Here is a 56,594-nt window from a genome sequence, read left to right as displayed (position 1 = left end):
CCAGACCAGAGTCCTGTTCCTCTACCAAGGAACGCAAGACTCCCATTACCCCATCTTGTACGCCCCACTGCACCAGATTTTGGATTTCATCCAAAAACACAACCAACTTAGAAGCCAAGTTGGGTAGCACGCAATCTTTCAGAAACTCCAGAAAGCGGTTGGAAGGTTGAACAAGATTGTTTTGCTGCCAAAATTGGTCAAGTTGCGTTAACAAAGTAGAGTCTTCTAATTTTTGACAAATGCGCCGCAGCAGGTTGAACCACAGAGCTGATTCTGAATCTACAGTTCCCAATCCTTGCAAATTAATCGTAACGCAGATGGCTGTCTCCTCTGCGGTGAGGCGATGGGCTGTGCGAGTCATGAGACTGGTTTTCCCCATCTGCCGGGGGGCAAGGATAGCACAGACGCGGTGACGGCGATCAGAGGACTTCAGGACTTCATAGAGTTCTTGGTCGATGGGACGCTCCACATAGGTACTTGCGTCTGGTTCAAGTCCTCCTCCTTCAGTTGCATAGAAATTGTAATTAACCATCTTTCTCCTTAGCCAATTGCCGATTTTTTATTGATCTCCCTAAATCCGTATTAGAAACGGGGACTTTTCTTACCTTGGGATTTGTGGCGATAAAACTTTGCCGAAATACTGCCGATAGAGTTCAATTACTTCTGTTTTTCCGGCTTCAAATTGAATCAACCCAGCCTGCTCTAGCTGAAACTTAGCATATTCATCTCGGCAGTCTTCTCCCTTGAGGATGGTTTGGAAACAAGTCAGCAATGGACTCGGCTTTTCCGGTTGTAGAAGCTGCATTTTCTCGAAAAGATGATTGCGGAAAAAATCTGACCCCAATCTCGGCCCGCCTAAATCGGCAATGGTTAGGGTTTTTGAGCCAGAGAGATAAAATAGAGCTTCTTGAATCAGTGCCGGATGTCCCCCCACCCACTTCATAAGTTCCTGGGTTTTGCTTGAGTTCCAATCCGGCAACTGATAATGGCCAGCCAGTTCAGTCACCTCGGACTCAGTGAGTTCTGAAAGGTTAATCTCAAGACCCACATTGTAGAAGACAGAACCAACAATGCCATGGGTGGGATAGGGTTCGGTGGAATAGGCAACCACGATATTGGGCCAAATGATTGGCCCTTGGCCCACATTCTTCATTTTCTCCTCATTCCAGGTGCGAAGAATATTACAAAAATCGTTTTGGGTGGAAGGATGACCTATCACTTTGTCTAATCCATCAATTAAAAGGGTGGCAGGGGTAGGAAGTTGACTAAACACATGGTCAGCCAGGTAGGTTTCGCAATTGAGACCGGAGGCAATATCATCGCGCCAAAGGGTTTTCAAATCGGGTAATTCTCGATTACGGAGATAGGGCCGAAAGGTAGTGGTAATGACATTGGTGAATTCATACAGCAGTTTCGATAAATCCTCAAAAGCATTAGGGGAAAACGCACTGCTACTCAGATTGACATATCCAACACAATGCCCCTGTTCTCGCTCTAGCCACTCCCGTAAACCTGCCAAGGAGGTTGATTTCCCACTGTGCCGGATGCCCTTGAGCCGGAGGAATATCCGGGAAGTGCGCGGGATTTGAAACGCTTGCTGACAAGCACGGTCTGCCTCCCGCTCCAGACGGAAGAGAGAATTCAAGGGCAACACTCCAACTAAGGGACTCATAGGCCGCTCATTCAATGCCTGATATGGCGGTTGATACCCACTCAGGGTAATTGTCGTTTTGCTGTAACGTCCCTTACCTTCAACCTCCACATCAATCAAGCCCTCGTCCTTGAACTTCTCTAACCTGCGCTTCAAGGTAGCAGGGGAGACATGGAACTCCTCTGCTAATTCACGTTGACTGACCTCCGTGAGCGTGCCGCCAGCTTGTTGCAGCCGTTGCTCTAGCTCGCGCCAGTCTTTCCGCTCTTCGGGACTCAGGTTATCGAGGGGAGTGGGCATAGACCCTTGAGGATAGTCATCGGTTTACAGTTCTAGTATACTCCCAACATAAAACCTAATGCTTCATAATGTTTCATTCCTTGACGCATTGAAACGTTGATGCTAAATTTGGGGTGGATACAGGAAAGCCGCCCTACATCTGGTTAGGACGTAGAGGCGGCTTTCAAAACGTATCTCAAAGATCTATCTTAAGGATACACCAATGAACAAAGAATCTAAAGCCCTCTACCAGGAGAGGGTGGGTAGTCCCATTGAAAATCTGCCCCAAGAGCTTGTTGTATCGCCTAGCTTTGATCCACAACACCGGCTGACCGTTATGGATTCGGAGATCGCGGCATTTGTGCCAGTTAAAGGGCACAAATTGATGCAGGACTGGGTGAGAAAGAGTTGTTCGGGGGGTTCGGAACTTCCAATAACGGGAATTTGGGGAAATACACCTGCTGAGAGTAATCGCTTAATGATGGTTTTCGGGACTTATGACGAGATTGAGATGCTCGCTGGCCCATCATTGGTTTATGAATTGATGGGTACAAACCGTCAAAAGAGCCAGATCCTGGTTGACCAAAGTAGTTTTGGCCCCTTTGTAGCCGAAACTATCCGTATTGGACTCGTTTTGAATCAGCAAGCAATGCTGATTGCCATCCATCTGCCCCCAAAGCCTAAACTCCGTTTTACTCTTTGGCTGCGCTAATGCTTGCAAGGAGCTGAGATTATTCAGCTCCTGTTTCATGAACCATACTATATCAACGGAGAAAAGCCATGTACCCTCATCCTGACTATGATCGCGATCATCGCCACCTCATCCGCACCAACCACGACGAGGCGATCGACCTTACCACAGGCGAGAAATACCGCTTACAGAAAGTGAGTGACACTGACTTTGGTGCAGGAGCCATGTTTGGCCTCACGATCGCCGTTATCCTGTTGCTCCTTTTAGCCTAAGATAGCATACCTAACTCCAGCCGCTCACGGTAAAATCGAAGGGCAAAATTACCACTGAGGACGATTCTATGGCAGTCCGCCAACGACGCTACAGCAAAGAAGAATTAGCCCGACGTGGGCAAGAACTCTATGAATCTGGCATTCGGCAGCAAGTCGAAGCCGGAAATGAGGGCAAAATCGTGGCGATCGACATTGAAACCGGAGCCTTCGAGGTCGATGAGAATGTCATTCCCGCAACCCATCGCCTCTTCGAGCAATATCCCGATGCCCAACCTTGGGTAATTAGAATCGGACATCGCGCCGTCGATCATTTTGGGGCACGGAGTCTAAAGCAAAATCTATGATGCAGGGGGTCGTGAATTTACGTCGTGAAGCAACACTTACTGTTGTTGTCGGTATCTCGAATCGACAGATGCAAACTATCGATACAGTAATTGATACAGGATTTAGTGGGTTTCTGTCTCTATCATCTGCAATCATCACTACCCTTAATTTACCTTGGATTGCTTCCGATATCGTCACCTTGGGCGATGGCAGTGAAACTTTGTTCGACTTATACACCGCGCTCGTGATTTGGGATGGGCAGTACCGCGAAATTTATATTGCAGAGTCGGAAACGGAACCCCTGCTGGGCATGGCGCTACTCTATGGTTATCGATTGCAGGTTGATACTGTTGAGGGTGGTATCGTTAAGATAGAAGCTTTGTAATCTCAAGATAGGACACCTACCCCAGCGATCACTCCAACCCCCCATCGGCCACCATAATTGGCGATACTATAGAAATGCTGTTGAGAAGTGAAATATCCTATGACTACTCGGCTAGAAGTTGAATCAGCTATTAAGCAATTGCCAGAGAGTGAAGTTCGTCATCTGGCAAAGTGGCTGCAAGAATATCTTGATGAGATGTGGGATCGGCAAATTGAAACAGATTTAGCATCAGGAAAATTAGATCGCCTCATTGCTCAAGCCGAAAAAGATATCGCCGCAAACAACGTGAGGGATCTAGATGAAATCCTTGGCGACAGCTAATTTCTGGAAAGCCTATGCCCAATTGCCACCTGAAGATTCAAAGGTGACGATTATTATTGGATTAGGATCGGAGATCATGATGAATATGAGAGTTTTTTGAATTAACTTGTTGTGACCAACCAGCTCCGGTCTTCAGCGATCGCCACGATCGCTCACGGTAAAATGGAAGGGCAAAATTATCACTGAGGACGATTCTATGGCAGTCCGCCAACGACGCTACAGCAAAGAAGAATTAGCCCGACGTGGGCAAGAACTCTATGAATCTGGCATTCGGCAGCAAGTCGAAGCCGGAAATGAGGGCAAAATCGTGGCGATCGACATTGAAACCGGAGCCTTCGAGGTCGATGAGAATGTCATTCCCGCAACCCATCGCCTCTTCGAGCAATACAGCACTTCGCGCTGTTATGGTGTACAGTCTTAAAGGCTCAAAGCCATGTACCACAACCCTATTGCCTATTGCCTATTACCTATTCCCTATTACCTATTACCTAATGAAACTAATTACTGCTAATCTTCGCTATGACAAACCCGATCCAGGGGATGCCAATTGGCAGGTGAGACGGGAAGCCATAGCCGGATGGATCGGCCAAGAACAACCCGATATTCTCGGAACCCAAGAATGTTTAGCCCATCAAATGCTTGACCTCCATCGTCGCTTACCCAACTATCAGAGTATTGGGTGCGATCGCCACGGCAATGGGAGAGGAGAATACTGTGCCATCTTCTATCATGCCCAGCGCCTCAAGTGTCTGGAATCGGGCGAATTTTGGTTAAGTGAAACGCCAGAAACTCCCGGCAGTATTACCCCCTCCTGGGGCAATCATCAAGCTCGATTTGTTACCTGGGGCAAGTTTGTCACCCCCGAAAATCAACTCATAATCGTTTGGAATACCCACCTCGACTATAACAGCGCCCTAGCCAGAGACTTGAGCGCCCAACTGATTTTAAGTCAACTGCATCAATGGGGCGATCTCAACTCCTATCGGTTTCTCATGGGAGATTTTAATGCTTCTCCCCACAGTCAACCCAGACAAATTTTAGCCCAAGGATCGAGCGAGGAACTGCCTTGGTTGGATGCCTTAGCAGAAATTCCCCCAGAAGAGCAAAACACCTATCATGAATTCACCGGTCAAGCATGGGATGCCGTTGATACCATTTACGTTGATGCTCGCTGCTCCCTTCTATCGGCCAAAGTCGAGCGATCGCCATGGGAAGGGGTGTTGATCTCCGATCACTTTCCCGTCGTTGCCCAAGTGTTACTCAGATAACGGTAAGTTGCCGTAAAATGGAGCATCATTCATAATAACCCCTAGGGTCTGACCCTAATCTGAATGGATGTAAACCCTATTTAACTGCTTTAATATGATGAAATTTTCCTACTTCGTTGGTGGTGTCATGGGTTTGGCGATCGCCACCTCATTCGGTGCTTCCGCTCAAGGCTGCTTCCTGAGCAAGTCTGCTGGTGAAGGCCTGGGCGGAAATAAGGCTCCCAATACCTATATCAGTGATGTGTCTCATCCCCATACCCATGACGGCGTTAACCCTCTGGCTGTAGCCGCCGGTTTAGCCGGTATTGGTGGAATCGGTGCGGCTGGCCTGATGATGAAAGGCAAAGCTGCTGCTCAAGCCACTGCTCAAGTAGCTGAAACCGCAGAATTCGACTATGAAGTAGAAACTGTGGTTACCGATGTAACTGCTGAAGTTAATACAGAGACGGAAGCAGGCGATCGCACCCCAACCTCTGTGGGCTAATATTCAGAGTAGTAGGGTGGTGCAATGCCCCCCTACTCAATCGGGCATTAATTATTAAGTATTAATTATTTTGACTTCTCAGCCCATTTCTCCACGGCAAACCCTCAGTCAATGGCTGGGTATCGAGACTCTACTCGGAAAAATTTTCAACCTCAGCATCATCACCCTAGTCCTGATCTCTGCGGCCATTTTCGTCATTCAAACCTACGATCTCCCCCCCGATCTCCATCGAGTCTTAGATCTAGCCAACACCTGGATTTTAATCAGTTTTATTATAGAATACCTCTTGCGCTTCTGGTGTGCCGAAAACAAACTCGATTATTTCTTAAGTATTTATTCTATCATCGATCTATTTATCTTTATTCCCTTTATTTTCAGTCTATTCGGCCTCGAAATCGGAATCTCCGAAAACTTAATCTGGTTTCGGATCTTCCATCTGCTTCGCTATCTACGGGCCAAAACTTTCCTCGGAATCATTAAATCAGAAGACTACCTAATTGTTAGCCGCATAGTTTTCACCCTATTTTCGATCATTTTCGTCTATTCAGGCTTAATTTACCAAATTGAACATGCCATCAATTCCCAAGCCTTTCGCCATTTTTTCGACGCTCTTTACTTTTGCATCGTCACCATGACCACCGTCGGATTTGGGGATATTACTCCCCTTTCCGAAGCGGGACGTTGGATCACCTTAGCCATGATTTTAACCGGAATTGCCTTAATTCCTTGGCAAGTGGGTAATTTAATCAAACACTTTATTCAAGACTCGCAAAAAGTGCGGGTTGAATGTCGAAACTGCGGTTTATTGTTGCACGATCCAGACGCTAAATTTTGTAAGCACTGTGGCTGTAGTTTAAGTGAGAGGTTAGAGACCTCCAACCGAGTCACCCAGGGATAGCTATAGCTTACCTCTCCTGGGTCTCTAAACCCACTTCACGGCGAAAGCGGAGCAACTCCAAGGAGCGATCGCCATAAACCCCCTCAATTTGTTCTTCACAGCAGTCTATAGCAAAATCATTCAACTCATTAGGTTCAATCCCAAACATCCGTTCATAGACATCCGGTTGCACCCGACAGAATGAAGGACGATCTGGATAAATGGTACATTCTTTGGTTAAATGGTCGAAGTGGACGCACCAGCCATCAGGGCCCACCAAACTGTAGTAGAGGTCTAACTCACTAGGGGATAGGTATTGGTCTAGATCCGGTCTCTCGTCTGGATCGAGGTGGCAGCACGCACCACAGTGTTTAATACAACGCCAAGTTGCCATAAAGCTACTCCGTAAGCTGGATTGGGGAATTGGGCTACACTTTATTGAGTTTTGTTAACTTCCTTAAAACCTGGGGTCAATCCCCATGTAGAATCAGAAGTTGCATTCTATTTATTAAATTGCATCAACTCCTAGGGTTGAGAGTGGAGGAGACATGGATTTTATCACGAATTTGTTCACCGGCATCGATTGGATACTCATAGCCCAGCTATTAATGCTAACATTAGTAGTGGTAGCTGGCCCAGCCGTTATCTTTGTTCTATTTTTGCGAGGTGGCGACCTCTAGTTTATCGTTCACTCCTTACGCACTAAAGCCCGATGTAGTCGGGCTTTTTTTCAATTAAAGGGAGGCACAAGCCTTGAGAGTTGATTGCTCTTTTTGTCCCACCTTAACGACGTTTCAACCGGGTGAACCAACCCGAAAAATTTTTCGGTATGCTATAGCGCTGTAAATCGGCTGTGGTAATTTGTTCAATAGTGGTGAGGGCATTGGGATTTACCAACCCCACAGTTTTTAAGACCAACTCTCGCTTACGGGCTGGGATGATACAGAAGACAATCCGCACTTCTCCTTTATCTCCCTGGGCATTGAGAACCGTAGCTTGTAACCCTAACTTGTGTAATGCATCCGCCACAGGAGGGGAATCAATGGGGGCAATCACCCGCAGAAGATTGTCGCCTAGAGCCAACCATTGCTCAATGGTCGAACCCACAAATGTACCCATGGCATAGCCCCCCGCAAAAGCGACAAACTGACTCGGATTCTGGAGACTCGTCAGCACTTTGGCGGTAGCAATTAGCCAGAGGAGAGATTCTAGAAAACTCAAGGCAGCCGCGACCAACCGATATCCTCGAACCAGCATACTAATTCTGAGCGTTCCCAAGGAAACATCTCCTAATCGCATGGTGAAGATGAACAGGATTTCTGGCCAATTTTCAAGCAACATAAACTAGGTCTTCCGGTAAAACTCGATGAGAAAATTGGGGGATGAGGGTTGCCCACACATCAGTCCACTTTCAAGTGTCTATTTTCCATTGCTGATTCTCAACTGTCTACTCTCTCGTGTGACTGACCAGAGACTTAGAGAGGAAAGATTCGGCTAATGATCCCCGATTGCTATAAACTGTGGAATTGGAGAACATCAATAAATAGATGGAATAAATGGATATTGGTCAGAAGGTAAAAGTAAAGGGTTTAATCGATCGCATCCCTGCTAATCTGGTAGATAAAATCAAGCAGAACCCTGTAGGGACAATCACCGGCTATAAAATGGTCGATGGGTCGGGGGTCGGTTTTGTGGTTGACTTTGGTCAATTTTCTACCTGGTTCTTTGAAGAAGAGCTAGTGGCGGTTTAAGACGACTCCATCGATAACCAACAGTGACCATTGGCTTGGCCGTTGGTCACTGGGAACCGATGAAAACGCTAAACTGGGACAACAGCGTGATTGTGAAGGGTGAATAACAGACATGGCTCTGATTCTGACATTTTTGGGTAAGGGTGGCACGGGTAAAACAACCCTAGCCATTGCTACAGCTAAACAAATGGCCAGTGCGGGAAAACGGGTGCTGTTGGCCCTGTCTGAACCGCCTGCGGTGATTGGGTTAATGTTGGGCCAACCCGTGGAGGGGACTCCTGCGCCCATTGAACCGAATTTGGAGGCGGTTAACCTCCGGAGTGCTGCTTTATTAGAGCGCAGTTGGGAAGATGTGAAGCAACTGGAAGCGCGGTATTTGCAGAAGCCGTTTTTTAAGGAAGTCTTTGGTCAAGAGCTGGGAGTATTGCCGGGGATGGATGGAGCGCTGGCTCTGTATGCTCTGCGGGATTATGACCAAAACGGAAAATATGATGTGATTGTTTATGATGGAGACGGCGATCGCGAAACTCTGAGAATGTTGGGAACGCCGGAAATTATGAGTTGGTATATCCGTCGGTTCCGGGATGTGATCGTCAAGTCGGATGTGGGCCAAGCCCTCTCGCCGTTTTTGGGCCCCATTAGTAGCGCCATTTTGAATGTAGACCTGTCTAAGGATAATTTTGCCGCTCCCACCCAAGATGCTAACTCAACCTTGGATGAAGGCAAAGCAGCAGTTGCCGATCCCAATCGGGTGGCAGCCTACTTAGTAACCACTGGAGATAAAACTGCCCTGGCTAAGGCGATGAATTTATGGGGCAGTGCCCAACAAGTGGGGGTAACTGTAGGAGGGGTAATTTTGAATAAGTCGGTGCTTCCGGATACCCAGGCAGCAGAGACGGCTAATAGCTTTCAAGAACTATATGATACCTTCGATCATGAGGAGATGGACGTGAGTACCGCCACTGCTCAATTTGAACCTTTGGGGATCAGTATTGTCCCCTTTGATCGGAGTAAAAATTGGCAAGTCTTGCAAAAGGCGCTACCGGACTTTACTCAGGCAGACCAAGCGCCGAAAGCGATCGCCATTGATGTGGGTCAAAAGACTGTGAGTTTATTTTTACCCGGATTTGATAAGAAACAGGTTAAACTCACCCAATACGGGCCAGAAATCACCATTGAAGCTGGAGACCAACGGCGCAATATCTTATTGCCTCCTCCCCTGAGCGGCCAACCGGTGAAAGGCGCTAAGTTCCAGGATCGGTATTTAAGGATTTCATTTTAATCATTAGTATGGGAAGTTTAGGAGCGTAGGATATTTGGATTTATGAGCAACGACGATACCGCAGCCAAGCCCACTTCGTCCCGAAGACGGCGACGGGGAAACAGCGCTCAAACCCGGCAAATGCTAGGGATGAAGGGTGCAGAGACCAAAGAAACCAATATTTGGAAGATTCGCCTCCAGTTGATGAAACCCATTACTTGGATTCCTCTGATTTGGGGGGTGCTGTGTGGGGCGGTTTCTTCTGGGGGGTTTACCTGGACTTTCGAGAATGTGTTGATGGCGGCTGCTTGTATGCTGCTGTCGGGGCCCTTGATGGTGGGCTATACCCAAACCATGAATGATTATTACGACGCGGAAATTGATGCCATTAATGAACCCTATCGACCGATTCCCTCTGGAGCCATTTCTACAGACCAGGTAGAGGCTCAGATTTGGATTTTATTATTGTCCGGGGTGTTCCTGGCCTATGGCTTGGATATTTGGGCGGGGCATCAGGTGAAGGTGATTACGGCGATCGCTGTTTTTGGTAGCTATATTTCTTATATCTATTCTGCTCCCCCCCTGAAACTCAAGCAAAATGGTTGGCTCGGTAACTATGCCTTGGGTGCAAGTTATATCGCCTTTCCCTGGTGGGCCGGTCATGCTCTGTTTGGACAAATGAACTGGACGATCGCCATTTTGACCCTATTTTACAGCCTTTCGGGATTGGGGATTGCGATCGTTAACGACTTCAAGAGCGTCGAAGGAGATACCAAACTCGGCTTAAAATCCCTTCCCGTCATGTTCGGAGTAGGAACAGCCGCCTGGATTTGCGTGCTAATGATTGATGTCTTCCAAGCCGGAGTTGCCGCCTATCTCATCAGCATTCACGAAAATTTCTATGCCACCATTCTCCTCCTCTTCGTCATTCCCCAAATCACCTTCCAAGATATGTATTTCCTCCGAAATCCCCTAGAAAACGATGTCAAATACCAAGCCAGCGCCCAACCATTCCTCGTTCTCGGAATGTTAGTGACCGCCATGGCTTTAGGCCACGCAGGCATATAATCAGCAACTACATCGTAGGGTGGGCAGGATATGGCAGGAGAAATGGCATAACCCTCTTCTGCCCACCCTACCTACTCGGCTGTCTTCTTGTTAGCTTCCCCAGAATCCAAATGATTCCTAAATTTGACCATAATGGTAATCTGCCTCCTGGTGTATATGTTTGCGAATGGGAAGAATTTAAACAGAGGTTTGGGACTAACTTTCTTAGATCTCGTATGATTCAAGGATTAGAGTTAGCCATGGGTGAACTTAAAGCTGCTGGATGCCGAACCATTTATATTAACGGCAGTTTTGTTACCAACGAACCTCAACCCGGTGATTTTGATGCTTGTTACGACCTAGAAACTTTAAATATCGATGATCTGAGAGCGAATGCCCCTCAGTTACTGAATTTTTATGACCGCAATGCCCAAAAAGCAAAATATAAAGGTGAACTATTTCCCTGTAGCCAACCCGTAGGAAACTATGGCAATAGCTCTTTAGATTTTTTTCAACAGGATAGACAAGGTAATGCCAAAGGCATTATTGCTATTGACTTAATGAGGTGGGAGCCATGATTAAAAACCAACAAGAGTATGAAATCACTCAAGAATGGATTGACAAATTACAAAAATCTATTGCTGATTTGGAATGCTCAACCGAGCTTAAAATGCATAACCCACAAAAGTGGCAACTGAATCAAGAAGCATTACACTATCAAGTAGAACAACTGCAATCAGAAATTGCTGAATACGAAAGCTTAACCTATGCTCACCCTCATCAACCCATTCAGGTAACTGTGGAGAGTTTAACCAAACTTCCCGATGTTCTAATCAAAGCCCGAATTGCTGCCCAATTAACTCAGGAAGAACTCGCCAGCCTTTTAAACATTGAACCAGAACGAATTTATGACAATGAGGATAGCCATTACCGGGAATGCAGCTTTATGGAAATTGTAGAAGTAGCGACAGTTTTAGGCGTTTCTCTACAACAGGCCATCATGCAAGTAGATTTAGACGAAATCCAAGTAATTCAATCAATGAAGAGTTGAAATAACGTCAATATTTTTATTCTATTTGGTGCTTTTATTAGGGGTAAGATTTTTGATCCTTTTTTCAGCACTAAACCTATTGGTCAAGGAACTGGATTGGGTCTGACGAGTGCGTATCAAATTATTGTTCAAGAGCATCATGGGGAATTCGAGTGTACGTCATATGAGGGATAATCTGCTTGTGGTTTTGGTGTTTGATATAGTTTCCGTTCTTGAATTCCTAGCGCTCTTGAATGCCGTGACTTTTACCAATCACCCAATGGCGGCGGAAAAATCGGGCGAGGGAGGTTTCCTCTAGAGATAGGTATATGGGGCGACCATGGGGGCAGGTGTGGGGATTGCGGGTTCTTTGCCACTGGTCTAGGATATCTTGCATTTCAGGTATGCTCAGGGGTGTACCGTTGCGGATGGCACTGCGGCAGGCTGTGGCAACTTGAGCGGTTTCTAAGTCTCCTCCGGTGGCGAGTTCCCGTAGAGCTTCGGCGCAATCGTCCCGTTGTTGGAGGAGTTGGGGAGCGTTGCGGATGGCGTGGAGTCCTTCGCCAAAGGGGTCTACGTCTAAACCGATACGGATGAGTTGTTCGATGTGTTTGGGAGTGAGGTGGTTGAGGATGATGGGGGGGTCGAGGGGGACTAACTGCCAGCGATCGCACAATTCCTCGTATAAAATGCGCTCATGGGCAATATGTTGCTCGACTAACCAGAGTCCTCCTGGATGCTCGGCGACGATGTAGGTTTGGCGCACTTGAGCCACTGCTTTGAGTGCTAAGGCTGTGGGGGCATTGGATTTGGGCGCGACTTGGTAGGAACCAGACTTTTCGGAGGCTCGGAGCAGTTGGCCGACTCGCTCTTGGTGAACGGCTTGGGGGAGAGTAATATCACTGAGTTTTAGTGCATCACAAATTGCTTCTTGTACCGCATCTTGCAGAGGTTTGAGGGGATGAAGATAGATTTGAGATTTAGCAGGATGACGGTTCCAGTCAATGCGATCGCAGGATAGATGCAAATGGAGAAAGCACACGGGGTAGCGTTTGTTGGGTACGGTGCGACTCATGGCGGCGATCGCCGTATTTTCGAGTTCGGGACATTGCACCAAACGCCCATTAACGGCGATTTTAACCCAATCCGGTTTACCGCGATGACAGCGATCGGGTAAGCCTAAGACCAATTCTAAGTTATCTGATTCTGGATTCAGTCCCTCCTGCTCTAGGGCAACTTCCCGAAAGCAGAGATCGTTCACCTGTACATCCCGCAGCAGTTGGGGCAAAATGGATTGGGCATTCTTCCCTGGACTAATGGTAAACCAGGGGCGCGAGTCTTGGCTGAGTTTCCAGGCAATATGGGGATGACAGAGAGCAATATTTTGAATCAGGGTTTGAATGGCTCGTAATTGTTGGGGAGGGGAGGGAAACCCTTGACGACGCAATGCCCAAGTTTCAAACAGATGGGAAATCTCTACGATTGTACCAGGGGCGATCGCCACGGCATCAATAATATCCGGTTCCCCCAAAGCGTTATACTGTACGCGCCATCCTTCCCCTGCACTGCCCCGACTCCAGATTTCCAGTTGGGAAAGTTGGGCTAAACTATGGAGGGCTTCGCCACGAAAGCCTAAACTGGTAATGCGATCGAGGTCAGTAATGGTATGAATTTTACTGGTTGTATGCGATCGCGCGGCTTGAATTAAATCTTCTCGATTCATTCCCTCACCATTATCCGCCACTCTGACGCGCCATTGTTGCGGCCAAATCTCAATTTCCAAGCGCGTCGCACCCGCATCGAGGGCATTTTCCACTAATTCTCGAACCACGGCGGCGATCGAGTCAATCACCTCACCCGCAGCGATCCGATGCACCACATCTGGCGGTAAGGATTGGATGGTAGAGACAGGAGAATCGATAATGGATAGGGAATCTAAACGCCTTCCCTATTTTCGCATATGGCGCTACGGGCTGGTAATGGGGAGAGGGGATGGGCGATCGTTTAATTCATGTAGATACAAGGGGCGGGTTTTACCCAAATCTTGTAGACTGACAACTATTTTTGTATTCATGTCCGCTTGCGGAAACCCGCACGAACCCACTGCTAGATTCTCTGTGCGACTTGCTGGAGGCGTATCAGTTGTGCTTTCATATCTTTTTGAGTCCAAGCCGCCGCAAATTGATTAAACCCAAACGCAATTAACGGATTGGGAATTTCAAACTCAAACCGGTTAATGAGGCGGGTTCCAGACTCTATCGGTTGACATTCCCAGCGATCGCATCCTTGAAAAAATCCCTCAAACTGCCACACCACTAACCCCGGTTCCCGCTCAATCACCGTACTCCTCAGCATCGGTTGAATCACCGGAATTTTAATCATAAACCGCGATTGACTGCCCTTTTCCGTACTCCACTCCCCCACCGGTTGACATTCCAACATCGGATTGAGCCATTGGTGCATTAAGTCCAATTGAGTAAAACAGCGCTCTACGGTCGTTGCATTGGCCTTAATCTCAATCGATTGCTCGAAAACTTGGTGAGAAGACATCTTAGGGAATAGGGGAATAACATCACTTGCTAATTATTACAGCACAACGCGCTGTTAAGTAATGAGTAAGAAAGTCCAAATAATCAGCTATGATTCTGTCATTGCGTTTGGGCTTCGCGGACATGAAAAGCGAAGCTTGCGTGAAACGCGAAACGCGAAGCGCGAATGGAGCAGAGCGGAACGAAGCAATCTCAGCAATATCGGGGATTTGGCGATCGCTTGCTTCCCTGCGATCGCCATGACAAGTCTTTAACCGGACTTGATATAACATAGATCTGGGGATAGAAGCCGGGTTTCTTGGAGAAACCCGGCTTCTGATATCAAGTCAGGATAAAGGGTGAAAAAGCGGGCAAGATGCCCGCACTCCTCTCATCCCTTGATATTACTGGAGTGGGAGCGTCTTGCTCCCTCTGTGGTACATCTAAATGGCAGTTTTTCAAGATAGCCAGAATCCATCACTCCCTAGACTTGGGTCTAGGGTTCACTGCTCCCATTCCCCCGAAGAGCAGAAAGTCGTGCTTTTTGATGCTTAGTCGGAGTTCCCTAACCTCGTTTCTCCAACATCGCTCATGTTTTGCTAAAAGCTTCTCGGCGATCGCCAGTAAGTTTGTCATTTTCTATGGCTAATATAGGAAATTTTTAGGACTGTTAGCCAGTGCCGGGACAGGCTAAAATCCTTGTAAAATATAGCTTTTGCCGATTTTTAAAAGTCAAATCTTCTATTTCCAACTTTCCCAATCCCAAAATCATTTTTGGTTTATAATGATTCAATGAGGACTGTCGTATCCAAAATAAAACGGATCATCATTCTTTTGAAGTAAAAAACAAATCACTTCGATGCTACAGGTATACATAAGTTTTCTAAACATACGTGAAAATGACTAAAGAACCAACCCGTTGGCCTGTTGTCGGTATTGGTGCATCTGCTGGAGGACTCCGCGCTCTAGAAGAGTTTTTTGACAACATGCCTGCTGATAGTGGAGCCACATTCGTCGTCATTCAGCACCTCTCTCCTGACTTCAAAAGCTTAATGAAAGAACTTTTAGAGCGGCGCACTCGGATCGCTGTCAGGCGAGTCGAAGGGGAGATGGAAATTGAGCAAAACACCATCTACCTCATTCCCCCTCGCAATAATTTAGTCCTTGAAAGCGGGCGGCTCAAACTGATTGAACAAAATGAATTTCCCCGTCAGCAACCCAACTTTCCCATTGACATTTTCTTCAGTTCTTTAGCTAAAGATCGGGGGAATCAGGGCATTGGCATCGTGCTTTCCGGCACAGGCAGTGATGGCACGAAAGGATTACAACACATTAGTGAATCAGGAGGCTTGACCTTTGTCCAGTCCCCAAGTACCGCCGAATTTGATGGAATGCCCCAAAGCGCCATTGGCACAGGTCTCATCGATCAAGTTCTCTCTCCTGCGGATATAGCTCGAACCATTTATCAAATTCTGCAAATGCAGCTATCCGGTAATTCTCCTAACCAAGGCCTGATGGCGGAATTACCCTCCCAGCACGTCCACCAAATCACTGAAATTCTCAACCAATACGAAGATATTGATTTTTCCCACTACAAACTCAGTACCCTCACCCGTCGGGTTTATCGTCGCTGTTCCCTGAGTGGACATCATAAACTGGAGGAATATATCGATCATCTTCGCCTCTCCGCCCAAGAACGGGCACTCTTAAAAGACGATTTAATGATCGGGGTCACCCAGTTTTTTCGAGACCCTGAAGCCTGGTTTCATGTAGAACAAACCGTTTTGCCTCAGTTAATCCATAGCATCGAAGATGGACAACAACTGAGAATTTGGGTAACCGCTTGTTCCACCGGAGAAGAAGCCTATTCCATGGCCATCCTGGTTCATGAAGTCGTGGCCCGTTTAGGCAAAGATATATCCGTTAAAATTTTTGCGACAGATATTGATTCTGCGGCCTTAGCGAAAGCAGCCCAGGGCGTATATCCCCAAAGCATTGCCACGGATATCACCCCAGAGCGATTACAAAACCATTTTACCCTTCGCGATCGCCAGTTCTCCATTTCCCGCAACATCCGATCGAGCATCATTTTTGCCCCCCATAACCTAGCCAAAAATGCCGGATTTACCCGAATGCATTTGATCACCTGTCGCAACGCCCTCATTTACATGCAACCTCAACTTCAGCAGCATGTCCTGCGGATGCTCCACTTTTCTTTAGTGCCAAAAGGAATTTTGTTTCTAGGGTCAGCAGAAAACCCCGGTGACATCATCGGAGAATTTGATACCATCCACGAACATAGTAAACTTTATCGAAAACGTCGTCATATTCGTCTAACTAACCTGACCCAAAATCTGGAATATTCACTTCCCGTCCGACCTAAACCCCTCGCCTCTTCAACTTCGCCCCAGCGATTCGATCCGATTATCTCCACCGCATTTAGTGTCTTTGCCAAACGAAAAGACTGTACGATTCTATACAGCAGTATCCCCTGGCCTGAAAATGATACCATTCAATCCGTTAATTTAGAAGCCATATACCACGAAGGGAAAGTCAATTCAGGTAGCTTTCTGATGCTCATCATTGAAAACGAAAAGCAGTTTCCTTCTATATCATTTGACTCTGAGACATTCCAGCCCGATGTAGAATCGAGCCAAAGAATTCTGGAACTCGAATATGAGTTACAAAAAAGCAGAGAAAACTTACAAGCCACCATTGAAGAGCTAGAAACAACCAATGAGGAACAACAAGCCACTAATGAAGAATTATTAGCCTCCAACGAAGAGCTGCAAAGTACCAATGAAGAACTGCACTCTGTCAATGAAGAACTCTACACCGTTAATACTGAAGATCAACTGCCAACCGCATCAAAAGCGAATTTCTCGCCAATATGAGCCACGAAATTCGTACCCCCATGAATGCCATTTTGGGATTTTCCCAGCTCCTAGAAATCCAAATACAAGAGGAGGTTGCCCAAGAATATGTGCAACTGATTCAGTCCAATGGACATACCCTACTGACTCTGATCAATGATATTCTCGATCTGTCCAAAATAGAAGCGGGTCAACTCTCCCTCGACTATGAGGAAGTTGCCATTCGCCCTTTGCTCTCAGAGATACAACAGAGCTTTGCTTTCCAAGTGGAAGCTAAAGGTATTGACCTCATTGTAGAGATTAGCGATCAGTTGCCAGAAATCATCGAAATTGATCCCGTGCGTCTACGACAAATTCTGTTCAATCTTGTGAGCAATGCGATCAAATTTACGAACCAAGGACAGATTACCATTCGAGTCAATGCTGCTTTATCCTCTACGTCCCCTGACTTCGACAAATCGAGTCCCGACCAACCCTCCCCTGCAAAAATCGATTTAGAAATTCAGGTTTCCGATACAGGACGGGGCATTTCAGACGCTGACCAAGCCATTATTTTTGAACCGTTCCAACAGTCGAAGGAATCCTCTAGTTACAAACCGAGTGGGACAGGTTTAGGCTTAACCATTACTCGCCGTTTAGTTGATATAATGGGAGGCAGTATTGCTCTGGACAGCCAACTCCAGAAAGGCAGTACCTTTACCGTTCGTTTCCCCAATCTTACTGCCATACAGACGTTATCATCTAGATTAGACTCTACTGACCTAGAGACTTCTCTAAAAGCAGTTCTAGAAAGCAAAGAGAGCTTATCTATCCTGATTGTTGATGATGTCGAATCCAATCGCAAACTCCTGCAAGCCTATCTCGATTTCCCCAACTGCAACCTCTTATCCGCAGCCAATGGCTATAAGGCGATAGAACTGGTACAAGAACATCAACCCGATCTGATCTTGCTCGATCTGGTTATGCCTGATCTGGATGGACAAGCGGTGCTACAAATTCTCAAACAAGATCGCAATACCCAAGACATTCCCGTGATCATCGTGACAGCTTCTGTTAAAAAAGACTCTATGTCAACGTGGCCAATTCTAGCTCAAGGCTTTTTACAAAAACCAGTTCTCAAGCAAGATTTGGCCCGCGAAATCGAACGGATTTTCTCCAATCAGACGACCGAGGTTCAGCCCCCTGAGAGTCAGGAGATTGCCTCCTGTATCTTACCTCTATCGGCTGAGGAAAAAGAGAAGCTATCGGAATTGATTCCTCTGTTAGAAGAGGCAGAAAGACACGAATGGCCAACTCTTTGTCAGACCTTGGAAGTTTCTGCCATCGATGAGTTTATTCTCAAGTTACACCAATGGGCAAAAGAATATCAGTTTTCCGCTCTGCAAAACTATGCCAAATTATTGGGTCATCAACTCGATCAGTTAGATTTGGTTTCTCTACCGGTCACTCTAGAAGAGTTTCCCAAGATTAAACATCAGTTGAACAGTTTACTTGAGTGATATCAAATCCGCTTAAACACTTGTCATTGCGATCGCAGGGAAGCAATCGCCGAGTTTATATCAAGTCCGGTTAAACAGTTGTCATTGCGACCGCAGGGAAGCATTCGCGCTTCGCGCAAGCTTCGCTAACGCTACAATTAGCGAGATGGTTGAGATTGCTTCATTCCACTGCGTTCCATTCGCAATGACATGCTATAACTGATCCAACGGACTTGATACAGCGCTTCGCGCTGCTATAAGGTAGATCTTTGATTCATAGATTTTGAGTTGTTATTGCGATCGCAGGGAAGCAATCACCAAGACGATGGAGATGGTTGAGATTGCTTCATTCCGCTTCCGCGACCTTCGCAATGACAGATTACAACTGATTCATCGGACTTGATATCATTCCTCCACCCAACCTACGATCGCTTGCTACAGTGTATGGTATCTATTGTAAAAGCAAAAACAGCACTTTCATGGATTTTCCCTGGCAAGAACCAACCGTTATCGATCAGACTCAACTCATTCTCAACAGTTATCAGCACTGGTTTGGCTTTCCCTTATTGAATATGGAGCAAGCACCAATAGAGCTGGCACAACAGTTATTTGAAGCTCCGTTTGTGATTTTTTCTCATAGTAATCAAGCTGATCCAATTTACAATTATGGCAACCGTCAAGGTTTAAGATTATGGGAATTAAGTTGGGAAGATTTAAGACAAACTCCTTCCCGTACAACTACTGAACCTATGGGCCAGGAAGATAGAAATCAAGTCCTTACTGATACCTCTACAAAAGGCTATGCCAAAGGTTATTCTGGGGTGCGAATATCAAGTACCGGTAAACGAATACTGATTAAAGATGTCATGCTCTGGAATCTCCTGGATCAACATCAGCAATATCAAGGACAAGCTGCGATGTTTTCTGAGTATCACTTTCTTTAGGAGATTGAGTTAAACAAATGGCGATCGCCCCAAAATAGGTCGCTCTGACGACTGAAGAAGTCCTTATCTGCACCATCCTCTCTATCTCTCCCATTCCCCCATCTCCCCATTTCCCCTATAATGGTTACACTCAATACCAAATTGTTGGGAGAGGCCCCTATGCCGAAAACCGTCGCTGATGTCATGACCAAAGACCCCTTGGTGGTTCGCCCGGATACGTCCTTGAAGGAGGCGATTCACCTGTTGGTAGAACACCGTATTAGTGGTTTGCCCGTTGTCGATGCAGAGCATAAGCTGATTGGGGTAATCTCAGAGGCGGATTTGATGTGGCAGGAAACGGGAGTGGAGCCGCCGCCTTATATCATGTTGTTGGATAGTGTGATTTATTTGGAAAATCCCTCAACCTATGAGAAGGATTTACGCAAGGCAATGGGGTTGACGGTGGGTGAGGTGATGAGCGATCGCCCCATCTCGGTTACTGGCGATCGCTCTTTGCGCGATGCAGCCAAGGTGATGCAAAAGCATAATATCCGCCGGTTGCCAGTTTTAGATGAGGCGCAGAAATTGGTGGGTATCCTCACCAGAGGGGATATTTTGCGCGATCTCGATTCTCAGGCTTAAACTGTGTTCCTGATAACCCGATTAAGAGTGTTTTAATTCTATGAGTGTAACCCCGGAATCAGTTCAGCAATTATTGGATTCGGAAAATTATGGCGATCGCCTGCGAGGGGTGAATATGTTGCGTCTGCTCGATCCAGCCGTGGCATTCCCGAAGATTCAAGGCTTAGTCACCGATAATAATGTGCGGGTGCGCTATGCAGCAGTGAGTCAGTTATCGACAGTGGGAGAGGCAAACCGAGAAGAAAGTTTAAAGATTTTGCGCGATCGCCTGGAAAACGATCCAGAAGTGGATGTGAAAGCGGCGGCGGCTGATGGCATTGGCGCGTTGCACTTAACTGAAGCTTATCCCGATTTAGAACAAGCCTATCACAACACTCAGGAATGGCTGTTACAGATGAGCATTGTCGCAACCTTGGGAGAATTGGGCGATCCTCGTGCCTTGAGTCTGCTCCAACAAGCCCTCGACTCCTCCACCGATTTAGTTCGTGCCGCAGCCGTCAGTTCCTTGGGAGAATTGGGCAATGGGGAAGCCGTGGAGCTGTTATTTCCCTTAGTGGACGATCCCGACTGGCAAGTTCGCCACCGAGTTGCCCAAGCTCTGCACCGTTTGGGGGCACAAGGGGAAGGGGTAGAGTCTGCACTGAAGCGACTGGCTCAAGATCCGGTGGAACAAGTGGCGATCGCCGCCCAAAACACCTACTAGCGCTACGCGCTACGCATTGGTAATCGGTAATAGGTAATAGTGATATCAAGTCCGGTTTCCGCAAGCGGACATGAAAATCAGAAAAGACAAGCGGGCAAGATGCCCGCACTCCTCCAATCCCTTAATATTACTGGAGTGGGAGCGTCTCGCTCCCTAGATTTTTAATGAGACATGGTTGTAGGGGCGGGTTACAGCGCTTCGCGCTGCTATGAGGTACATTGTTGATTAATGGATTTGAGTTGTCATTGCGACCGCAGGGAAGCAATCGCTACAATTACCGAGATGATCGAGATTGCTTCATTTCACTGCGTTCCATTCGCAATGACTTGTTATAGTTGATTATTCGGACATGATATTATACCCAAATCTTGTAGACTGACAACTATTTTTGTATTCATGTCCGCTTGCGGAAACCCGCACGAACCCACCATGTCTCTACAGTACACAGAAAGTAGCAAACATTTAATGATTTGATATTAATAAAAAGCCTGGAAAATGGGAATTATAGCGTGAAAAATAGTTTTCCTATTACCCATTACCTATTACCCTTCTGCCATGCGAAGCGCCATTAAGAAATCATCAGGGGGCTTTTTCTCGCTGTGCGCTCTAACCACAATTCCAGATCGTCAGAGTCCGAAAACTTCAGCAACGCAATGGATAGATCCTCTAGAGCGGGCAGAGAAAGCGCCTCAATTTCTTCCTGTAAATAGGGCTTAACCGCCCCAATTTTCCAAGGCAGTTGCAGCAAAATCATTGCCACTGCTTGCTCATGCTTACCTTTTTCTCTGCCTTCTTCCATCCAATGCATAATGCTTGCCACGATTTGATCTCCTTTATGATATTGAATATTGAGTCATTCACCTGGAGGAAGAACATCATCAACTGTGCAATTTCTTACTGATTTCAACTCCTAGTTAACGCTGGAATCCTTTACGGTTGATGAGCTGAATTCTTCCGGGTATCAGCACCTGAAACTAAGTCGCGTTATTATCCATCTTTAAGCATAACCTATTTTATCCCAAAAAGCAATCCCTTTAGATTTTCTCCATTACTCATTACTTAGCCTCCATCCAACTCTTCCCTTGATGAATTTCTACCGCCAAAGGAATTTTTAAAGCAACTACATTTTCCATCGTCTCTTTAATTTTCTCCGCCAACTCCTCCCATTCCTCCGGCGGCATTTCCAACACCAACTCATCATGAACTTGCAGCAGCATCCGCGCCTGATAGGGACGCAAAACTTGATCCAATTGCACCATCGCCATCTTAATCAAATCAGCACTCGAACCTTGAATCGGTGCATTCGCCGCCGCTCGTAATAATTCATCCTTCCTTTTCGCACTCTGTTGAAACTCAAAATAGCGCCGTCTTCCCCAAATCGTTTCCACAAATCCTTCCTTCATTGCCCGTTGTTTCGTATCTTCCAAATACTCAAATACTTTGGGATATTGGTCATAAAAACGGTCAATAAATGCCTTCCCTTCTGCCGTACTTACCCCCATTTCCCTCGCGAATCGTTGCGCCCCCATGCCATAAACAACCCCAAAATTGATCACTTTCCCCAAACGGCGCTCTTCCGGGGTGATTTCCTGGCGATTAAATAGCAATTGAGCCGTCACTTTATGGATATCATGGTAATTATTATAAGCCTCAACCAGGGTGGGATCTTCACTTAAATGGGCTAAAATTCTTAACTCAATTTGTGAATAATCAGCCGAAACTAATGTCCATCCCGACTGAGGAATAAACGCTTTTCTGATTTGGCGTGAAAATTCTGTGCGAATGGGAATATTTTGTAAATTCGGGTGAGAAGAAGATAAGCGTCCCGTACTGGTAACCGCTTGGTTAAAATCCGTATGTACTCGTTGGGTTTGCGGATGGACTAATTTGGGTAGAGCATCCACATAGGTAGAATTTAATTTATCTAAGGTGCGATAGTCTAAAATTGCCTCAACCACTTTCGTCGGATGATTGGCTTGAAGTTTTTCTAAGGTTGCCGCATCCGTAGAATATCCAGTTTTAGTTTTGCGGACTTTTGGCAGTTTCAGTGTATCAAACAATAGGGTGCTGACTTGCTTGGGGGAACGTAAATTGAATTCTTCTCCGGCAGCTTCATAAGCTTGCGCTTCAATCGTTTTCAGTTTATCTGTTAATTCCTCAGAAAGGGTTTTCAGATAATCCGTATCGATACAAATGCCTGTCCATTCCATCTGAGCTAAAATCGGCTCTAAGGGTAGTTCAACTTCCTTTAAAAGCTGCTGAAGTTTGGGAATTTGGCTGAGTTTTTCGGCAAAGATTGGGACAAGCTGAAACGTAACATAGGCATCCATGCCACAATATTGGGCAACTAGAGAAATATCGATATCGGCAATAGTTTTTCCTTTGGGAACGAGTTGCTCGTAACTTTGGGAATCGATGCCTAATTCTTGTAGCGCTAAAGCACTCAAACCATGATTACTGTCGGGATTTAAAACATAACTGGCAAGCAGGGTATCGAGAACAACGCCTTGAAGGTTAATGCCTTGATTTTTGAGGATTAAGCGGTCAAATTTGGCATTTTGTAAGACTTTTGGATAGGCGGGATCTTCGAGCAGGGGGCGCAGTAGTTCTAGGGTGTAGTTTTGGTCTAAATTCTGTCCCCGTTTATGGTTGAGAGGAATATAGGCAACGGTGAGGGTTTGATCTTGCTGAAAACAGCACCCTAAACCGACTAATTCGGCATCCCTGGGTTCTAGTGCGGTGGTTTCTGTATCCCAAGCGACGGGAAGTTGGGGATTTTGGCAGGTTTTGAGCTTTTCGATTAAATCGGTTAATTTTTGCTCGGTGTCGATGATAATCGGAGTAAAGGGTAACTGCTTTTCGGCTTGCGCGGCTTCGGTTTCGGCTGCTGTCCAAAAATCTAGTTCTGGATCGGTACTCTCAGGCTCAATTTCTCGAACTTCTTCTACTTTTCCTCCTAACAGTGCTTGGAAATAATCGAATTTTCGGCTAAATTTTTCTAATTCTAAGGTTTGGAATAATTCCGCTAGGGGTTGGGGGGCAAAACCTTGCAGATGACATTCTTCTAGGGTGAGTTCGAGGGGAACTTGAGCGGTAATTTGGGCGAGAAACTGGGAATGATAGGCATTATCTTTCCCTTCTCTGAGTTTCTTTTGCATTGCGCCTTTGATGCGATCTAGCGATGCATAAATTTCATCTAATGTGCCGTACTCTTGTAGCAGTTTGACGGCAGTTTTATCCCCAATGCCTTTAACCCCAGGAATGTTGTCTGAGGGATCGCCGCACAGGGCTTTATAATCTACAATTTGGTGGGGGTGAACGCCCATTTTTTCTTTGACTTGTGGTGGATGGAATTCATTGGCTGCGGTATCCCGTTTTTGGCTACCACCGGCAAGATACAGGATGCTAATTGCTTTTTCCGTATCGACGAGTTGGAATAAGTCGCGATCGCCGGTTAAGATCTTCACCTGATACCCTGCTTCACTTCCCCGCTCGGCTAACGTCGCCAAAACATCATCGGCTTCATACCCCGCACAAGTAGCAATACACACCTGGAGCGCGGCTAAAATCTGCTGTAGGTTATGCAGATCCTGGATAAAATCCTCTGGGGTTTCCTGACGGTTGGCTTTATAGTTTACATCTGCATCATGACGAAATGTGGCTTCAGCGCGATCGAATGCTATGGCTAAGGCTTGGGGATGTTCTTTTTCCAGGACTTCAAACAGGGAATTGAGAAAGCCAAAGCAGATACTGGTGGGAATACCGCTACGGGTTTTTAACCCTCCATCCCTGCCTTTAGCAAAGGCATAATAGGCACGGAAGGCTAAGGAATGTCCGTCAATGAGCAGTAGGAGAGGGCGGGAGGATGAAGGCAAGATCTTGTCCGGTTACTCATCGCTTGAAACTACTCTATCTATCATAGGCGATATAATACTCAAAATATCTGCAATCAGCACTGAGGGAAATCGTGAATGGTTCAAGCTCCCAGTACACCGCAAATCCTTTATCCTGACTCCGATGGGTTACCCATGGCTGAAAACACGGTTCAATATCGATGGATTGTTTACCTAGTGAGTAATTTAAGGCGCTTATTTGCCCAGCAAAAGGTATTTGTTGCTGGGGATTTACTCTGGTATCCAATTCAGGTCGATGCGCCTCCTGCCCCAGCCCAAGCGCCTGATGCCATGGTTGTTTTTGGCCGACCTCCTGGCGATCGCGGGAGTTATAAACAATGGGAAGAAGATAATATTGCTCCCCAAGTTGTCTTTGAAATTTTGTCACCGAGTAACTCTAATAGTGAGATGCTGGCAAAACAGATATTTTATCAAAAACATGGGGTTCTGGAGATGTTTTTTTATAACCCAGAATCTCGTGATTTTTGGGGATACGTCAGGGGAGATCAAGAGGAGGATTTTATATTGATTACTCCTCTGAATTTACCCTGGACATCTCCGCTCTTAGAGATTCGCTTTGAATTATTCGCTGATGGTTTAGCGGTGTTTTATCCCAATGGAAAACCTTTTCAAGATCCGGAGGAGGTGATGGAAGAGCGCGATCGCATTCAGCAAGAGCGCGATCGCATTCAGGAGGAACGAAATCAGATTCAGCAAGAGCGCGATCGGGCGATCGCCAAGCTCCGAGAACTGGGAATCGATCCCAGTGAACTTTGAGACTTCCCTCAGATATAGCATTTTCAAACAACTGGTTCAGTGAACTGCTAAAATCAGAGCTTCTAGAACTCTCAACGCTCAAATTCTCAATGAAGACAAACGGGTTAAAAACATGGATGGGTAATCTGGGGTTAGCTGCGGGAAGCGTAGTCTTTGCCCTCTTGGTTGCAGAAGTGGGGTTACGCATTGCTAATATTCCGCCTCAAGCGAAACCCCAACCCCAAGCTTCGGCTCCTCCAGAACCCAGTCCTTCTCCTGTGGAACCCTCTCCAACCCCATCCCCTTCACCCCCTCCAGCTCAGGAGATGGTTTTGCCGTCCCAGAGAAATGCGCCCCCAAAGCCTGCACCGGGAACCCCGCAACCGAACTTTTTTCAAACGGATGAGGATTTGGGATGGAGTCATAGAGCAGGGATGGCGGGATGGTGGACTGCCGAAGGAGAAGCCTATATTGAGATTAACAGTGCTGGATTGCGCGATCGCGAACATCCTTTGGAAAAACCCCCCAATACGTTCCGCATTGCCATTTTGGGCGATTCTTTTTCTGAAGCGCTGCAAGTCCCCCTAGAGCAAACCTATTGGTGGTTAATGGAACAGGGATTAAAAGAGTGTGGGGCGCTCCAGGGAAAAACTGTCGAAGTGATTAATTTTGGCGTAACCAACTATGGAACCGGACAACAGTTATTGCGTTTGCGTCGGGATGGGTGGCCCTATAACCCCGATCTGGTACTCTTAGCCGTCTTTACGGGCAATGATATCGCTGATAATTATAGGCCTTTAGATGCTCGCAATCGTCCCTATTTTGTTTATAACAATCAGGGAGAATTAGAGCCGGATATGTCCTTCCGAAATCCGGATAAAACTCTACCGCCCTATAATTTATCGAGGGTGGATATGTTGCCGGGTTGGTTAGTCGATCATTCCCGGATTTTGCAGTTGGTTCGGACTGTGGAAAAGGATATGAAAAATCGAGAACTGGAAGCTTTGCGCCAGTATACTTATAATTATTTGTATCGGGAGCCAGAGGATCAAACTTGGGAACAGGCTTGGCGAGTGACGGAGGATTTGATGGCATTGATGCATGAGGAAGTGCAAGAGAAGGATGCAGAATTTATGGTAGTAACCTTAACTAATGAGGTGCAAGTGAACCCTAATCAAGGGTTTCGCGATGGGTTTGTGGCGAGTAATGAGATTACGGATTTATTTTATCCGGACAATCGGATTAAGGCTTTGGGCGATCGCCTCAATTTTCCGGTGGTGACTTTAGCGCCAACCCTGCAAACCTATGCCGAGGAGAATCAGGTGTGCTTACATGGGTTTGCCAATGCAGTAGAATGTGGGGGCCATTGGAATGCTCAAGGTCATGCGATCGCCGCCCAAGTGCTAACCCCCCAAGTCTGTCAGTATCTCAGTTCAACCCCAGGAAAACAGGATAACTGAATGGCCAGCGATCGCACGACTCCCTTTAATGATAACTGGGGCTATTTGAGAACCGAGTTTAATTGGCTCGATCGCGTTCTGCGTTTAGCGGTGGCGAAACGACAACGGGAGCGAAAAGCCATCGATCGGGTGGCGAAAACTCCAGGCGATCGGGCCAGTAGTGATTGGTGGAAAGGGTTAGTTACCCTAGATGGAACGGTAGGACGGGATGAGATTGGAAAATTAGAAGTTTTTGCCCACAAGTCTCAGGGGTTAAACTATCAGCAACAATTAGAACAAAAAATTCAGTCTAGTCACGAGCAAGGAATTCTCTTAGGATTACCCATGCTCTGCGATCGCGCCGATTTAAGTTTGTTTGAAAAACACCTGGTCTTAGCCAGTTTAGCGCCAGAAGTCAATCACCGCTATTCCCGTCTCTACCAGTATTTACAAGACGATCCCAACAGCCATTTACCCACTGTCGATCTGATTTTACGCTTGTTTTGTCGGGGCGATCGCCAATGGAGAGAAGCGCGAATGAGTCTCACCTCTAGGTCGGTTTTAACCCAATTGGGTTTAGTCGAATTTTGCCCCCCAGACTCAGAAACGTTTCTACACAGTCGGGTTAAACTGGCTCCGAGTTTAATTAATTATCTGTTAGCCGATCGCCCCGATCGGCAGAGTTTAGACGCTTTGTTGCACCCCACCAGGGACAGGCTGAAGATTAAATCGTATCGTCCCAAAACCTCTGGGTCAGATTTGATCGTCAGTGCCAGTTTACAGGAACAGCTTAACTCTATTGCCTACCGCTATTGCCATCATCAGGAGACCGCATTCAGGGGAATTCATCCCGGACAAATTCTGGTTTTTTGTGGACGGTCTGGAACTGGAAAAACGACAGCCACTGAAGCGATCGCCACAGATTTAAACCGAAAGATTACTGAAGTCGATCTTCAGCTTTGGCCCGATCCGATCGCTGGATTATCCGATCTTCAGGCGCTCCAGATTCCCCTTTTGCTGATTCGATCGGCCCATTTGTGGTTAAAACGCGGTGTGCAAACCCCAGTTTATGGATTTTTGCGCGATCGCCAGCAGCACCTAGGCATAACCATTTTAAGCCTCGATCCGGCCTATCAAGGGTCTGTGGGGTTGCAAACCTGGCTCAGAGAAGGGATCGTAGAGCAGATTTTAGCCTTTCCTTGTCCGGAAAAGGGCGATCGCCTCCAACTCTGGAAACAAGCCTTTCCCCCAGAACTTCCCATCAGTTCCAGCATAGACTGGGAAGACATCGCGCAGCGCTGGAAACTCACTGGAGGACAAATTCAGGCGATCGCCCATCAAGCCCATATTTTCGCCACCCTTGAATCCCCAGAAACCCCCATTACCCAAGAGCATTTACAACGTGCCTTTTTAACCCTCCCTTCAGGCTGGCAGAGAACCTGAGTTACTGAGATTTTGGACTTCCCTTGGAATGATTTAAGTGACTGGGACGTTCCGAACTCCACTGTTGGCGTAAGCGACGGATTTTTTGGCCTTCTGCTTGCACCGAATTAATTTGCGCTTGCCAATTATATTCACCCCCAATAAATACAGAGGGCAAATGCATTTGATCTCGATCTTCAAATAGACTCATCAGTATCTCACCTAACAACAACTGTAATTCTAGTGTATCAAAAATCGTCAACTTCCGGTACTCTCGGCAAGAGAATGTGGATGGTTGTCCCTCGATCTAGGACGCTATCAATGCCAAAATTACCCCCGTATAAATTGACTATTTGTTTCACAATTGACAACCCTAGTCCCGATCCCTGTTGTTCATGGATTTTGCGGTCAAATTGTTGGTAAGCACCCAATCGGGTAATTTGTTCTGCGCTCATCCCTCGTCCGCGATCGCCAATCGATACATGATAAAAATCTCCTTCAATTTCACTGAAAATAGTAATCGGGGTTCCCACCTTGGAGAACTTAAAAGCATTATCTAATACTTCTTCCAAAATTTTAATGAAACTTTTCTGATCCATACCTAGAGTTGCATCTTGGAGGTTGAACTTCAAATCAGAAGTACGAGATCTTGGCTGTTTCCTAGCCACACTCAGACTTATTTCTTGTATTGCTAAACTCGGATATTCAGTTGACTGTTTTTTGAGGGATTGTAATCGTTTTTTATCAGTTTTAATTAATTCCAAATCGGCATATAGTAAGAAGTTTATAATTAACCGATACAGTCGTTTGGCAGAAACATGAATATTATCGAGCAGTTCCGCAATCTCTTGAACCTCTAAATTCTGGAACTCTTGTTGTAACAGTTCCGAGGAGGCTAAAATACCATTTAAGGGAGTGCGGAGTTCATGGGGTAAGGAGAGGGCAATGCTATGACGAAGTTCATCGAGTTGGGTTTGTGCTTTCTCGGTTTGAATCTTTTGTTTTTTCAATCGAGTCGCGATCGCGCTTAAGAGTTCTGTCCGCATGAACGGTTTGGTAATATAATCATCAGCTCCCAATTCCATCCCTTGACGCTGGTCAAATTTGGTGGATTTAGCGGTGAGAAAAATAAAGGGAATGGTGGCGGTTTGAGGTTGATGTTGCAGTTCTCTGAGAACGCCATAACCATCTAACTCTGGCATCATAACATCACAAATAATTAAGTCCGGCAGATGGGCGATCGCCAAGTCAACCCCCCGACGACCCTGTTCTGCGCCAATGACCCAATACTGTTCGGCTTCTAGCACATCGAGTATGATGTCCCGCACATCGGGATCGTCTTCAATAACCAGTATTTTTTTCATGACGAGAGTATCCTATACATTGAGCAATCAGAAATTGAGATGGCAAAGGTTGGAGGTGAAGGCAGTAGAGGCACATAGAGAAACCCGCTCAAGGCGATCGCCACACTCGATCGCTGATGAGGTCAAAAGGGTTCCTCGCAAGGGCCAAAACTGGGTACAATCCTAGGATAAGAAACAGGGGTGGGGTCAGACTATCTTTGAGTATCCCCGATCGCTACCCTGAAAAACAACTGGCCCTGACTCGGTGTAGCTCTTATTTCCATGGTATTACTCACCCATACTCCCTCTAAATTAGTCAAATCTCCGAGCCAAGCTTTGGCAAAACTTCCGGCTCCTCCTCCAAGGCTGAAGCCTGCCAAACGGGTTTATCGCCAGGTACGCAAAAGATATGGACGACTGTGGCGCTTCAAAGCCTTCTGTTTAGGGATTTCTTTACCTGCCTCTATTCTTGGCACTTATGTATTTGCCATAGAAATTTTAATGCCAGAGGGAGAGGTGGCGCGATCGCTCTATGAGTGGGAAATCCCGACATCTGAACCGGAACCCGAATCCACCGGCGATCGCTGGCAAGAGGTGGAAAATGCGGTAAACCAGGCCATTTCTTTAACCGCAACAGCCCAGACGAAGGCCCAATGGAGAACAGTCAAATCCTATTGGCAAGAGGCGATCGCCACCCTCGACACCCTCCCCCCCAATCATCCCCAATTTCCCCAGATTCCCAACCTAAAAGCCGAGTATCAACAGCAACTCGACACCGTTCAAGAGACCCTCTGGGCCGATCCCACCCCCATGACACTCCAGCATGTGATTCGCGGTAACCTCTCCCCCAAATCCATCGTCCATTCCGGAAACGGTCTCTTCTTCGCCCAAAATATGATGTACTCCCACACCGTCACCGTCTACGACCGGGAGTATAATCTAGTGGGCACAATTCCCGATCGCGTCGATTTAGAAGCCTTCGGTCATGCCGAATATAGCGGACTCTTCCAAGGATCTCCCGTAGAAGCCGCCTTTTCCCACAACGGTAAATATGCCTGGGTCTCCAACTATCAAATGTACGGCCCCGGATTTAACCATCCTGGGGATGATGTCTGCCATCCCGATGCCAACTTTGACCCCTCCACCCTCTATCGCATCAACACCCAAACCCTACAAATTGAAAACGTCATCTGGGTGGGATCTGTGCCCAAATATGTGGCCACCACCCCCAATAACCGCCTGGTTCTCGTGTCCAACTGGTGTAGCTGGGACTTAAGCATCATCGACACCCAACAGAATCAAGAAATTAAGCGCATTCCCCTCGATGCCTATCCCAGAGGAATTGAAGTCGATGCCCAATCTCAGTTTGCCTATGTCGCCATCATGGGATCGGACGATATCGCTAAAGTTAACCTCAATGACTATTCTGTGCAATGGTTTAACCAAGTGGGAATTACCCCCCGACACTTAAATTTAGACCCCCTAGAATCCTACTTGTATGTCAGTTTTAATCTGGATAACGAAGTGGGTAAACTCGACCTCAAGACCGGGGAAATTGTTAGTAAAGTCTCCACTGGAAGCGCTCCCCGCAGCATGGTGTTATCGGAAGATGGACAATTTTTATATGTGGTCAATTACAACTCCGATACCCTGAGCAAAGTTCGTACCCAAGATATGAAAGTCTTGCAAACAGTTTCCACCGAAGCCGCTCCCATTGGTATCACCTATGACCCCCAGACCCATCAAGTATGGGTGGCGTGTTATACGGGAAGCCTGATGATTTTCCAGGATTAGAGCGCTATCAGTCATGGGCAAGGTTGCGGAGCGGAAACATACCGTCGTTAATCCCGAATGGCGATAATTTCCGTATACTCAAATTCATTATCGCTGGGTTTCACCAGGGGATACTGTTGACCCAATCTAGAGAGGGAGTCAGCTTCACAGTTGGGTTTAGGAGAATGATAGACTAACACATACTCTTGTTGAATGCGATCGGTCATTTCCTCCTCAACTTCCCCTCTCCACTGGGTTTTACTCACCAATACCACAAGCTGAGAAGCCAGTTGGGGCAGCGCTTTCGCCACTTGCCGACGATACACCTCATCCAAACTGCCAAAGGGAGAATCCATCACCATCGGAAACGTGCTACTATCGGGCCCCAGATGCATTTGATCTTGGCTCCATTGCCGCACCCGATCCATAATTGCGCCAATAAAAGATAAACTCAGAATCTGATTTTCTCCCGTGGACGCAGCGACCGGCTGTTCAAATAAGGTACTCTTATCCAGTAAGCTTAACTCGTATTTTTCACTCAGTTGGGGAGCATAGGGAGTAAACGAAATCTGCTGAAAAATCTCCTGCACTCGCCGTTCCAACTCTAGACGAAACTCCGTATCCAAGCGATTTTTCATCTCCTTAATGCAGACCATTGCCTCACCCGTAACCTGAATCCGTTTTTGCGCTAACTGCTGTTTCTTCTCCTTCGATTGATGCTTAGAAACTTGCTTATCTTTTTGAGCAATATCACCCTCTAATATCTGAATTTTCTGTTCATTAGACCCCGTTTCTCGCTCCAACTCACTCATCCGAGATTCAGTTTTATCCAAGCGCTTCTGCAAGTTTTGAATATCCAAATCAGGATAATTTCTCAGCTTAGATTTAACCGTATCGAATTGAGTTTCAATTACTGATAACTCTTGACGCTTTTCATTCATCTCATCGCGCAGTGAATTCAGAGTCTTCCAGAATGACTCTGCCTTATTTTCCAACTCCGACACCTCCCCCAACAACCTCAAGGCACTTTCCTCCACATCTCCCACCCCTGACTTATTCATCCATTGCGCGACTAAAGTATAAGCCTGACTGCCTTGGGCTAAATGGGTTCCACAAATACATTTTTGTTGGGCGAGTAAATCTTGGACAAACTGCTGTTTAATTCCCCTAGGTAACTCTCCCCGGTGGCGTAACTGTTCCATTAAACCCCTAAATTTTTCAATGGCTGAGGGTAAAAATACGGTATAGGCTTGATTAGAAATTTCTCGCTTTAGCTCTGATTTAATTTGCTTTAAGCGCTGCCTTAAATCTTGTTGTTGCTTCTCCAAATCTGCCCGGCGCTGTTGCAGTTCTTCCGCTCCACTGAGGGCACGCAACTCGTTGTTTAGCTCTTCTTTAATCTGAGTATGGGAATTTAATTCTTGAGCAATTTCTGCTTGGCGATCGCTCAAACTTTTCCGTTTTTGCTCCAATTCATCTTTTTCCCTTAATAACTGTTTCGTTTGTGGGTCACCAATACTCCCTAATTCACCTTCAAAACTTTTCTGAGATTCCTTCAGATGTCGCAGGGCGCGATCGAATACTTCTACCCCTAACAATTCCTTCGTCGCTTCCGCAATTTCCCCCTTTTTCTCCTCCCGTCCCCAAGACTCAATCCGCTCCCCATCAAAAAAGAAATATTGATGTAAACTACTAGGCAAAATGCGCCCAATGACCTCATCTAGGGGCTGATCGGTTAAGCGCCATCGGCCATCATCTCCCGATACCCACATGGAACATTCAGTTTTACCATATTCGACCGTTTTTCCTCGATTATAAGCTCGGCAAAGTCGCTTGACCCGATAGCGCTGATAATTATGTTCAAACTGCAATTCTACAGAACATTCAACAGCTTTTCCCTCTTCCACTTCCGAGAGAGCGCGTTTATTGACCAATTGATCTGGAGCTGCAAAGGCTGCTGTAAACCGTTCATATAACACCCAAGTAAACGCATTCAGCAGCGTAGTTTTTCCTGCTCCATTATTCCCATGAATGATAGTAATATTTTGCTCTCCACTGGCAAAATTAACTTCTGGCGTTTTCCCATAAAATTGCCGGAAGTTACCCAATCTAATTGATAGTAATTTCATTCGCGTTCCCCTGATTCAATTGAAAATTAAAAAAATAAAAATTAAAAATCATTAATTACGGTTTGCCTATTGCCTCCCGACTCCCTACCAAGGCTCTCTCACTTCTTCCTGAATAATCTTGAGGATATCATCATTAATATTGCGAGGACTAGACAAATGTAACTTATCTTTTTCTACTTGCAAAACCCGTTTCACCACCTGTTGCACTTCTGGGGAGGATTGTTTGAGAGGTTCTAAAACTGAGTCATGGGTTGAAGAGGAGTCCGTTGAAGCGGTTTTATATCCCGATTTCTTGGCGGCAAAAATCCGGGAAATCCGTCCCATAAAACCATTGGAATAACTGACACTCATAAGCACTCACTACAAGATTCTTCCTAATTGTACCCAATCTTACAGATCGAGAAGTCCGTATTCTTTTTGAAGTCCTAATAATTGCCGGCGAGCTTCTCCCGCATTATCGGCTAAGTCGGCAAACTCCACAAATCGCTGTAACTCTTTCCTGAGTAGGTTCCGTTCTACGTCCCAGGTTTGTCGATCTAAAGGGGGAGGAACGACAATCATATCAAATAAGGTGGCCCGTTGTTTACGGGGATGGGGGCGCAAAATTCGCCCGCGACGTTGGATAAATTGCCGGGGGTTGCGACTGCTGGCAAGAATGACTGCGGTTTGAATGGCGGGAATATCGACTCCTTCATCTAAGCAGCGCATGGCAATTAAGCCTTGCAGCTCTCCTCGTTCAAATTGGTGACGCAGGGTTTCCCGTTGGGATAGGGAGGTGTGGGCGGTATAGGTATTGACTCGATAGCCCAATTCTACCCCTAAGAGTTGGGTAACGGCGGCAATTTGCCGATCTGAAGTGCTGGTTTGGGTTTCGGCGGCTCCATCGCCACAGTAGAAGAGGGTGTGGCTGGTGTGTAGGCGAGGTTGCATAATGGCTCGCAGTTGATCGAGTTTCTGTTGGGCATTGGCAATTAATCTAGAACGCCGGATCAATAAGGTTGTTAATCTCTCATTGTCTTCTAATTTCTCCCCCGCAGACAAGGCCCAACCAATACGGGTGGTTAATTTTGCATATTGATAGGCTTCTGTTTCCGTTAAATGCACCAACACCGGATAATACAAATAATGGACGAGAGCGCCTTGGTCAATGGCATCTTTTAAGGTGAGTTCCGGGGGAATCACCGGGCCAAAATAATTAAAAATGGCCTCTGTTCCGGTGTGATCGAAAAACCGTTCTGGTGTGGCAGAAAGGGCTAACCGCAGTCCCACTTGGGCGGGTAAACTCTCTTCTAATTTGGCTGTTCCTAGGTTATGGGCTTCATCTCCGACAATCAAGGTTTTGGAGGGAAAATAGGGTAATTGGGACTGAAACCCATTCCCCATTAAGGTGGAATTGGTGGTAATCACACAGAGAAAGGGTTGCCTTTTAGCTTGGACGTTATACAGTTGTGTGGATAGCTCTTGTTGCCAATGACGTACACTTTCAAAGGCTAAAATGGGAACCATGCCAAAACTCTGGCATTCTCGCCCCCATTGGGCTACTAAATGACGGTAGGGACAAACTACAATTAAGGCTTGTAAATCAATGCATTGATAGAGTTCTGTTACAATGGCTAAAGCGGTAATGGTTTTACCGCTTCCGGTGGCCATTTTCAGGGTTCCCCGTCCTTGATTGGCAAACCAATTCTTCACCGCTTGCTGTTGATAGGGGCGCAGTTGAATAGAATCGGGCAGACGGGGAAACATGAGCAATAAAAATTTAATTTTGATCTTCGATCAATTGATTGTTTTGAATAATACTTTAACTTATTTTATCAGGAAAAGGTAGAGTATGAGTAGGATTTCAGTGATTATTCCAGTTCTGAATGAAGCGGATCGAATTTTGTCTACTGTAGCTAGGGTGAAGCAAGGCAAAGAGGTGGAGATTATTGTGGTGGATGGAGGGTCTACGGATGGGACGGTGGAGTGCTTAAAACAAGAGGGCATTGAGGTCATACAAACGAGTCCGGGACGGGGACATCAAATGAATGAGGGGGCGAGAAAGGCGAGGGGAGATTATTTATTGTTTTTACATGGAGATACTCAGTTATCTGCCGATTATGACCGATGGGTAGGGGATATTTTGCAGCAACCGGGGGTGGTTGCGGGGGCGTTTGAGTTGGCGATAGAGGGGGAAAACTGGGGCTATCGGGTGGTGGAATGGGGGGTGAGGTGGCGATCGCACCTATTTCAACTTCCTTACGGAGATCAAGCCATTTTTTTATCCCGTGCCACCTTCGAGCAGGTGGGAGGATTCCCAGAGTTACCGATTTTAGAGGATTGGCGCTTAATTCAAGCGCTGAAATCATGGGGAAAAATTGCGATCGCTCCCCTTCCCGTGGTTACCTCTGCTCGACGTTGGCAAAGATTAGGCATTTGGCGCACTACTGCCATTAATCAAGGGGTGCTAATTGCTGCTTTTTTGGGCGTAGATCTGCATCAAATTGCCCGTTGGTATCGACAGAAGCAATTAAAAATTAAAAATTAAAAAACTGAGGAATCCAATGCTAATTCAGCGATCGCGTCTGGGTTTGTCAAGTGAGGATTTAAGTATCACTCACTATTGTTATCTATCATCGTATAAACAGTCAGCCTGGTTGGAAGATACACGATCGTTGTTTAAAGTAAGTTCAACCATCTCACTTTTAACGTTGCTAAAAGAAACGTTCAGCGTGCAATTATTAGGATCGGGATCGGTTGCTTCTGCAAACTGCCACTGATAATCAACCCGTTCCCTCTGACTTTCGGGTTCTCCTAATTCCTGCAAAAGCTGTTCTAAAACAGCTTCAGCGTTCATACCTCTTTCAAAACGGGCTGCAATCTCTTTAAACTCAACCGCAGGAACAGGAGTGGTAATATCAACAGCGATACAGCGAGGATTGTTGTCTTCACAGTCCCTAATCTCATCAACATTCAAATTATCCAACTGGTCGTCAGAAAACTTTGCAGAGAGGAAATTGCCATGCTCATCTCTCCACGTATATGAGGAATAAAGATAGTTTATTTTCCCCGGACGACCGATAATTGTAGCGACTTCAGCGTAGCTCATCCCGTATTCGATTTGCTCGTTATAGCTTTCTACACGGTCGCTGAGGGGTGTTTCTTCAGTCTTGGGGAGCGATTCGTTAGTACAGTCATAATCTAACTGATGTACATCGCTTAACCCTGTTTCAGAAAGTTTTTGCAGGCGATCACGATATTCTCCTAATGTAGTTTGACTTTTAGGATAATCTGGGATGATATGATCGAGGATCGCGATCGCGCCCTCCCAATCCTCGATACAAATCGCCTGATTGAGTTGGTCAGTGGTATCGTCAAATTGACTTGGCGCTTCCTGACAACCCAGAAGTCCTAAGATTAAAATTCCCGTAAGGTACGGTTTCCAGTTCATCATTGCGTTTTTAGTAATTGATAGTTTTTCTAGCTATAATGGCGAAAAAGCTGATCCCGCACATTTTACAGAACTTCGCGCTGGAGTGCGGTGAAGATTTCGGATAGGGGAGCAGTAGAGATCATGACACTCGGATAAACGGCACTTCCCCAATGGGGGTGAACAATGGCGGCACAGTCGCCGTTTTTTTCGATGGGATATCCTAGAGTAGCATGAACGGCAGGAACATCGCTATGGTGAAGGGTTCCGGGAGAAGATCGGCGAGGATATCCGGTGCGCGGATCGAAGACATCGGTGACATAACCGCGATCGCCTAATGAGTCTGCCACTAAGTCCGACCATCGGATAAAATTTTCCCAAAGTATTTGTTTTTCGGCTTCGACTTCTGGAGAAATTTCAGTTAAGGACATCTGCGCTTGTTGCAGGAAAATAATTACCGATACAGGATCTTTTTGCCAACTGGGTAATAACTCCTGAAGATGTTCCTGAATATAAGCGCTTGGGGGATGAATGGAGATTTCCACCCCAAAGGTTTGGTTGTTGCGTGTTACCGTTAGGGTGTGAGAAGAGTTCATATCAAGTCCGGATAAAGGGTGAAGAAGCGGGCAAGATGCCCGCACTCCTCTAATCCCTTGATATTACTGGAGTGGGAGCGTCTCGCTCCCTAAATTTTTAATCATGGTATTTCCGCTTCGCGGACATGAACAATCGGACTTGATATCATAGATGAGGCAGCATGAAATTAGAGATCAGATACCAAGGGTAATCGACGAATACGAATACGGTTTGGCTCAACTGTAACTGCTGCTCCTTCTGTCAACTCTTGCTCACATTCTGCAATTACCATAAGCAATAAATCGCTCATTGCTTTAGCACGTAATCTTTCCATCCGAATACGAATCACTGAGGGAGAGGTGGCTTCATCAAGCGCGAGTAAACTGTGGAAATCTGCATCAAGAGTAGCCACTATATATCCCTCTTCTTTAGCTTTTTGGATAATTTCAGCATCTTCAGCTTCACACATTCCCATTTCACTAATATGGATCGCCTCAATACTTGCCTCACGTAATAATGCTGCTGTTAAGAGTGGCAATCCTTGATCAAGCAACAGTTTCATAAGAGTTGGGAAGTTCAATGATGCGATCATCAAGGTAAGAAGAGGCAAAAATGAGAGCTTGTCGGATATCTTCTTCCTCTAGTTGGGGAAACTCTCGATAGAGTTCTTCCCGATCTGGATAAGTTGCTAGTAGTTCAATGACTCGACGAACGGTAAGGCGAAGATTGCGAATACAGGGTTGACCATTCATCCGTTTGGGATTGCTGGTAATACGGTCTAATTTCATTGAGAGTACCCAAAAAATGGTGCAAACTTAGGGTGATTATAGCTCAGAGAGCGATCGCCCCATAAGCTATAGCTAGTCTAAATGAGTTGTGCAACAGGAAATGCCCTCTCCCTAATCCCTCTCCCACGGGAGAGGGACTTCTGCTCCCCTTCTCCCTTCGACTTCGCTCCCTTCGACTTCGCTCCCTTCGACTTCGCTCCCTTCGACTTCGCTCAGGGCAAGCAGGGCAGCGCCCACGGGAGAAGGGGCTAGGGGATGAGGGCAACCCTTTATCAAATCAAAGCCTTTTTCACTTCGGTCAGAAACGCCAAAGAATTAAACTCTGACTTCCCATTCATATGCTTAAACAAAGACAACTTACCCACCGAATAATCCCCAATAATATTTTGATAGGGATCGAGCTTTAAACTAATATTTCGTGTTGCTTCATAACGAGAAAAATGAAACAGGGTCAAATACTGTAAAATATCATGTTTTAACTCCCCTTCATGGAGCAATCCTTGATAAATCACTTCATTATCCAAAATTCCATTATAGGTATTTAACAGGGTAGCATAGGAAATGACTCCATTATAAAAGCGCTCGTCATCTTTCCCTACTTTCAGCCCATTAAACAAATTAAAAAACACCACAGCTTGCTGACTCGGATCGTTCACCAACTGGGTTAACTCGCGGATATCTTGGACATACAAAGATTTGGGTTTTAGATTCATAGAAGAGCGCACATAATATTTATCAAAAAACATCGGATAAATAAGAATATCCGGGTTATTATCTCGTAGACAACGAATCAGCGATCGCGACATAAAAAACAGGCGATCCTCTTCAACCGTCATATTTAAGCTGCTGGTATAGGGCGCTTTGGCAATATAAACAAAATGCCGATATCCTTGCTGATAGAGTTCTGTTATTTTATCTCGGAGAACTAAGGGATTCTTAAACAGTTCTGAGCGTGAATAAGAATCAGCAAAGGTACTTAAACAATTAATCTCTATTCGAGCATCTTGCCGACGAGTAACGCTCACTACTTCTCCCATTAAATTAGATAAATGCTGCTCCTTATCCGTTTGATAATGGGCATCAGTTTCGCGACTGGAGACCACAATAATAGCTAACTTTTCTAATTGAGGCGTTTCCTCTCGGTTATCAAAGGAGAAAACTTTAGGCAGTCGAGAATAGAGAGAACTGAGACCATTTCTGGTTTTATGAATATTGTTTGTTTTAATATCAAAGCCTTGGAAGTTAGCCAGTATTTTCTCTTCATTCAGCAAATGGGAGACAGTAACCGACAAATTCAGCATGAATTCTTCCAGGGGGGATGAATTGTTTTTATTGGTTAAATGAAAGCGGACAATAGGAATAAATAGGTTTTCCCGATTGGGGAGATAACTGGCTAACTGTTGAACGACAATGTAGAAGAGCAGCGTAAAGGTAAAGCGATACAAAAAAGCTGGTTGATGATCTAAGTTTTGATTCGCTTGTGTATCCACCTCGAATAAGACAAGCTTCCGATTTTTTAACGTGCTATATTCTTGAGAAGCACGACATTTCCTAGGCATGAGCAGCACCGGAAAACTCTGGAGACGCTCCAGATTATAGCTCATAGAAAAAGATTGAGAATCGCTCGTTTCGGCATAGCGAATATCTTCTATCTTTATGGTAACCGGTAATTGGCAGAAAATATCCGGATTGACTGCTGCTTCTCCCAGAGCTAAATACTGAAGACACTGTTTTGGGTTGCCTCTTAAAACTTCCTTAAACACAGTCGAGCGCTGCAAAATCTGATCGACATCTGTTTCTAATAACGTCTTCCTCACCCCCACATGAATACACTGTTCATCAGCCGGTAAAACCCTTCTCTGTTTTAAGGTCTCTTTGACTAATTCGACCAAGCACTTGATTTTTTTCTTAGTCTTAAATTGCTCTAATCCTCGGCGAATTCCTCGTAACAGACTGACTTTTGCCTCATCGTTATCTCCTTGCAGTGTCCCTAAAATTTTCGCTTCAAAACGACTGACTGGATCGTAGTTTAACTCATCAGTATAATTATATTCTTCTGCCTCTGGATCGCAATCGGAGGCAAAAATGAAGAAATATAAAAATGCGACTTTGAAAATCTTTTCTAGACCATATTGACTCCGAGCTACAGCCTGATTTTCTTCTCGGTCTAGATCGAGCAAACTACAGTAATAATCAAAAGCATTTTCGCCGCCCTGATTTTGCACTGGGCCATTGAATTTTAGTTTCAGTCCAAAAATAAATTGTCTTCTGTGATGGAGGGGATCTGTCGTTTCGCCTAAGTAGCCTTCAATGATGGGAATAACAGGTAAAATATCTAAGGCTTCTGCACGAGAGAAGAGTGGGCGAAAATTGACAGGTTTTCCTTGATAAGAAAATGCATATTCTGCGTCCGCTTTATTGGGATCGGCAATATAATCATTCAAGGCTTTCAGACGACGAATCAAATCCCTGAGATAAACGACCTCTGGATGTTTGGAAGCATTAATATTTTGCTCTAAATATTCTAAATACTGAATTTTTGCTGCTTTTTTCAGTTGTCCCAAAACTTCCGTATCCATGAGCCGCTTTAGCCGATCCAGATCGGAATTTTCTTCTCTGATGAGATCGGTGAGAACATCTTCTAGCTCGCCTTGCTGTTCATCGGTTTCAGGATGAAGCTGTTCAGAGAGATAACGCCTCAATTCTTCGGGTAAATGCTGGTCAAACCGATCCGCACCATCGACGGTGATGGTTAACTTATGAAATTTAATTGAGCCAGGGGATTGAATCTGTAACCGTTCTTTTTGTAAGCCCGTATAAGCGGTAAAGGGATAACTTAAATCTAAACGGGGCGCTGAATTCTGAAAGGTGGAGAAATCCTGAAGTAAACTGGACAAAAAGGCGCTGGTTTCTAAGTTTTTTGCCCTTAAGCTCAATTGCAGTTGCTCTAGGAGTGCTTGTCTAATGGCTCGAATTTGATCGGGAAATTGGGTAGCGCAGGAGGGGCTAAAATTGACAGTAGCAGCACGAACCCCCCGATCTGAACCGAGGATCGGATCGGTGAGGTTTTGCTGGGCTATCTGATGAGCGATCGCCTCCAGATTAACCAGCAAACGTCTAGAATCATCGGAAACTCGAAATAAACCGGGCTGATTGGCGATCGCCTGTACAATGCGATCGAGGATGTCTCTATAATCTACCCTGGGGAGACTCTCATTGTTTTCCTGGAACCGATTAACCATCGTAATCTAAATTACTTCCGATTTCGATTATACGATCGCCTCGGCCCCCTTACAACCAACCTTCATACCCATCAAACTGCGGCAAACAGTTCAGAAAAGCTTTTTTCTGCGGCTTGTTCCTGGGTGACAATTTCCACGATTTTATTCCGAGACTCTGGACAGAATAGGGCTTCTACACAGACTTGAGCCACTTTCTGACGAGGAATAGTGCCTTCAAATAGGGTATCAGCCTTGGACATGACGATCGCCTGGGTATTGTCTTCGTTTTTTAATCCCCCAGGACGGACAATGGTGTAGGGTAAGCCACTTTTCATCAGATACTCTTCACCCTGTTTTTTCCACCATAAGACTAACCAAAACAAGTTCAGAGGATGGAAAAACTGGGACACACAGAGGGAAGACACCACCACTAACTGTTCAATTTGCTTGTCTTTGCACACTTCTACCAGGTTTTTAATCCCTTCATAGTCTACCTGATAGGGGCCCGTGGGGTCTAAACTCGGTCTTGCACCGAGAGCGCTTAACACGACGGTGCTATCGCCTAATGCTTGTTTGAGACTGTCTCGATTGAGCAAATCCCCAGTCACCAACTCTACTTCATCGGGGAGAATGGAGCGAGCTGCTTGCACATCGCGCACCAAGGCGATCGTCGGAATCTCGCGCTTAACTAGCTCGTGAACAATCCGTTTTCCGGTCTCTCCAGTTGCTCCAGCTACAAATGCTTTCATCGTTTTCCAGGTTTTTAAGATTTCTCTACAAATATTAACATTACAGGCTAGACCTTGGTTTTATAAGGGTTTTCAGACCTCAGTCGATCCAGATCTCTGCCAGGGTGTGATCTGGATTATAGGAAAATAAAGGTAGATTTGTACACTAAAACATAGATCAACTTGATTCACCCAATTGAGCTAGAAATCGGAGATCAAATCATTTGTAGGATTGAGTAAATCTGCTGGTGATAATTCCTATCCCAGCAGCCAATTGTCCAATTATGGGGATAGTTCAGAATCATGAAGCTTCAATCGAGTTTAGAAACCTACCAAAATTCATCGGATGTAGTTTTGGGCGCAGTTCCAGAGTATACTTCCTTGGAAAATGCGGGACAGGAAGAGAGCCTTAAGGAACCGTTCCAATTTTCTACCTTAGCTCAAGGAAAACTATTATTTAACGCTCATCCCCAAATGGTTGCGGACTATCTCGACGATCATCAGGGATGGTTTTGCCGTTGTGCTTCTCCCATGAAAGTCCGGCAAATTGCGAAGAATGGCTATGCGTTAATTATTGGTCAATTCGGTGCATTTGGCTATGATGTGGAGCCGAAAGTGGGCTTAGAAATGAAACCCCAACTGCAAGGGGTGTATACCATTGAGTCTATTCCTATCCCAGATGATGGCATGGATCTGGGATATGAGGTAGATTTTCGCTCTTCTATGGAGTTGGTGGAAGCATTGGATCGGGTAGGCGAAGAGGGAGCGATGACCTATGCCCAATGGACATTAGACTTAAAAGTTAAGGTTCACTTCCCCCAATTTATTCATGCTCTGCCCCAAGGCTTGATTCAAAAAACGGGCGATCGCCTCTTAGCCCAAATTGTCCGTCAAGTTTCCAATTGTCTCAATCATAAAATTCTCAAGGATTTTCACCACACCTACGATCGCCGTTTTCCCCGTCAACCGAAAAATGGGTAATAGGCAAAGTGACCAGTAGGGTGGGCAGTGCTGCCCACCTTACCTATAGGGGTTTTTAAGAGAACATTTTCTCTAAAATCCGGTTAACAATTTCTAGACCGGTAAAGGCTTGCCAAGCAAACAAACCGACTAAAATCGTATTCAGGGTAATGTGGCTATAGCGAGCCAAATCATTGCCTTTTTGCATCCAAGGGGTAAGGGCAGCCGAAATCGAAATTACCCCAGTCATGGTTAAACCGACGATTAAATGGGGCCCGACAAAGAGCTTACCATTATTAATGTAAGTAACCGCCATTCCGCCTAGGGTTCCCATTACCATGAGGGCGAGAATAATGGAACTGAGTTGATGGTGTCTGGCGTTAAATTTTCCTTTGATTAATTCTTTTTTTGCGTCACCGGTAGCGCTGCGGGTTTCGCGAATCTTGAAACCGAGATACATGCTATAGAGGATCAGGGCTAATAAAACCCACATTAAAAAGGGATGGAAGAACTGACTCCATAGTTTAATGGATTCTGGAATTTCCATGGGTGTCTCCGTGAGAAGTAGTTTACAAAACTTAACTTATCACAAAATGGGGGTGCGAGCATCTTGCTCGCTGGCTATATCTAGTCTAAAGGGCCGTTAATCTGAGCTTGGAAGCCGTAGACTTGGCGACTGCCGACAAAGGGGACAAGGGTGACTTCTCGTTCATCCCCTGGCTCGAACCGGACGGCGGTTCCGGCGGGAATATCCAGGCGCATTCCTAGGGCCCGATCGCGCTCAAAGCTCAGAGCCGAATTGACTTCATAAAAGTGGAAATGGGAGCCGACTTGAATCGGTCGATCACCCAAATTGGCTACGAAAAGGGTCACCGTGGGGCGATCGCCATTCAGTTCAATTTCTCCAGGCTCAACCAACAGTTCTCCAGGAATCATAAGACCTTACCTCACGAACGAATGGGATTATGAACCGTGACTAATTTTGTGCCATCGGGAAACGTCGCTTCCACTTGCACTTCCGCTAACAATTCACCAATGCCATCCATCACCTCTTCTTGGCTTAACAGGGTTGTCCCCAATTGCATCAATTCTGCCACCGTTTTTCCTTCCCTAGCTCCTTCCAGAATGGCTGATGAAATATAGGCCACCGCTTCCGGATAATTCAGCTTCAGCCCTTTTTCTTTCCGTCTTTCTGCCAACATCGCAGCCGTAAAAATCAATAACTTATCTTTTTCTTGGGGGGTGAGTTGCATAATCCCTAAGCCAGTTAACCTACCTTTTTTTATAGCATTTATTGACAATTTTATCCCAAAATGGCAAAATAAGATAGACATGCTACATTGGCCAAACTCTAGGCCTCAACCAATTCTCTTCTCCATGAGCTTGGCACAAAATCCGCCAAACCCCCATAAATAAAGACTTTCCCTCTTCAGTCGAATTTCCTCGATAGCGACAGAGCAAGCCATCGGGCAGTCGAGTCACGCCAACGGAAAACTTTTTTTCAGAACCCGGAAAAACAGCGCGGATGTCTTCTAGGAGCGATCGCCCGATCGCCCCTCCCAACCAACAGAGCGACCCCACCACCGGATAGCCTCCCAAACCATAATCAGCTCCTAAACCCCCCTCCTGGGTCAAACTCCCCTGGGAATCAATCCAGAGGGGCATTCCCTGCCGGGTGACCTGGGTTCGAGAGCGCCAGTGTCCGCGATCGAAGCCCTCCCCTAGGGCAGTGCGCCCCAACCTTGTCCACTCCCAGCAACACCAAATCGCACCAGGAGACAACTCCACCTCGACCTCTTGTTGATAGCGAGCGCCATCAAACAAAATCGTCTCTAAAGGAAACCAAGTTAACCTCGCCCCCGGCTCAATCCTTATCCGTACCTGAGTTTGAGCCATCTCTCCCCCAGAGCGATACACCTTAGTCGCCGCAGGAGTCGTCCAGAATACAGACGTTTCCGGCATCAGATGCAAAGACACAGAAAGGCGATCGCCCCCCACCATCCCCCCCGCCGTATGCAAAAGAACACTCTGGCAGTTTTGCGATCCCAGAGGGTAAAATGGACGTTGTAGCTTCAGAGGCGCAACCATCTCCTCAACCACGGGATAAGTTCGGCCAGAGGACAACCGATACTGAACCGACAACTTCCCCTGCCATTGAGTAGACTGAACATTCAATCTTGATTGTGTAGAATCAAGCATTTACCTATTGCCAACCGCGATCAAGACCAATCAAAGGGATCTTCGAGTAACATTTAGGTCGAGAATCTACCTTAAAAATCTCCAAAACTTCCCAACTAGACCCCAATAGTTAGATATCCTAAAAATAGGGATCTAACCCTTGGCTAGGCTCGATCCTATCATGACCGATGACCGATGACCCATTATCAGCGCCCAGCGCTGTAATTGCTGACGAACTCAAGAAGTATGGCAGAATCTGAATTTATCGACCTGACCATGATCCCCCAGCCTTCCCTACTCTCAGTAGCCTGGAATCAAACCTCAGTGGCCCTGGGCATTATTGACCAAGACACAACCTTAATTTCTCTTAATTATGCCTATGCCCGACTCCATCAGGCTACCGTCAGGGATTTAGTCGGTAAACCTCTCAAGAGCTTTTTTCCCTGGGATCTCAGCCAAGTCAATCTAAAAGAAATTCTCCCCAAACGCGATCGCCAACACTATACTTGGACACTCCAGCATTCTCCAGTCCAGTCAGTTAATGTCGAGATTATCCCCTTATCCCCACCTGCAAAACGCTGGCTGATTCAACTGACCCCTCAATCCGCCCCAACTGAGGAAGCAAAAGATCAACGCCAAATCCAAAAACTGGCCATCAATCTTCCTGGAGTTATCTATCAATTTCGCCGCTCTGCCGAAGGAAAAGCCAGCTTTCCCTACATCAGTCCCAGTTGTTTCCAGGTATTTGGATTTGATGGAGCCATGATTCAACAGGACGCAGATCTGATCTTAGACCGGGTACATCCAGAAGACCAACCCCATTTTCAAGACACCATTCAACAGTCAGCCGACCAACTCGCCCCTTGGAAGTGGGAAGGCAGATGGTTGCATCCTCAAAAAGGAATGTGCTGGCTACAAGGCGCTTCCCAACCCACCCTAGAGAGCGATGGCAGCATCATTTGGGATGGGCTACTTATGGATATTAGCGATCGCAAACAAATAGAAGCCCAGCTTCAAGAAAGCGAAGCTCGCTACCGGATCATGACCGAAAAAACGCGAGACTTAATCGCTCGTTATAGTCCCCAAGGGATTTGTTTGTATGCCTCCCCCGCTTGTGAAAGCTTACTCGGTTATACCCCCCAAGAGCTGCTCGGAACCCACGTCGAAGACTTATTCCATCCCCAAGATTTACAAAGCTTACAAAAAGCCGGTCAACGGCTTCTCGATCCCACCGATATTCGTACCCTAACCTATCGCATGGCCCATAAACAGGGTCATTATTTATGGTTTGAAACCACCATTGGTCGCTTATACGATCCCCAAACTCAGGAACTGCAAGAACTGATTACCGTTTCTCGCGATATTACCGAGCGCCAAGATACCCAAGCCGGCTTTGAAAAACAGGCCGAAAAAATCACGAAAATCTTAGAAAGTATCAGCGATTCCCTATTAACAGTCGATCGAAACAATCATATCACTTATATCAATCTCCAAGCTCAACGGCTTTTATTTCCAGAACATAAAAAAGTTTTAGGACAACCTTTATGGGATTTATTACCAGAAGTTTGGCAAAAAATATTAAAACCCGAATGTAACCAAGCGATAGTTGAGCAAAAAGCCCAGCATCTAGAAACTTTTAATTCCAGTTTGTCCGGGTGGTTAGAAGTAGGGATCTATCCCTACACAGAGGGATTATCGATTTCCATCCGCGATATTTCCGAGCGCAAACAAGCAGAAGCAGCTTTATTGGAGCGATCGCAACTGTCTACTTTAGCGGCTGAAGTAGGAAAAACCCTGGGACAAGGAGGAGATTTACCCGCCCTTCTAGATCGCTGCACCCAAATTTTAATTGACCAACTCGGAGCCATTGGCGCTAGAATTTGGACATTTGATGCCCAAACACAAATGTTAGAATTACAAGCCTTATCCGGGCCGATTACCCTCACCGATCCCCTACAGGCTAGAATTCCATTAGGCATTTCCGTGATTGGCTTTATCGCTACCCGCCAACAGGCTTACTGTACCAATCAGACTGCCAATGATGTCTGCATTGGCGCTCCAGCTTGGATTTCTGACCACCATATTCAAGCCTTTGCCGGATATCCCTTAATTGTGGAAGAGCGACTGCTGGGAGTATTAGCAGTCCTCGGCCGCCATCCCTTCAGCGAAGAACTCTATCAGATGTTAGCCTGGATTTCCGATGCGATCGCCCTGGCCATTGACCGTTCTTGGGCCAGAACCGAATTAATTAGTCGTCGAGAAGGCTTATTATTTGGGTTAGCCAGTCAAATTCGTAAATCCTTAGACCTCAATACCATTTTAGATACCGCCGTCCATGAAATTCGCAATCTTTTGCAAATCGATCGCTGTCATTTTCTCTGGTGTATTTTACCTGGAAAAGAGACTCAAATCGACCATCCACCAATTCTCACCATTACCCATGAAGCTCAAGAGCGAGATTTGCCCACCTTATTAGGAGAGTATTCCATTGCTGAAATAGATGAGTTGATAGAAAAATTTCAGTCTTTGGAAATTTTCCGCATCGATGATACCCGCATCAATAGCGAGGAACATCCCTATCATCAAGAGTTATTAGCTCAATTTGGTATTACCTCACAATTATTGGTTCCCCTGCAAACCCACACGGGTCAATTAGGGGCTATATTGTGTAGTCAATGTCACAAATCACGAGTCTGGACGGAGAGTGAGGTCGATCTGTTGCGAGCGGCCTGCGACCAACTGGCGATCGCCATTGACCAATCCGAACTCTATACCCAAACCCGTGCCGCAGCGTTTCATGCCCAAGCCCAAGCCCAACAATTAGAACAAACCCTGAAGAAACTCAAGCAAACTCAAGCCCAGTTAGTACAAACAGAAAAAATGTCGGGTTTAGGGCAAATGGTAGCAGGAATTGCCCATGAAATTAATAATCCCGTGAACTTTATTAATGGCAACTTGCTACACACCAGTAATTATATTGAAGACCTCTTAGGACTCTTAGACCTCTATCAGCAACACTATCCAGAACCCGATGAAGAAATTGCAGAGGAAGCCGAAGAAATTGATATCGATTTCCTTCGGGAAGATTTACCCAAAATGCTAGAGTCAATGCAAGTTGGAGCCGATCGCATTAGTCAAATTGTACTATCTCTGCGGAACTTCTCCCGGTTAGATGAAGCGGAAATGAAACGGGTTGAAATTGATGAAGGAATTGATAATACGTTGCTAATTTTGCAGCATCGCCTGAAAGCGAAAGGCTCATTTGGTGGCATTGAAATCATTAAAAACTATGGAGAGCTACCCAAGGTTGAATGTCATGCCAGTCAGCTCAACCAAGTGTTCATGAATATTATTAGTAATGGGATTGACGCTCTAGAAAATCGAGACGATCCAAGACAAATTACGATTACAACCGAAATGGGAAAACTCGATGATTGGAAGGTTCCCCATGTGGTTATTCGCATTCAAGACAATGGCCAGGGGATGGCAGAAGAGGTGAAACGCCGATTGTTTGATCCGTTTTTTACGACGAAACCCGTAGGTAAAGGAACTGGCTTAGGGATGTCTATTAGTTATCAGATTGTGGTGGAAAAACATGGAGGGTTCATTGATTGTTTTTCTGAACCCGGAAAAGGGACTGAATTCGTGATTAAAATTCCCATCAAGCCATTAGGGAATAAGGAATAGAAAAGTTTTAATCAGTCTCTGGTTTGCAGACTGGAAATTATGCTATAATGAAGAATGGTGTCTTTAGAACAGAGGTGAATAAATTACCCATGGCTAAAAAGGGTATGATTGAGCGGGAAAAGAACCGTCAACGATTAGTACAGAAGTATGCTCAAAAGCGCCAAGAGTTAATTGAGCAGTTCCGTAAAGCTGACGATCCAGGGGAGAAGTTTGAGATCCATCGTCAAATCCAACGTCTGCCCCGCAATAGCGCTCCTAGTCGTTTGCGTAATCGCTGTTGGGCGACCGGTCGTCCCAGAGGATATTACCGCGATTTTGGCCTATCTCGCCATATGATTCGGGAAATGGCTCACGAGGGACTCTTGCCCGGTGTAGTCAAATCCAGTTGGTAGAGGAAGATAGGGATTGCCAGACAATCCCTAGCCTTGGCCGCAGCACGTATCAATACCTAGACTTTGGAGTAATAAATCGCTAACTGCATTGGCGATCGCAAATTCGCCATAAAAGCTTTCGGAAAAATCAAATCCCTGCATTTCAGTGACAATCGCAATTACCAGGGAACCCAAATCCGTTTCCCCTTCCAATCGATGTCGTACATAAACTTGGGTGGCTCGTTGGGCAATCTCATGATTGACTGGTTCCGGTAGAAACTCTCGATCGAGCCACTGATGCAGGTTTTTCTGTAACCATTTGCCCTCCTGTTGGGCATCTTCAGCCAGAGGTAGGGTAATGGGTTGAATCGGTTCAGTCATAGAAGTTCATGGTAGCTCTGCTGTTACCTTCAGATTGATGCATTATAATAAACTATTATGGATTATGATATCCCCTTAATTATTGACGGGTATCGCCAAGGCTTGTTCTTGATGGCTGATGATGAGGATGAAGAAGGTTCCTCAACTCTAGGCTGGTATTCGAGTAATGCTCGTACCCTAATCCCCCTCGACGATCGCTTCCGATATCCGAAATCCCTGCAACGAGTTCTGAATCAAAACCGCTTTTCCGTTGCCATTAACCGCGATTTTGAAGCCGTTGTCGAAGGGTGTGCCGATCGCCCCTCCACCTGGATTTCCCCAGAACTGAAAACCATTTATTACGCTCTCCACCGCGCTGGATGGGCCCATAGTTTTGAAACCTGGCAAGAGGATACTCTAGCTGGAGGCATTTTAGGCCTGGCTATTGGGGGAGCGTTTATTGGGGAATCCATGTTTTTTCGCATTCCCGATGGTTCTAAAGTAGCCATGGTTAAATTAGTGGAGTGGTTGCGCGATCGCCACTTTCTGCTTTTCGACGCGCAAATGATGAATCCCCACTTAGCCCGATTCGGCGCTTATATCATCACAAATTCAGAGTATCAAAAGTTACTCAAAAACGCGATACAACAGCCTTGTTTATTTTCCCCTTGATGCCCAATCCTAACTCCCAGGTCTCACCGCTTAACTGACCCGTTTTTCTAGGGGAGTACATTGGCAAATCAGCTTCAGGATCGCCCGGTCTTCAAACCGTTGGGCCAACTCTAGAATGCGATCGGCAAACCGGGAATAACCAGGATTCAAACGTTTGAGCCGCCAACTTTCTTCCTCAATCACCTCAATATCCCCAATTTGAGCCGCCTGATATAGGGTCATCAGTTCATGACTCGGAGGAACCTGGGAAGCATCTAAAGGAGCGTCTGCTGAGGGTTGAGAATCTGAAATCTGACCTTCCCTAAAATTTTCCCGATCCGTAGGATTAAGTATCCGATGCATACTTTCCAAAACCTGATGACTACAGGTTTCAATCATGCGTAAGTGAGAGTGTTGTTGTGGTGTTAGATCTGACTCGCTATAGAGCATTTGCACATGACCTAAAATACCATGCAAGGGCGTGCGAATCTCATGATTGAGACGATCGATCCAGGTGAGTTGTAGGGGTTGGTAATCGGCGATCGCAGAAAGGAAATGACCCTGTTCTTCTTGGGGCTGAATGTCTTGGAATTGATCGGAAACTTGTAGATGGGTTTCTAACCGCGATAATAATTCTTCGGCTTCAAAGGTGTAGAGTATATAATCGATTTGATGATCGCGATAAAAAGAATAATGATCCATTAAATCTTCTAGGGTGGTCATTGCCAGCATCGGAATGGATTCATTGACAGCTTGACGACATAAGGACTCGATGCCAGCGAGATCGGCTGGATGCTCACCCCGGCGATCGATCAAGATTAAATCAGGGGGATCTTTCAAGGTTTTGGTAGATCTTCCCTGTCTATAGGATAGGGTTTGGACTGGATAACCACTCTCTTGCAAAAGAGCTAAGAGGGTTTCTAAATCGCTTAAAATATTGTAGACCACTAAAATACGTTGTTCGCTAGTCAGCATGGTTTTAAACTCCTTTATTAACTGCACTTATTTTTCGGACAAATCACCCGCCAAATGAGTTTGAATTTGATTGATGTCTTGGGTCAACTGTGAGAGTTGTTCCTGCCCTTGAATGACCAGAGTTTCTAAGGTGGTAACCCGTTGCTCTAGGGCTGCGTGCTGTTCGGGGGTGGGTTGATTGGAGGGCAGTGCCCCCTGTTCGACACAGCGAACCATAAAGCTGATAAACGCTTCTGTCGCTGTCGTTTTGCCACAAACGGCTTTGAAGTCTTTCCAGAGCTTTTCGTCGGTCTTAAAGGTGACTAACTTGCGTTTGGAAGTCATGGCACAGCATCTATACACCATCTATATGATAGCATAGGTGAATTGCTATGGGTCATAACTTATGGGGCTTCCTCCATCTCCCCATCTCCCCATCTACATTGGTGGCATGATAGCTTCGATCTAAGCGTTGCGGATTTTCATAGTCGGTGAGAGCTTGTTGCCAAATGGTGTAACCCTGGTGACTCAGGTGAATGCCATCGGTGGTCAAGTGGCGATCGAGGTTGCCTTGGTCGTCGGTAAATAGGGGATAGAGATTGAGATAGGTGGCTCCTTGTTGATGGGCGATCGCCGCTAAATGCCCATTGAGGTGACGAATACGCTCATTAGGAATAGCGGCTAACCGGGTGGGTAATAGGGACTGGAGAACGATTTCTGAGCGGGGATGGTTTTGACGCAAGGTTTGCACCAGGGTGCGCCAGTTTTGCATAATCACCTCATCGGTGACTCCCTGACGTAAATCATTAATCCCAGCTAGGACAAAGATGCGATCGGGTTGGGTGGGGTTGAGAAAATGCAACCGTTTGAGAATGTGCCGGGTGGCTTCTCCGGACACACTTTGATTGAGCCATAATTTGCCTGGGGGGAGTTGGTCATGGGGAAACCAGACGCTGAGGGAGTCTCCCACTAAGACATTGAGGCGATTTGTTCCTTGACCGGTGGCGATCGCCTTAGCTTCTAGCTCTAATAACCCTTGCCATTGTTGATGGGTGGGGTGTTGGGTGGCTTTTGCCCAGCGATCGGCAAAACTATCAGCAGGCAGACGAGTATAGATTTGACCCGCTTGCAAGGCTGCTAGTCGTTGTTGATAGAGTTGCATTCCCGATACCGGTCGCCAAGGAAGGGGCGCAGGGGCTTTCGGGAGTTGAGGAGAGAAGGAAGGGAACGGCTCAAATTGATTTAAATCTGACTTAGAGACCCAAGTTTCCACAGAGCTAAACCGGGGTTGAAACTCATCAACCTTGGGCAAATCGTCCAACACTTCTTCAACGATTTGTGCCCAAGACTGTTCAGAGAATGCTTGGGGTACGGGAGGATCTAGTTCATCAATTTTGGGAACGGTGAGAAGTCCGTCGCCCAGATCGGCTACTGTCCCTTGGGCCAGTAGACTGAGGGCCAATAAACCATGGTGACTCATAGCAGCAGATACGAACAACACTTTTCTCTTTCTTTGACAGCGTTGAGTATCCGAGTCAGGATAAGTTGCTTTTTAGGTCGGCCAGCAGCCGAAACGTCTTCTCTACAGTTCCTCCCATACCCAATGAACGGTTGACTATCGAGGGTTGACAAGCAACAGTGGCGATGATCGAGCGCTAAAACGATTTAACGTCTTTTCTCGCTTTTTCTGCTTCCTCTGGATGAATCCCCAAACGGGTAAGATTGATGCGTCCTCGATTATCAATTTCACGGACTTTAACAATCACTTCATCACCGACAGCGACCACATCTTCGACTTTACCCACTCGTCGATCTTCCAACTGGGAAATATGGATCATCCCTTCTTTACCGGGAAATAATTCTACAAATGCGCCAATGGGAATAATGCGAGTGACTTTACCCAGATAGACATCCCCTGCTGTGAGGGTTTTAGTCATGCTTTCAATCAGGTACTGGGCTTGTTGGGCTTTTTCGGCATCCAAGCTGTAGACCATGACCGTGCCGCTATCCTCGATATCGACTTTGGCTCCGGTTTGTTCGGTAATGCCTTTGATGGTTTTTCCTCCAGGGCCAATCACCAAACCAATTTTTTCTGGGTCAATTTTGAAACTAATTAACCGAGGAGCATAGGAGGATAAACTTTCGCGAGGGGTGCTGAGGGTAGAGAGCATGTTTTCTAGGATATGTAGCCGAGCGGGTTTGGCTTGTTTGATGGCATCCGCAATTATGGTTACGGGCAATCCTGTGATTTTCATATCCAGTTGCAGGGCGGTAATTCCGGAGTCTGTACCGGCTACCTTAAAGTCCATATCACCGAGAAAGTCTTCGATCCCTTGGATATCGGTCAGGATGCGGACTTCATCTCCTTCTTTAATCAGACCCATGGCTGCCCCACTGACGGGCTTCAAAATGGGGACACCGGCATCCATGAGGCTCAGAGTTGAACCACAGACCGATCCCATGGAGGTGGAGCCGTTGGAGGAGAGGACTTCGGAGACGACCCGAATCACGTAGGGGAAGTCTTCTTTTGGCGGTAATATGGGCATGATGGCCCGTTCTGCGAGAGCGCCGTGGCCAATTTCCCGACGACCGGGCGATCGCATGGGTTTGGTTTCTCCCACAGAGTAGGGAGGGAAGTTGTAGTGATGGATATAGCGTTTTTGGGCATCGGGATGCAGGTCATCGAGTTCTTGAGCATCGCCGGAGGTTCCCAGGGTAACGATGGACATCACTTGGGTGAGGCCTCGGTTAAAAAGGGCGCTACCGTGAACCCTGGGAGGTAAGAGTCCCACCATGCAGGAGATGGGGCGGACTTGATCAAGTTTGCGCCCATCGACGCGCACTCCCTCATCCACAATTTGCTGACGCATGAGTTTCTTGGTCAAGCTTTTGAAGGTTTTGCCGATCGCCTTCTCATCGGCTTCTGCGGCTTGACGAATGGGGTCATCTTCAGCTAATTCGGCGATCGCCGAGGATACTTCGGTTTCTTTAATTTCGTCCAGGAGTCGATCGCGGCTGGGTTTATCCAGGTCGTATTGGGAGAGAACCCCTTTAATTTTCTCCGTGGTGCGATCGCTAATAAAATTGGTCAAGGTGGGGTCTTCTGCTGGCGGTTCTTCGGTGACTAAATCGATGCCCATTTCCGCCATTAATTCCCGTTGGGCATTAATTAAGTCACAAACGGCTTCATACCCAAAATCGATCGCCTCGATGATATCTTGTTCCGGGAGTTGATTTGCCCCTGATTCCACCATAATCACGCCATCGGGAGAGCCAGCTACCACCAGGTCGAGGTCGCCATTTTCCACTTCTGTATAGGTGGGGTTAATCACAAAATCATCGCCCACTAAGCCTACCCGCACCGCCGCCATGGGCCCGTTAAAGGGGATTTTGGCTAACATCACGGCTAGAGATGACCCCGTGACGGCTAAAATATCGGGGGGAACCCGGTCATCCATGGACAGGGTAGTGGCTACCACTTGAATATCATCCCGTAACCAGGAAGGAAATAGGGGACGCAGGGGGCGATCGATTAAGCGACTGGTTAAGATGGCTTTTTCTGACGGTTTTCCTTCTCGCCGCAAAAATCCACCCGGTACTCGTCCCGCAGCATAGAGTCGCTCTTCATAGTCAACCAGTAGGGGTAGAAAATCGATTCCTTCCCGTGCTTCGGCACGAGTTGCCGTGACTAATACTGCTGTATCTCCCGATTGGATCAGAACTGAACCACCAGCTTGAGGCGCAAGAATTCCCACTTTGAGCCGAATATCCCGTCCGTCAAAGGATATTGACTTGTCTATCTCTACCATGCAATTCGTTACCTTTTATTGACACTTCTTTTCGTTTCTTCTCTGTGGCAATCCTAACATTGTTGTTTACCCGATGGTGAGAGCGATCGGGTTTTTGGCTCTTTTAGCCGGGAATACAGGGAAGCCAATTTCCTATTATATCAAGGTTTAAGCGGGTTGGGAAGGGCGGGGAAGATTATAGCGACTCTCTTGGTTGTGGGATGAGGAGGCGATCGCCCCAACTATCATAAAATAGAGTATCAATCTGACTCAACTGCTCCGTGACACGCCAACCCCACGACCAATTTGCCAAGCAATACCTCAAAGAACTGCTTGAACCCCTGGGAACAGTGGAAATTAGCCGAGAAATTTCAGGGGAAACCCTGCAAATCGATCTGATTTTCCAGCCATCCCCAGAACCCCCAAGTAACCCTCCAGCATTGGGTTTACTCTCTCAATTAGCGGCTAAACCTTGTTTATTAGAACCTTATCGCAATTGTCCGAGTCACTCAGAGATTCGCAGTTGTATTCTCAAACTTTTCTATGTTCATGGAGAGCTACAGCGTCAAGCTAAACGGGAAAAACCGACTCTTGAAGAACAACAATTGCCTCAATTATGGATTTTAACGCCAACAGCATCTAAGAAGCTATTGGAAGAATTAGGTGCTAAGGAGAATACTGAGTATGGCTATACAGGAGTCTATCGACTCGCACAAATTAACCAAACGGGGATTATTGCCATTAATCAATTGCCAGAAATCCCAGAAACCCTATGGTTAAGGATGTTAGGGAAAGGAGGAACACAGAAAAGGGCAATTCAGGAAGTGCTGGAATTACCCAGAGAAGATCCTCAACGGCGAAATATATTAGAGCTAGTGGGGATATGGCGAATTAATGTAGCCACTAAAATAGAACTAGACGAAGACGATCAGGAGTTAATGATGGAATTATCACCAGCGTATATAAAATGGCGAGAAGATACCATTCAAGAAGGAATTCGACAAGGACTTGAGCAGGGAGTTCAACAAGGACTTCAACGGGGACTTCGACAAGGAGTTCAACAAGGACTTCAACAAGGACTTCAACAAGGACTTGAGCAGGGGGTTCAACAAGGACTTCAACAAGGACTTGAGCAACAGCGCTTGATGATTGAAGCGTTGTTAAGGACTCGCTTTGGTGAGTTGGATGAGGCGCTTTTGGGGATTATTGATGCTTTACTGAAGTGTCCTCCCGATGAGTTTATGCCTTTGTGTTTGAGTGCTTCTCGTGAGGAGCTATTGGAGCGGTTTGGGAGTTCTGGTGAGGCTGAGGAAAGTTGAGTGAAAGGCGATCGCCCCAACTATCATAAAATAGAGTATCAATCTGACTCAACTGCTCCGT

At 46.3% G+C, this 56,594-nt stretch carries 58 protein-coding genes and 2 pseudogenes (1 of these 60 running past the window's edge); 31 read left to right on the top strand and 29 right to left on the bottom strand.

Annotated features, from left to right (window positions below; translation table 11 throughout):
- A protein-coding gene (locus tag PMG25_RS03710; RefSeq protein WP_283765564.1) for an AAA-like domain-containing protein crosses the window boundary here: on the bottom strand, positions 1-532 show its 5' portion. It extends 1,349 nt beyond the left edge of the window; 532 of the gene's 1,881 nt are visible here — the first part of the coding sequence; its start codon is at positions 530-532; the stop codon falls past the left edge of the window.
- Between the two features lie 69 nt (positions 533-601).
- A complete protein-coding gene (locus PMG25_RS03705) occupies positions 602-1,951 on the bottom strand; it encodes an AAA-like domain-containing protein (protein WP_283765563.1) in 1,350 nt (449 codons plus the stop codon).
- Positions 1,952-2,153: 202 nt separating this feature from the next.
- On the opposite strand from PMG25_RS03705, the gene PMG25_RS03700 reads away from it, so the two are divergent.
- The 9 genes from PMG25_RS03700 to PMG25_RS03660 all read left to right on the top strand — a co-directional run bounded on the left by PMG25_RS03700 (position 2,154) and on the right by PMG25_RS03660 (position 6,573).
- Positions 2,154-2,642, top strand: coding sequence for a hypothetical protein (locus PMG25_RS03700; protein ID WP_283765562.1), 489 nt, complete (start codon positions 2,154-2,156; stop codon positions 2,640-2,642).
- Positions 2,643-2,710: 68 nt separating this feature from the next.
- Positions 2,711-2,893 carry a hypothetical protein gene (locus PMG25_RS03695; protein ID WP_283765561.1) on the top strand — a complete coding sequence of 61 codons (183 nt, stop codon included), beginning with the start codon at positions 2,711-2,713 and terminating at the stop codon, positions 2,891-2,893.
- Positions 2,894-2,961: 68 nt separating this feature from the next.
- A complete protein-coding gene (locus tag PMG25_RS03690) occupies positions 2,962-3,237 on the top strand; it encodes a hypothetical protein (protein ID WP_283765560.1) in 276 nt (91 codons plus the stop codon).
- Entirely contained in the window at positions 3,234-3,602 is a 369-nt protein-coding gene (locus PMG25_RS03685; protein ID WP_283765559.1) for a clan AA aspartic protease, read from the top strand. The genes PMG25_RS03690 and PMG25_RS03685 overlap by 4 nt, the downstream gene beginning before the upstream one ends.
- 99 nt (positions 3,603-3,701) lie before the next feature.
- Positions 3,702-3,923, top strand: a complete 222-nt coding sequence (locus tag PMG25_RS03680) for a hypothetical protein (protein ID WP_283765558.1) — start codon at positions 3,702-3,704, stop codon at positions 3,921-3,923.
- A gap of 196 nt (positions 3,924-4,119) precedes the next feature.
- Positions 4,120-4,344 carry a hypothetical protein gene (locus tag PMG25_RS03675; RefSeq protein ID WP_283765557.1) on the top strand — a complete coding sequence of 75 codons (225 nt, stop codon included), beginning with the start codon at positions 4,120-4,122 and terminating at the stop codon, positions 4,342-4,344.
- A gap of 70 nt (positions 4,345-4,414) precedes the next feature.
- On the top strand, positions 4,415-5,191 hold the full coding sequence (locus PMG25_RS03670; protein ID WP_283765556.1) for an endonuclease/exonuclease/phosphatase family protein: 777 nt from the start codon (positions 4,415-4,417) through the stop codon (positions 5,189-5,191).
- Between the two features lie 94 nt (positions 5,192-5,285).
- The gene (locus tag PMG25_RS03665) at positions 5,286-5,675 is read left to right on the top strand and encodes a hypothetical protein (RefSeq protein ID WP_283765555.1); all 390 of its coding nucleotides are present in this window, start codon (positions 5,286-5,288) and stop codon (positions 5,673-5,675) included.
- A 70-nt stretch (positions 5,676-5,745) separates the two neighbouring features.
- Positions 5,746-6,573 (top strand): ion transporter, encoded by an 828-nt coding sequence (locus PMG25_RS03660; RefSeq protein WP_283765554.1) that lies wholly within the window; start codon positions 5,746-5,748, stop codon positions 6,571-6,573.
- Positions 6,574-6,580: 7 nt separating this feature from the next.
- Here PMG25_RS03660 and PMG25_RS03655 read toward each other — a convergent pair whose 3' ends face one another.
- Complete coding sequence (locus PMG25_RS03655; protein ID WP_283765553.1) at positions 6,581-6,946, bottom strand: YkgJ family cysteine cluster protein; 366 nt, start codon at positions 6,944-6,946, stop codon at positions 6,581-6,583.
- 154 nt (positions 6,947-7,100) lie between these two features.
- On the opposite strand from PMG25_RS03655, the gene psb30 reads away from it, so the two are divergent.
- Positions 7,101-7,232 (top strand): photosystem II reaction center protein Ycf12/Psb30, encoded by a 132-nt coding sequence (gene psb30 / locus PMG25_RS03650; protein ID WP_271936453.1) that lies wholly within the window; start codon positions 7,101-7,103, stop codon positions 7,230-7,232.
- 103 nt (positions 7,233-7,335) lie between these two features.
- Here the strand turns inward: psb30 and PMG25_RS03645 are convergent, their stop codons facing one another.
- Positions 7,336-7,893 (bottom strand): DUF2179 domain-containing protein, encoded by a 558-nt coding sequence (locus PMG25_RS03645; protein WP_283765552.1) that lies wholly within the window; start codon positions 7,891-7,893, stop codon positions 7,336-7,338.
- 215 nt (positions 7,894-8,108) lie between these two features.
- Here PMG25_RS03645 and petP point away from each other — a divergent pair, with 215 nt between their 5' ends.
- Positions 8,109-8,303 (top strand): cytochrome b6f subunit PetP, encoded by a 195-nt coding sequence (gene petP, locus PMG25_RS03640; RefSeq protein ID WP_283764275.1) that lies wholly within the window; start codon positions 8,109-8,111, stop codon positions 8,301-8,303.
- Here the strand turns inward: petP and PMG25_RS03635 are convergent.
- Complete coding sequence (locus PMG25_RS03635; protein WP_283765551.1) at positions 8,289-8,417, bottom strand: hypothetical protein; 129 nt, start codon at positions 8,415-8,417, stop codon at positions 8,289-8,291. The genes petP and PMG25_RS03635 overlap by 15 nt on opposite strands.
- Here PMG25_RS03635 and PMG25_RS03630 point away from each other — a divergent pair.
- The 4 genes from PMG25_RS03630 (at position 8,416) to PMG25_RS03615 (ending at position 11,662) form a co-directional block, all read left to right on the top strand.
- Positions 8,416-9,585, top strand: coding sequence for a Get3/ArsA fold putative tail anchor-mediating ATPase NosAFP (locus PMG25_RS03630; protein ID WP_283765550.1), 1,170 nt, complete (start codon positions 8,416-8,418; stop codon positions 9,583-9,585). The genes PMG25_RS03635 and PMG25_RS03630 overlap by 2 nt on opposite strands.
- A 42-nt stretch (positions 9,586-9,627) precedes the next feature.
- The gene (chlG, locus tag PMG25_RS03625; protein ID WP_283765549.1) at positions 9,628-10,632 is read left to right on the top strand and encodes a chlorophyll synthase ChlG; all 1,005 of its coding nucleotides are present in this window, start codon (positions 9,628-9,630) and stop codon (positions 10,630-10,632) included.
- 110 nt (positions 10,633-10,742) lie between these two features.
- Positions 10,743-11,189 carry a DUF6932 family protein gene (locus PMG25_RS03620; protein ID WP_283753465.1) on the top strand — a complete coding sequence of 149 codons (447 nt, stop codon included), beginning with the start codon at positions 10,743-10,745 and terminating at the stop codon, positions 11,187-11,189.
- Positions 11,186-11,662 carry a hypothetical protein gene (locus tag PMG25_RS03615; RefSeq protein ID WP_283753464.1) on the top strand — a complete coding sequence of 159 codons (477 nt, stop codon included), beginning with the start codon at positions 11,186-11,188 and terminating at the stop codon, positions 11,660-11,662. Before PMG25_RS03620 ends, PMG25_RS03615 begins: the two co-directional genes overlap by 4 nt.
- A gap of 220 nt (positions 11,663-11,882) precedes the next feature.
- On the opposite strand, the gene mutL is transcribed toward PMG25_RS03615, so the two are convergent.
- Both mutL and PMG25_RS03605 read right to left on the bottom strand, forming a co-directional pair.
- A complete protein-coding gene (mutL, locus tag PMG25_RS03610) occupies positions 11,883-13,562 on the bottom strand; it encodes a DNA mismatch repair endonuclease MutL (protein ID WP_347178735.1) in 1,680 nt (559 codons plus the stop codon).
- 185 nt (positions 13,563-13,747) lie between these two features.
- Positions 13,748-14,191 (bottom strand): SRPBCC family protein, encoded by a 444-nt coding sequence (locus PMG25_RS03605; protein WP_283765547.1) that lies wholly within the window; start codon positions 14,189-14,191, stop codon positions 13,748-13,750.
- 877 nt (positions 14,192-15,068) lie between these two features.
- Between PMG25_RS03605 and PMG25_RS03600 the strand changes: the two are divergent.
- The 6 genes and pseudogenes from PMG25_RS03600 to nblB form a co-directional block, all read left to right on the top strand.
- A pseudogene (locus PMG25_RS03600) lies at positions 15,069-16,367 on the top strand (chemotaxis protein CheB); the annotation flags it as partial.
- 447 nt (positions 16,368-16,814) lie between these two features.
- Positions 16,815-17,024, top strand: a pseudogene (locus PMG25_RS24600) (hypothetical protein); the annotation flags it as partial.
- Between the two features lie 35 nt (positions 17,025-17,059).
- Entirely contained in the window at positions 17,060-18,541 is a 1,482-nt protein-coding gene (locus PMG25_RS03595; RefSeq protein ID WP_283765545.1) for an ATP-binding protein, read from the top strand.
- A gap of 458 nt (positions 18,542-18,999) precedes the next feature.
- Positions 19,000-19,464, top strand: coding sequence for an MEKHLA domain-containing protein (locus PMG25_RS03590; protein ID WP_283765544.1), 465 nt, complete (start codon positions 19,000-19,002; stop codon positions 19,462-19,464).
- A 159-nt stretch (positions 19,465-19,623) separates the two neighbouring features.
- Positions 19,624-20,085, top strand: coding sequence for a CBS domain-containing protein (locus PMG25_RS03585; RefSeq protein ID WP_283765543.1), 462 nt, complete (start codon positions 19,624-19,626; stop codon positions 20,083-20,085).
- A 40-nt stretch (positions 20,086-20,125) separates the two neighbouring features.
- The gene (gene nblB / locus PMG25_RS03580) at positions 20,126-20,788 is read left to right on the top strand and encodes a phycobilisome degradation protein NblB (protein WP_283765542.1); all 663 of its coding nucleotides are present in this window, start codon (positions 20,126-20,128) and stop codon (positions 20,786-20,788) included.
- Positions 20,789-21,356: 568 nt separating this feature from the next.
- Here nblB and PMG25_RS03575 read toward each other — a convergent pair.
- Both PMG25_RS03575 and polA read right to left on the bottom strand, forming a co-directional pair.
- Entirely contained in the window at positions 21,357-21,608 is a 252-nt protein-coding gene (locus PMG25_RS03575) for a DUF4351 domain-containing protein (protein WP_283765541.1), read from the bottom strand.
- 235 nt (positions 21,609-21,843) lie between these two features.
- Positions 21,844-24,663: a DNA polymerase I gene (gene polA / locus PMG25_RS03570; protein WP_283765540.1), complete on the bottom strand. Its 2,820-nt coding sequence runs from the start codon at positions 24,661-24,663 to the stop codon at positions 21,844-21,846.
- A gap of 96 nt (positions 24,664-24,759) precedes the next feature.
- Here polA and PMG25_RS03565 point away from each other — a divergent pair, with 96 nt between their 5' ends.
- From PMG25_RS03565 to PMG25_RS03555, 3 genes are all read left to right on the top strand, one after another.
- Positions 24,760-25,458, top strand: a complete 699-nt coding sequence (locus PMG25_RS03565) for a Uma2 family endonuclease (protein WP_283765539.1) — start codon at positions 24,760-24,762, stop codon at positions 25,456-25,458.
- A 116-nt stretch (positions 25,459-25,574) separates the two neighbouring features.
- Positions 25,575-26,897 carry an SGNH/GDSL hydrolase family protein gene (locus PMG25_RS03560; protein WP_283765538.1) on the top strand — a complete coding sequence of 441 codons (1,323 nt, stop codon included), beginning with the start codon at positions 25,575-25,577 and terminating at the stop codon, positions 26,895-26,897.
- Positions 26,898-28,319: an ATP-binding protein gene (locus PMG25_RS03555; RefSeq protein ID WP_283765537.1), complete on the top strand. Its 1,422-nt coding sequence runs from the start codon at positions 26,898-26,900 to the stop codon at positions 28,317-28,319.
- A 1-nt stretch (position 28,320) separates the two neighbouring features.
- Here PMG25_RS03555 and PMG25_RS03550 read toward each other — a convergent pair whose 3' ends face one another.
- Positions 28,321-28,509: a hypothetical protein gene (locus PMG25_RS03550; RefSeq protein ID WP_283765536.1), complete on the bottom strand. Its 189-nt coding sequence runs from the start codon at positions 28,507-28,509 to the stop codon at positions 28,321-28,323.
- 37 nt (positions 28,510-28,546) lie between these two features.
- Positions 28,547-29,662: a hybrid sensor histidine kinase/response regulator gene (locus tag PMG25_RS03545; protein ID WP_283765535.1), complete on the bottom strand. Its 1,116-nt coding sequence runs from the start codon at positions 29,660-29,662 to the stop codon at positions 28,547-28,549.
- A gap of 261 nt (positions 29,663-29,923) precedes the next feature.
- Between PMG25_RS03545 and PMG25_RS03540 the strand changes: the two genes are divergently transcribed.
- A complete protein-coding gene (locus PMG25_RS03540) occupies positions 29,924-31,435 on the top strand; it encodes a YncE family protein (protein ID WP_283765534.1) in 1,512 nt (503 codons plus the stop codon).
- A gap of 47 nt (positions 31,436-31,482) precedes the next feature.
- Here PMG25_RS03540 and PMG25_RS03535 read toward each other — a convergent pair whose 3' ends face one another.
- The 3 genes from PMG25_RS03535 to PMG25_RS03525 all read right to left on the bottom strand — a co-directional run bounded on the left by PMG25_RS03535 (position 31,483) and on the right by PMG25_RS03525 (position 35,289).
- Positions 31,483-33,543, bottom strand: a complete 2,061-nt coding sequence (locus PMG25_RS03535) for an AAA family ATPase (protein ID WP_283765533.1) — start codon at positions 33,541-33,543, stop codon at positions 31,483-31,485.
- Between the two features lie 84 nt (positions 33,544-33,627).
- Positions 33,628-33,894 (bottom strand): hypothetical protein, encoded by a 267-nt coding sequence (locus PMG25_RS03530; protein ID WP_283765532.1) that lies wholly within the window; start codon positions 33,892-33,894, stop codon positions 33,628-33,630.
- A gap of 39 nt (positions 33,895-33,933) precedes the next feature.
- The gene (locus tag PMG25_RS03525) at positions 33,934-35,289 is read right to left on the bottom strand and encodes a DNA phosphorothioation system restriction enzyme (RefSeq protein WP_283765531.1); all 1,356 of its coding nucleotides are present in this window, start codon (positions 35,287-35,289) and stop codon (positions 33,934-33,936) included.
- Positions 35,290-35,374: 85 nt separating this feature from the next.
- On the opposite strand from PMG25_RS03525, the gene PMG25_RS03520 reads away from it, so the two are divergent.
- Positions 35,375-36,070: a TIGR04283 family arsenosugar biosynthesis glycosyltransferase gene (locus PMG25_RS03520; protein WP_283765530.1), complete on the top strand. Its 696-nt coding sequence runs from the start codon at positions 35,375-35,377 to the stop codon at positions 36,068-36,070.
- Positions 36,071-36,148: 78 nt separating this feature from the next.
- Here PMG25_RS03520 and PMG25_RS03515 read toward each other — a convergent pair whose 3' ends face one another.
- From PMG25_RS03515 to PMG25_RS03490, 6 genes are all read right to left on the bottom strand, one after another.
- The gene (locus PMG25_RS03515) at positions 36,149-36,976 is read right to left on the bottom strand and encodes a hypothetical protein (protein WP_283765529.1); all 828 of its coding nucleotides are present in this window, start codon (positions 36,974-36,976) and stop codon (positions 36,149-36,151) included.
- Between the two features lie 62 nt (positions 36,977-37,038).
- The gene (locus tag PMG25_RS03510; RefSeq protein ID WP_283765528.1) at positions 37,039-37,548 is read right to left on the bottom strand and encodes a methylmalonic aciduria and homocystinuria type D protein; all 510 of its coding nucleotides are present in this window, start codon (positions 37,546-37,548) and stop codon (positions 37,039-37,041) included.
- A 167-nt stretch (positions 37,549-37,715) separates the two neighbouring features.
- Positions 37,716-38,090: a DUF5615 family PIN-like protein gene (locus PMG25_RS03505; protein WP_283765527.1), complete on the bottom strand. Its 375-nt coding sequence runs from the start codon at positions 38,088-38,090 to the stop codon at positions 37,716-37,718.
- Positions 38,074-38,316, bottom strand: a complete 243-nt coding sequence (locus PMG25_RS03500; protein WP_283765526.1) for a DUF433 domain-containing protein — start codon at positions 38,314-38,316, stop codon at positions 38,074-38,076. The genes PMG25_RS03505 and PMG25_RS03500 overlap by 17 nt, the downstream gene beginning before the upstream one ends.
- A gap of 272 nt (positions 38,317-38,588) precedes the next feature.
- Positions 38,589-41,558: a hypothetical protein gene (locus PMG25_RS03495; RefSeq protein WP_283765525.1), complete on the bottom strand. Its 2,970-nt coding sequence runs from the start codon at positions 41,556-41,558 to the stop codon at positions 38,589-38,591.
- 71 nt (positions 41,559-41,629) lie between these two features.
- Complete coding sequence (locus tag PMG25_RS03490) at positions 41,630-42,286, bottom strand: NAD(P)H-binding protein (protein ID WP_283765524.1); 657 nt, start codon at positions 42,284-42,286, stop codon at positions 41,630-41,632.
- Between the two features lie 282 nt (positions 42,287-42,568).
- Here PMG25_RS03490 and PMG25_RS03485 point away from each other — a divergent pair, with 282 nt between their 5' ends.
- Complete coding sequence (locus PMG25_RS03485; RefSeq protein WP_283765523.1) at positions 42,569-43,246, top strand: DUF1997 domain-containing protein; 678 nt, start codon at positions 42,569-42,571, stop codon at positions 43,244-43,246.
- Positions 43,247-43,301: 55 nt separating this feature from the next.
- Here PMG25_RS03485 and PMG25_RS03480 read toward each other — a convergent pair whose 3' ends face one another.
- From PMG25_RS03480 to PMG25_RS03465, 4 genes are all read right to left on the bottom strand, one after another.
- The gene (locus PMG25_RS03480) at positions 43,302-43,772 is read right to left on the bottom strand and encodes a DUF4079 domain-containing protein (protein WP_283765522.1); all 471 of its coding nucleotides are present in this window, start codon (positions 43,770-43,772) and stop codon (positions 43,302-43,304) included.
- Positions 43,773-43,852: 80 nt separating this feature from the next.
- Positions 43,853-44,161 carry an urease subunit beta gene (locus PMG25_RS03475; protein ID WP_283765521.1) on the bottom strand — a complete coding sequence of 103 codons (309 nt, stop codon included), beginning with the start codon at positions 44,159-44,161 and terminating at the stop codon, positions 43,853-43,855.
- A gap of 11 nt (positions 44,162-44,172) precedes the next feature.
- Positions 44,173-44,478: an urease subunit gamma gene (ureA, locus tag PMG25_RS03470; RefSeq protein WP_283765520.1), complete on the bottom strand. Its 306-nt coding sequence runs from the start codon at positions 44,476-44,478 to the stop codon at positions 44,173-44,175.
- Between the two features lie 82 nt (positions 44,479-44,560).
- Positions 44,561-45,424 (bottom strand): urease accessory protein UreD, encoded by an 864-nt coding sequence (locus tag PMG25_RS03465; protein ID WP_283765519.1) that lies wholly within the window; start codon positions 45,422-45,424, stop codon positions 44,561-44,563.
- A gap of 225 nt (positions 45,425-45,649) precedes the next feature.
- On the opposite strand from PMG25_RS03465, the gene PMG25_RS03460 reads away from it, so the two are divergent.
- On the top strand, positions 45,650-49,090 hold the full coding sequence (locus tag PMG25_RS03460; protein ID WP_283765518.1) for a PAS domain S-box protein: 3,441 nt from the start codon (positions 45,650-45,652) through the stop codon (positions 49,088-49,090).
- Between the two features lie 89 nt (positions 49,091-49,179).
- On the top strand, positions 49,180-49,482 hold the full coding sequence (gene rpsN, locus PMG25_RS03455) for a 30S ribosomal protein S14 (protein ID WP_283765517.1): 303 nt from the start codon (positions 49,180-49,182) through the stop codon (positions 49,480-49,482).
- Positions 49,483-49,509: 27 nt separating this feature from the next.
- Here the strand turns inward: rpsN and PMG25_RS03450 are convergent, their stop codons facing one another.
- Complete coding sequence (locus tag PMG25_RS03450) at positions 49,510-49,842, bottom strand: hypothetical protein (protein ID WP_283765516.1); 333 nt, start codon at positions 49,840-49,842, stop codon at positions 49,510-49,512.
- 57 nt (positions 49,843-49,899) lie between these two features.
- On the opposite strand from PMG25_RS03450, the gene aat reads away from it, so the two are divergent.
- Positions 49,900-50,493: a leucyl/phenylalanyl-tRNA--protein transferase gene (gene aat / locus PMG25_RS03445; protein WP_283765515.1), complete on the top strand. Its 594-nt coding sequence runs from the start codon at positions 49,900-49,902 to the stop codon at positions 50,491-50,493.
- Between the two features lie 30 nt (positions 50,494-50,523).
- On the opposite strand, the gene PMG25_RS03440 is transcribed toward aat, so the two are convergent.
- The 4 genes from PMG25_RS03440 to PMG25_RS03425 form a co-directional block, all read right to left on the bottom strand.
- Positions 50,524-51,447 carry a histidine kinase dimerization/phospho-acceptor domain-containing protein gene (locus PMG25_RS03440; protein WP_283765514.1) on the bottom strand — a complete coding sequence of 308 codons (924 nt, stop codon included), beginning with the start codon at positions 51,445-51,447 and terminating at the stop codon, positions 50,524-50,526.
- A 27-nt stretch (positions 51,448-51,474) separates the two neighbouring features.
- The gene (locus PMG25_RS03435; protein ID WP_283765513.1) at positions 51,475-51,771 is read right to left on the bottom strand and encodes a hypothetical protein; all 297 of its coding nucleotides are present in this window, start codon (positions 51,769-51,771) and stop codon (positions 51,475-51,477) included.
- 52 nt (positions 51,772-51,823) lie between these two features.
- Positions 51,824-52,927, bottom strand: a complete 1,104-nt coding sequence (locus PMG25_RS03430; RefSeq protein WP_283765512.1) for a GDSL-type esterase/lipase family protein — start codon at positions 52,925-52,927, stop codon at positions 51,824-51,826.
- Between the two features lie 154 nt (positions 52,928-53,081).
- Positions 53,082-55,235: a polyribonucleotide nucleotidyltransferase gene (locus PMG25_RS03425; RefSeq protein WP_283765511.1), complete on the bottom strand. Its 2,154-nt coding sequence runs from the start codon at positions 55,233-55,235 to the stop codon at positions 53,082-53,084.
- A gap of 260 nt (positions 55,236-55,495) precedes the next feature.
- On the opposite strand from PMG25_RS03425, the gene PMG25_RS03420 reads away from it, so the two are divergent.
- A complete protein-coding gene (locus PMG25_RS03420) occupies positions 55,496-56,533 on the top strand; it encodes a hypothetical protein (RefSeq protein WP_283765510.1) in 1,038 nt (345 codons plus the stop codon).
- The last annotated feature ends 61 nt before the right edge of the window (positions 56,534-56,594 follow it).

The sequence above is a fragment of the Roseofilum capinflatum BLCC-M114 genome (assembly GCF_030068505.1).
In the GTDB taxonomy this organism is placed as follows: Bacteria; Cyanobacteriota; Cyanobacteriia; order Cyanobacteriales; family Desertifilaceae; genus Roseofilum; species Roseofilum capinflatum.
This window is presented reverse-complemented; position numbering and strand designations above follow the sequence as displayed.

What these genes read in the sequence shown, in the direction of transcription:
- PMG25_RS03705 (WP_283765563.1), bottom strand. Translation starts at nt 1,951, where the DNA reads ATGCCCACTCCCCTCGATAACCTGAGTCCCGAAGAGCGGAAAGACTGG.
- PMG25_RS03700 (WP_283765562.1), top strand. Translation starts at nt 2,154, where the DNA reads ATGAACAAAGAATCTAAAGCCCTCTACCAGGAGAGGGTGGGTAGTCCC.
- PMG25_RS03695 (WP_283765561.1), top strand. Translation starts at nt 2,711, where the DNA reads ATGTACCCTCATCCTGACTATGATCGCGATCATCGCCACCTCATCCGC.
- PMG25_RS03690 (WP_283765560.1), top strand. Translation starts at nt 2,962, where the DNA reads ATGGCAGTCCGCCAACGACGCTACAGCAAAGAAGAATTAGCCCGACGT.
- PMG25_RS03685 (WP_283765559.1), top strand. Translation starts at nt 3,234, where the DNA reads ATGATGCAGGGGGTCGTGAATTTACGTCGTGAAGCAACACTTACTGTT.
- PMG25_RS03680 (WP_283765558.1), top strand. Translation starts at nt 3,702, where the DNA reads ATGACTACTCGGCTAGAAGTTGAATCAGCTATTAAGCAATTGCCAGAG.
- PMG25_RS03675 (WP_283765557.1), top strand. Translation starts at nt 4,120, where the DNA reads ATGGCAGTCCGCCAACGACGCTACAGCAAAGAAGAATTAGCCCGACGT.
- PMG25_RS03670 (WP_283765556.1), top strand. Translation starts at nt 4,415, where the DNA reads ATGAAACTAATTACTGCTAATCTTCGCTATGACAAACCCGATCCAGGG.
- PMG25_RS03665 (WP_283765555.1), top strand. Translation starts at nt 5,286, where the DNA reads ATGATGAAATTTTCCTACTTCGTTGGTGGTGTCATGGGTTTGGCGATC.
- PMG25_RS03655 (WP_283765553.1), bottom strand. Translation starts at nt 6,946, where the DNA reads ATGGCAACTTGGCGTTGTATTAAACACTGTGGTGCGTGCTGCCACCTC.
- psb30 (WP_271936453.1), top strand. Translation starts at nt 7,101, where the DNA reads ATGGATTTTATCACGAATTTGTTCACCGGCATCGATTGGATACTCATA.
- PMG25_RS03645 (WP_283765552.1), bottom strand. Translation starts at nt 7,893, where the DNA reads ATGTTGCTTGAAAATTGGCCAGAAATCCTGTTCATCTTCACCATGCGA.
- petP (WP_283764275.1), top strand. Translation starts at nt 8,109, where the DNA reads ATGGATATTGGTCAGAAGGTAAAAGTAAAGGGTTTAATCGATCGCATC.
- PMG25_RS03630 (WP_283765550.1), top strand. Translation starts at nt 8,416, where the DNA reads ATGGCTCTGATTCTGACATTTTTGGGTAAGGGTGGCACGGGTAAAACA.
- PMG25_RS03635 (WP_283765551.1), bottom strand. Translation starts at nt 8,417, where the DNA reads ATGTCTGTTATTCACCCTTCACAATCACGCTGTTGTCCCAGTTTAGCG.
- chlG (WP_283765549.1), top strand. Translation starts at nt 9,628, where the DNA reads ATGAGCAACGACGATACCGCAGCCAAGCCCACTTCGTCCCGAAGACGG.
- PMG25_RS03620 (WP_283753465.1), top strand. Translation starts at nt 10,743, where the DNA reads ATGATTCCTAAATTTGACCATAATGGTAATCTGCCTCCTGGTGTATAT.
- PMG25_RS03615 (WP_283753464.1), top strand. Translation starts at nt 11,186, where the DNA reads ATGATTAAAAACCAACAAGAGTATGAAATCACTCAAGAATGGATTGAC.
- PMG25_RS03605 (WP_283765547.1), bottom strand. Translation starts at nt 14,191, where the DNA reads ATGTCTTCTCACCAAGTTTTCGAGCAATCGATTGAGATTAAGGCCAAT.
- PMG25_RS03595 (WP_283765545.1), top strand. Translation starts at nt 17,060, where the DNA reads ATGAGCCACGAAATTCGTACCCCCATGAATGCCATTTTGGGATTTTCC.
- PMG25_RS03590 (WP_283765544.1), top strand. Translation starts at nt 19,000, where the DNA reads ATGGATTTTCCCTGGCAAGAACCAACCGTTATCGATCAGACTCAACTC.
- PMG25_RS03585 (WP_283765543.1), top strand. Translation starts at nt 19,624, where the DNA reads ATGCCGAAAACCGTCGCTGATGTCATGACCAAAGACCCCTTGGTGGTT.
- nblB (WP_283765542.1), top strand. Translation starts at nt 20,126, where the DNA reads ATGAGTGTAACCCCGGAATCAGTTCAGCAATTATTGGATTCGGAAAAT.
- PMG25_RS03565 (WP_283765539.1), top strand. Translation starts at nt 24,760, where the DNA reads ATGGTTCAAGCTCCCAGTACACCGCAAATCCTTTATCCTGACTCCGAT.
- PMG25_RS03560 (WP_283765538.1), top strand. Translation starts at nt 25,575, where the DNA reads ATGGGTAATCTGGGGTTAGCTGCGGGAAGCGTAGTCTTTGCCCTCTTG.
- PMG25_RS03555 (WP_283765537.1), top strand. Translation starts at nt 26,898, where the DNA reads ATGGCCAGCGATCGCACGACTCCCTTTAATGATAACTGGGGCTATTTG.
- PMG25_RS03550 (WP_283765536.1), bottom strand. Translation starts at nt 28,509, where the DNA reads ATGAGTCTATTTGAAGATCGAGATCAAATGCATTTGCCCTCTGTATTT.
- PMG25_RS03545 (WP_283765535.1), bottom strand. Translation starts at nt 29,662, where the DNA reads ATGAAAAAAATACTGGTTATTGAAGACGATCCCGATGTGCGGGACATC.
- PMG25_RS03540 (WP_283765534.1), top strand. Translation starts at nt 29,924, where the DNA reads ATGGTATTACTCACCCATACTCCCTCTAAATTAGTCAAATCTCCGAGC.
- PMG25_RS03535 (WP_283765533.1), bottom strand. Translation starts at nt 33,543, where the DNA reads ATGAAATTACTATCAATTAGATTGGGTAACTTCCGGCAATTTTATGGG.
- PMG25_RS03530 (WP_283765532.1), bottom strand. Translation starts at nt 33,894, where the DNA reads ATGAGTGTCAGTTATTCCAATGGTTTTATGGGACGGATTTCCCGGATT.
- PMG25_RS03525 (WP_283765531.1), bottom strand. Translation starts at nt 35,289, where the DNA reads ATGTTTCCCCGTCTGCCCGATTCTATTCAACTGCGCCCCTATCAACAG.
- PMG25_RS03520 (WP_283765530.1), top strand. Translation starts at nt 35,375, where the DNA reads ATGAGTAGGATTTCAGTGATTATTCCAGTTCTGAATGAAGCGGATCGA.
- PMG25_RS03515 (WP_283765529.1), bottom strand. Translation starts at nt 36,976, where the DNA reads ATGATGAACTGGAAACCGTACCTTACGGGAATTTTAATCTTAGGACTT.
- PMG25_RS03510 (WP_283765528.1), bottom strand. Translation starts at nt 37,548, where the DNA reads ATGAACTCTTCTCACACCCTAACGGTAACACGCAACAACCAAACCTTT.
- PMG25_RS03505 (WP_283765527.1), bottom strand. Translation starts at nt 38,090, where the DNA reads ATGAAACTGTTGCTTGATCAAGGATTGCCACTCTTAACAGCAGCATTA.
- PMG25_RS03500 (WP_283765526.1), bottom strand. Translation starts at nt 38,316, where the DNA reads ATGAAATTAGACCGTATTACCAGCAATCCCAAACGGATGAATGGTCAA.
- PMG25_RS03495 (WP_283765525.1), bottom strand. Translation starts at nt 41,558, where the DNA reads ATGGTTAATCGGTTCCAGGAAAACAATGAGAGTCTCCCCAGGGTAGAT.
- PMG25_RS03490 (WP_283765524.1), bottom strand. Translation starts at nt 42,286, where the DNA reads ATGAAAGCATTTGTAGCTGGAGCAACTGGAGAGACCGGAAAACGGATT.
- PMG25_RS03485 (WP_283765523.1), top strand. Translation starts at nt 42,569, where the DNA reads ATGAAGCTTCAATCGAGTTTAGAAACCTACCAAAATTCATCGGATGTA.
- PMG25_RS03480 (WP_283765522.1), bottom strand. Translation starts at nt 43,772, where the DNA reads ATGGAAATTCCAGAATCCATTAAACTATGGAGTCAGTTCTTCCATCCC.
- PMG25_RS03475 (WP_283765521.1), bottom strand. Translation starts at nt 44,161, where the DNA reads ATGATTCCTGGAGAACTGTTGGTTGAGCCTGGAGAAATTGAACTGAAT.
- ureA (WP_283765520.1), bottom strand. Translation starts at nt 44,478, where the DNA reads ATGCAACTCACCCCCCAAGAAAAAGATAAGTTATTGATTTTTACGGCT.
- PMG25_RS03465 (WP_283765519.1), bottom strand. Translation starts at nt 45,424, where the DNA reads ATGCTTGATTCTACACAATCAAGATTGAATGTTCAGTCTACTCAATGG.
- PMG25_RS03460 (WP_283765518.1), top strand. Translation starts at nt 45,650, where the DNA reads ATGGCAGAATCTGAATTTATCGACCTGACCATGATCCCCCAGCCTTCC.
- rpsN (WP_283765517.1), top strand. Translation starts at nt 49,180, where the DNA reads ATGGCTAAAAAGGGTATGATTGAGCGGGAAAAGAACCGTCAACGATTA.
- PMG25_RS03450 (WP_283765516.1), bottom strand. Translation starts at nt 49,842, where the DNA reads ATGACTGAACCGATTCAACCCATTACCCTACCTCTGGCTGAAGATGCC.
- aat (WP_283765515.1), top strand. Translation starts at nt 49,900, where the DNA reads ATGGATTATGATATCCCCTTAATTATTGACGGGTATCGCCAAGGCTTG.
- PMG25_RS03440 (WP_283765514.1), bottom strand. Translation starts at nt 51,447, where the DNA reads ATGCTGACTAGCGAACAACGTATTTTAGTGGTCTACAATATTTTAAGC.
- PMG25_RS03435 (WP_283765513.1), bottom strand. Translation starts at nt 51,771, where the DNA reads ATGACTTCCAAACGCAAGTTAGTCACCTTTAAGACCGACGAAAAGCTC.
- PMG25_RS03425 (WP_283765511.1), bottom strand. Translation starts at nt 55,235, where the DNA reads ATGGTAGAGATAGACAAGTCAATATCCTTTGACGGACGGGATATTCGG.